The following is a 57,671-nucleotide window of genomic DNA, read 5'->3' as shown; positions in this document are numbered from 1 at the left end:
GGATGTTCAATAAAAAGTTGATTATGTAGATTGTCTACAAATTCTGAATTAATTTTTACATCTTCTATAAATAAAGTAATAGCTTTTATAATTACATTTTCTAGTTTAATTAAGTTTAATGCCGGAAATGGTTTAATAGATAGATCTTCGTGAAATAATTTATCAATATTCTTCGTGTCTAAACTTGAGGCTTTAGGAAAAATTTGATGCATTACTCCATTTCGAATAAAATCCAATATTCTTATTTTCTTATGAATTTCATTTGGAAAGTATTTTGACCCTAAAAAATCTTTCATATTTTTTGTTCCCCGTGTTGAATATAAGTTATTGTGAGCAATATTATATAGAAAACCAAAATAATCTAAGATAGAAAATAAAAATTGGCAATAAGGAATTCGTAAATTCGAATTACTTCTTAAAATTGATAAATTAGATTCAATTATAGGTAAATACTGATTTATATATTGATTTAGAACTTTTGCCTTATTTTCTTGATTCATAGGGTGAAGTTGGATTCTGTATTACACCCAATGGTTTGGGTATTTATAGAGGACGGGCTTTCGAAGAACTAAAAGTTCAAGAAATCCAAAACGTAGCGAATGCTTTTTCAATACTGCTAACTTACAAAAAAATGCAGAATTGAAAAGCATGAGCGGATTATTTTTTCTGCTTTTCAATTTTGCACTTTCCCCCGCCTTTTGCCAATACTATCTTTACTTTACATCCATAAAATTAATACCTTTAAAATAAACAAGACAGAGGTGAACTAACAATACCCTTAGAGATTAAAAGCCTCATCTAACATATCAGTCCTCTGCCTTGTTTTAAAAGGTTGAAAAAGCTTTAGATAGAATACCAGATTACCCAGATCTAATAAAGATTTTAAAGCAATTCAACATTAATTTAACACCACTAAATTATTAAAAATTACACAAATTTCATCGGAATCGATGTAGCAAAATTAACGCTGGATTACTGCATGATTACCCCGAACCCACAGCCCGAACAGGGCCAGATACTGAATACGCAAAAATCGGTGGATAAGTTTTTAAAAACATTGAAAAAAGCCGGCTGCCATATGAATGAGACCCTTTTCGTTTTCGAGAATACCGGCATCTATTCCTCGTTGCTCGCCTTGGTTTTAAGCGAAAACAAATATGTTAGCTGTAGTCCGAATTTACGGTTTTATTTTTACGATTTTATTTTCTCTAATAACTACAATTTCGCTATTATTTTTTCTCTTGAATTCTAGCATTTTCTCATATGCTTTTTCAAGACCTTTTACGATTTTATTTCGTCTTTCAGTTTTAGTTTCCTTTGTCATGATAATTTTTTAATTCATTAAATTTTTCTACATTATGAATATAGATTTCTTCATCAATATTCTTTTCAGCAATTAATTCGTGTTTACCTTCCGAATTGTCAAAAATCAAAACTTGATCCACAATTGGTAGATAAATATTGAAAAGATTATTGATTCCATTTTGAAATCGTCTTTCAATCACTTCTTGAGGAATATTATGTCCGCCTTCTTGAACTCTTAATTTTACTCTTTCTTTTGCCAACTCCGAATTTTTGAGCCAGAAGAAAAGTAGAGTAGTATGGTATCCATTTTCTTGGGCTTTAAGGATTTTTTGTTTGTATGTTTTTGTGGCTAAAGTTGTTTCAAATGCGAAGTTTTCATTTTGTTCAAAAAGTTCATCAATTCTATTAAGCATTATTCTTCCTGCTTCAAATGATACTTTTTCGGGTTGAAAAGGAGATAAACCTTTTGCAATTTCATCAGCATTAACAAATTCTTTACAATCGAGAATTTCAGGTAAAATAGTAAAAGATGCTGTAGTTTTTCCAGCGCCATTACAACCAGCAATTATGTAAAGATTTTTCTCTTTCATAACAACAAATTTAGTATTAATTTCTTGTTTTTGCTAAATTTCTTTTGAAAACGGTATTTCAAATCGGATTACAGCTAACGGAAAAAGTATTGGCGAAGTGCGGGCTTTCGAAGAACTTTAGTTCAAAGAAGTCTGAACGTAGCGAATGCTTTTTCAATACTGCTAACTTACAAAAAATTGCAGAATTGAAAAGCATGAGCGGATTAATATTTCTGCTTTTCAATTTTGCACTTCGCCCCGCCTTTTGCCAATACAATCTTTACTTTACATCCATAAAATTAATACCTTTAAAATAAACAAGGCAGAGGTGAACTAACAATACCCTTAGAGAGTAAAAGCCTCATCTAACATATCAGTCCTCTGCCTTGTTTTAAAAGGTTGAAAAAGCTTTAGATAGAATACCAGATTACCCAGATCTAATAAAGATTTTAAAGCAATTCAACATTAATTTAACACCACTAAATTATGAAAAATTACACAAATTTCATCGGAATCGATGTAGCAAAATTAACGCTGGATTACTGCATGATTACCCCGAACCCACAGCCCGAACAGGGCCAGATACTGAATACGCAAAAATCGGTGGATAAGTTTTTAAAAACATTGAAAAAAGCCGGCTGCCAGATGAATGATACCCTTTTCGTTTTCGAGAATACCGGCATCTATTCCTCGTTGCTCGCCTTGGTTTTAAGCGAAAACAAACTTGATTACGCTCAGGTTCCTGCGCTGGAAATCAAACGCTCTCTCGGAATTACACGCGGCAAAAGCGACAAAGTAGACGCCAAAGAGATTGCAAATTACGCCAGGCGAAACACTGATAAAATTGCACTTTCTGCGCTTCCGGAACTGAGCCTGCAGCAACTCAAAATCGTGTTTGCCGAACGCGAAAAAACCATTGCCGCCATTAAGTCGTTCGAAAGAACCATGGAAAACGAAATGTACCTGAACAAAAAAGTTTTCACCAGCGTCAAAGCCATCAACCGACAAACGGTGAAACAGCTCAAAAAGCAGCTTGCAGCGCTTGATGACAGAATTAAAACCCTGATCCGCGAAGATGAAATTCTTTACAAACAACAGCAGCTTTTAAAAAGCATTCCGGGAATTGGTGAGATCACTTCAGTCTATCTTTTGATGGTCACGAAAGGATTTACAGCATTTACAAACGGACGGAAATTTGCCTGTTATTCGGGAGTGGTACCCTTCGAACACACCTCCGGAACGAGCGTCAAGGGGAAAACCAGGGTCAGCCATCTGGCGGATAAAAAGATGAAATCGCTACTGCATATGGCCGCACTCACTGCAATAAAATATGATCCTGAACTCAAGGCATATTACCGCCGGAAAAAAGAAGAGGGAAAACACACCATGCTGGTTCTAAACAATATTAAATGCAAAATGGTGTACAGAATTTTTGCCGTTATTGCGCGAGAAACAAGCTTTGTGAACCTGCATAAATTTGCAGCATAATTTTATCACTTTTTGTTTGCTTTTTGTCATAGAATATGTTAGCGGTTCGGCTTTTATTCTATGTTTTGATTTTTCTGTTTTTCAAAATTATAATTGATACTATATATACTATAATAATTGCTATTGGAATTACTACAAATCTGTCTGAAGGAAACAAATACCAAAGAATTAAAACTAAAATTGTCCTTACAATTGAATGAAATAGTCCAACCCAATGGTCAATAATCCAAGTCAAAGGAACCCACATTAGTCCCGTCAAAATCCCAACGGTTAATGGAAGAGAAGTATAATCTACTATGAAAAAAGGTATTGCGATTGAATAGACTAAAATAGCTTGAGCCACTGTAAGAAAAAATAAATTATCAAATGTATTTTTAGGCTTACGTTTATCAAGGTAGTCTTCACCTGTCAACTTTGAAACTCCCATAGATAAATAAACTATTGAACCGGTTGCTATAAACAAAACCCAAACAGTAATATTGTCAGGAAAAAAAATCCCTGAAATAGCTACTATCAACCACGCAATTAATCCTGCAATCGGAGAAGCTAAAAGTTTATTGCTTTTAAATTCTTCTTTTTGTTCTTCAAGAGTTCTTTGATTTCCTGACATTTTTTATAGGTTAATTTCGTTCGGCGGTTTGTTATAAGCTGACCGCTAACGCCCAAATATACGAATATATTGTTAAACTAAATAAAATTTTAATTCATTAAAAATCAATGACAAATCTAATTATAAACATTTACAAACGGGTTTATTCACTAATTATTGATAATTCAAAATGCGCATAGTTTTATACTATCAAATAAAGATGTTATTTTCGTCTGGATAAGTATTATTAAAGCCCGTAGTGATTTAGGCGATTAAGATTTTATGTTATTTATATTTCGGTTTTTCTCTAAGCATTGAGAGAAAAATAGGCAGTCTTCTAAACACTTCTCTCCTAAATGCTGACATCTAAATCAGTGAAATTTTTCAACTCATTTTCCGCCGAGGCAACACAATCTCATGTTCCTGTGGATAAGGTTTTCGGCTAGTCATGCTAACATCTTCATTGATTTTCTGATGAACTTCAAAAGATTTTCCGCTGTCCACGGAATAGCGAGGATCTGGGATGAAAGGCATTTTCGCCATCTTTAAAATGGTGATGGTTGGGAAATGAAAATCTACTTCCACCAAACCGAGCAAAAGGTAGCAACCACCACCCTGAAAAGGATAGTTTTTAAGATTGTCAGGAAAGTGGGCCGTGTCGAAATATTCCCCATCGGAATCTATCCAAGTTCCGAAATACATCGTGCCTTTCTTAGTGGGCACATGCTTGCGAGAAATAAGATAAGCCAACATGCGGACTTGTTTTTTATGGAATTTCAAAAGGTCTTTCGCCATCACATCACCCCGGAACTTTGTTTGCAACAAATCAAACGGACTGCAAGAAACAGGAAAACCCAGAATCTCAATCTCGTCAAAAGCATCTTCGAAAAGATTTCTTTTCAATTGTGGTAATTGATAATCCTTTCTTGGTTCCTCAAAAAATGAAAGATATCGGTTCTGAGGTTTGAAATTTACCATAATTAACCGTGCCTCTATCAGCAACTCATTTTTCTGTTTTCCCGTAAACCGAAACGCGCCACAAAAAATTAAAATTTGCAAGGTTTCAATGCCGATCGGAACTCGTTTTATAAAATTTTCCAATGAAGTGTATTCGCCGTTTTCCTGACGTTCCTCCGGGATAAATTGCGCAATTTTGGCCTCAAGTTTTTCAATGTGCATCAGACCTAAATAAACATCTTCGCCATAAAGGGTTGTTTGCAATATACTTTTGTTTACACATGGATTATGAATTTTTCCACCGGCTATCCTGCATTCGTGGACATAGACTTCGGTGCGGTAAAATCCCCCACCATTGTTAATCGCTGCCACCATAAACTCAATGGGATAATACACTTTCAGATAAAGGCTTTGGTAACTTTCCACCGCGTAACTCGCGGAATGTGCTTTGCAGAAAGAATATCCTGCGAAACTTTCAATTTGGCGATAGACCTCCTGCGAGAGTTTTTCGGGATGCCCCTGCTTTTTACAAGATTCAAAAAAATGATCTTTTACTTTTTGCAAAGCGGAAAGAGACCTGCCTTTTCCGCTCATCGCACGGCGGAGTATATCGCCGTCTGCAGCAGCCAAACCACCGTAGTGAAGTGCAATTTTAATCACATCTTCCTGATAAACCATGATGCCGTAGGTTTCACCAAGTTGCTGCTCGAAAACAGGATGAAAATATTCAAACTGACCGGGATTGTTATGCCGGAAAATATACTCGCGCATCATGCCGCTCTGCGCCACACCGGGACGAATGATGGACGAGGCCGCCACCAAGGTTTTATAATTATCGCATTTCAGCCGTCGCAACAGTCCTCGCATAGCGGGACTTTCGATATAGAAGCAGCCGATGGTTTTTCCCTTTGTTAAAAATTCGTTGGCTGTTTTTTCATTTTTGGAAATTCGAGTGTTGCGAATATCTACGTCTATTCCCCTATTTTTTTTAATGAGTTTCACGGCATCGTCTATCGTTCCTAATCCTCTTTGTGAAAGAATATCGAATTTTTCAAACCCTATGGACTCTGCCACATGCATATCAAACTGCACAATCGGGAAACCTTTGGGAGGCATTTCCAGGGCAGTAAAATTGGTAATCGGTTCTTCTGAAATCAAGATTCCGCAGGAGTGCATGCTCCGCTGGTTGGGGAATTTTTCCAAAAGAATTCCGTATTTCTGCACCATTTTCACCACGGAATTATCATCGTGAAGCGCCATAGGATTTTTTGCCAGAGCATCCAGTTCTTCTTTGGGTAAACCGAAAGCTTTACCGACCTCTCGGAATATCGAGCGGTACTTAAACTCCACATTGGTGCCGCAAAATGCAACATGATCTCTGCCGTATTTTTCGAAGATGTATTTCAGAATTTCATCGCGCTCACGCCAGCTCCAATCGATATCAAAATCGGGCGGTGATTTTCGGTTTAAGTTTAAGAATCTTTCAAAATAAAGATCGAGTTCGATCGGGCAGATGTCTGTAATTCCCAGACAGTAGCTCACGATGGAATTAGCTCCGGAACCACGTCCCACATGCATAAAACCACGGCGGCGGCTGTACTCTACAATATCCCAAGTAATCAGGAAATAGCCGCTGAAATTTAACTGATTGATTACTTTCAGTTCCTTTTCCACTCTTTTTTCGGCGATTTCATTATTTTCAGGATAGCGGGATTTCAGACCTTGGTAAGCCAATTTTCGCAAGAGTTTCTCATCATGATCCTTACTATCAGTGAAATGTTTTTTATTCCTCGGTACACCAAACTCGAACTCGAAACCACATTGATCAATAATTTTTTTAGTGTTCATGAGAATTTGTGGATGGTGTTTAAAATCATTCAAAACTTGGGAAGGTAGTTTTAAAGTTTCCGAAGTACAGCAAACATCCTCCTCGTTCAATTTGGAAAGCAAGGTGTTTCGATCCACGGCACGCAGAATCCTATGAAGATTGTACTCCCTTTTTGTACGGAAGGTTACAGGTTGCAACACTACTATTTTGTCTGAAAATTGTTGCCACTTTTTTTGGAATAAAACATGAAGTTCCTCCGCACGGATGCCGATGAATTCATTATCCTCTAATACTTCGGGGATATTTTTTAATGGATAGATTATGAAGCAGTTCGGTAAGTTTGGATTTTGTCTTGGTAACATTTCCCCATCACAATTGTGGGCTGTGAGCATCCGACAGATTTCTGTAATGCCTTGCTTGTTTTTAGCTAAAGCAATGAAGTATTGTTGGTTATCCAGCCGAACATCTACCCCTACAATGGGTTTTATACCAAATTCTTTGCACAGTTTATAAAAATCATAAATTCCTGTAATGGTATTGATATCCGTGAGTGCTAATGCTGAAATTCCCAATCTTGCAGAATCGCGCACTAAATCTTCCACGGAAATAGTTCCGTAGCGCAGGCTGTGGTAGGAATGGCAATTTAGGTACATGTTTTTGGTTTTGGCTCTTGATTCTCAGTTCTCGGTTCTTGCATCTATTGGATTAAAAGTCCTGATGCACGACCTACTGCGGTTTTTCCGAATCTGTTTTTCATACGGTCCATACTCTGATAAAGATTCATGAGTTCTTCGGTATCTTCGAATAAATCCATCTGATGACTGCCGTGAACCAATCCTGAAAAACAGACTCCTATCAACCTCAGGCGCATTCGCCTTGTATAGAGTTTTTTAAATAATTCCAGGGCATATTTCAAAAGCGTATGATCGGCAGATGTGTAGGATATGCGGCATTGCTTTGTTTCGGTATCGAAATTAGCATACCGAATTTTTATGGTAACCACCGAGGTCAGCCATTTTTCTTGTCTTAGTTGAAATGCAAGTTGCTCCACCATTCCGGAGATTATACTGCGCATATTTTCCAAATCGATGCTGTCTTGTGCAAATGTATGCTCAGCGGAAAGCGATTTCCTTTCTGAATAAGGAACCACGGGCGAATCATCTATTCCATTGGCTTTTTTCCAGAGTTCAGCTCCGTTTTTACCGATCATCTGTTGTAATACATCAACGGGCATTTCAGCCAAAGTTTTTATGTGTCGGATTCCGATTCTTGAAAGAAGCTGAAAGGTTACATTCCCAACCATCGGAATTTTTTTAATGGACAGAGGATTAAGAAAAGGTTTAATTTCCTGATTTGGAATTTCAATTCTTCCCAAAGGTTTCGCCTCTCCTGTTCCGATTTTTGCTACGGTTTTATTAGCAGAGACCGCAAAACTTATTGGCAACCCTGTATTTTTCTTTATGGATTCTGCCACTTCCGTGGTCCACTGATAGCAGCCGAAAAAGCGATCCATGCCCGTAAGGTCGAGATAAAACTCATCAATACTCGCTTTTTCAACCAAGGGAACTTTTTCCTGAATAATCTCGGTGACCTCATTTGATAGCTTTGAATATTGTTCGTGATCACCTTTTATTACTTTTGCTTCGGGACAAAGTTTCAGTGCCATTCTAATTGGCATTGCAGAACGAACACCAAAATATCTCGCCTCGTAAGAGCAGGAAGCTACTACTCCACGATCTCCACCACCGATGATTACAGGAATTCCGTTCAGTTTCGAATTTTGAAGCCGCTCACAGGAAACAAAAAAAGTATCCAGATCCAAGTGTGCAATTGTTTTTTCCATACAGGCAAAATTATTATGTTTTATAACAAAAATTAGTATATTTGTAGTTATAATTTATAACAATGTCAATTTTCTCTGAAAACATCAAGCATTTAAGAAATCGCCAGAAACTTACCCAACAGACCATAGCCAATGATCTGAATATTACCCGTGGGAGATATGTGAAATACGAAGATGGCAGTTCGGAACCGCCAATGGATTTATTGGTGAAAATTTCGAAATATTTTAAAGTAAGCATCGACCTTTTGCTGAGTATCGACATCAAGAAATATCCTCTAGAGGAAATGATAAAGCTTTCAGAAAATAAAATTTTGGTGCCTGTAGCGGTGGACTCCAAGGGAGAAAATAAAATTGAAATTATCCCCATAAAAGCATCTATGGGTTACCTGAACGGCTATCAGGATCCCGAATATATTGAAGGCTTGCAAACACTTTCGCTTCCATTCCTAAGAAATGGAAAATTCCGGGCTTTTCCGGCAACCGGAGACTCCATGCCACCATATAAAGATGGAACCTACATCGTTGGAAAATATGTGGAGAATCTTGCCGACCTGAAAACCGACAAAACCTATGTATTCATCACCGCGAACGACGGGATCGTCTATAAAAGGTTTCAGTTCCACGAGGTGGACCACATCTGTGTGAAATCAGACAACAATTTTTATGAACCTTTAAAAATTCCTCTTGCTGAAATCCATGAGATTTGGGAGTTTGCTTGCAGCATCAGCACGGCAGAATATGAGCCGGAGGAGTTTTCCAAACATGGAATTCACAATATGTTTTTAGAATTAAGGAAGGATATACAACGCTTAGATAATAAATATTTCAAAAGAATCAATATGAAAAGTTAGGGTTTTATAGAAATGCAGTCTGAAATTTCAATAAATGGAAAGGATTTATTTGAATTAGTCAAAACTTAAACTTCCAAATAGAATTACCTTCTTCTTAAATAACTCGCGTTATTCTCAACTTTTTCCGCTATTTCAATTTCTAAAATTTCTCTTTTTTCTTCCCAAAAAGATGGAACCGCTCCAAACAATTGTACATTTTCCTCACCTCTATTTTTTACATAATCCTGTTTGAGATTTTCCAGCAATTGTTTCTGTTTTTCCTCGGTATATTTGGATACCAATTTAGCCTTAACTTCCGGGAGTTTTTCTAATTCCTCTTCTAAAGCCGAAATCTTTTCCTCAGTGGATTTGGTCTGTTGCTCAATTTCGGTTACATTAACTCCTTTATGGGATAAGGATTCTATCATTTCGGACACCAGAACTTTGGCATCATCAATGGATTTCTGATAGAATGGCAATTGGTTTTTCCAATATTCCCCATTCTCACCCGCATCTTTTGAATAGCCCAAAATTCGGTTGTAGTTATGCTGTGCTTTGGTCACCTCCTCCTGGACTTTGATAAAGTCCTGATATTTTCTCAACACAAACGCACTGTCCGCGAGAAATTTATTTTTCTCGCTTTCAATCCGCTTTTTCATCAGTTCGATTTCGATATTGGCTCTGGTTTCAGGATTGGTGATGATGGCGGTTTTCAGTTCCTGCGTGCTGATGTCTGATACATCCAAAACATCGGTTCCTTTCTTCATTGCCTCTAAATATCTTGCCTGCTTAGCCTGCAATTTCTGAAGCATAAACACATCAATACTGTCATTGGTAAGCATAAAGTTGATACGGACATTTTCATTCTTATTTCCTTGACGCCAAGCCCGACCTTCTACCTGCCGAAGCGAGGTGAAATTATAGGGAAGTGAAAGCATATATATATCCGTCGTATTTTCCTGAAGGTTCATCCCTTCCTGAATGGCTTCACTGCCAATGACAACCTTTATTTTTCCGGAATTAAATTCATCCTGAATCTTCAGTCGGTTCGGTTTGCTCGTAGCACCTGTGATAACTCCGACTTCTTCAGGTTTGTATCCGATTTCCTGCACAAGGTATTCCTTCATTTTTGGAAACTCCGAAACCGCCAATTCAGAATAGATAATCTGTCCGGATTCGGGAATGTCTTTCTTATTTTGCTGTATCAAATCCATCGTCTGCTTCAACTTTGTTGATTCTTCGATAAATTGCTTAACTGATGGCTCCTCCCCCTCATAATATGGCGACAAAAAAGGTGAAATAGCAATTAATCTTGCGTTCAGAATATGCGTGAGAATGGCTCCCTTTTGTGTTTCGCTGAAATTTTCATTGAGCATTTCATACTGTTCCTTGGTTAAAACGTTCTGCTCGATCTTATATTCTTTGTTGATTTTCTTCGGCCGTTTCAGTTCGGGATTGTCTTCTTCGCCTTTGATATCGATAAATTCTGTAAGCAACTGCTGGAACAATGAATTGTTTTTAAACCTTCTGACATTCGCCTTGAATTTCACATCGCCTTTGGCATCAATTTCCATATCGTTATCCGCTTCCATAAAGGTTTCAAAAAAGGTATTGACATTGAAGTAGCCCGATTCTTCCAACCGCTTATTCGCAATGAGCGATAAAATGGAATAATACTCTAAAGGTTTGTTTGTAAAAGGCGTTGCGGAAAGTAGCGTTACATTTCTGCCGTCGTTCTGCTCCTGAATGTATTGAGCCGCCATCCAGGTATTGATGCCCAATTTTGAGGTTTGCTGGTTTTGACTTCTAAAATCTGATGCAAATCTTCGGTCTTCAATTCTTACTTTACCGACAATATGGTTTGCGTTGTGGACTTCATCGTAAGTCAAATGGTCAAAGCCAAAGTCTTCCCAATCATAAATCTTACCCCGCTTCATCTTACCCACCAATTCCTTTTCCTTCTCGATTTCTTTTTGAAAATCCCTTTCGCTGATGCTGTTCACGCTCCTCATCTCATTTTCCGAGATATAGGAAAATTTAGAAGCGAGACCTTCGGTAATATTTTCAGAAAATCCGATATTATTGAAACCTTCATAAGTCACGATGGTAATTTCACCGTCTTTGTTGTCAAATTTTGAAAGGTCATAATCCTTTCCGAGATTTCCCAAGACATTGACTTTGGCTTCGGGGATGGTTTCGAAAATCGTTTCTACCCATTGTTTTAGGATGCTGTCATTTGGAACAACAATTAAAGGTCTTTTGGCATTTCCTCTTTGCATCGCTTCGTGCATCGCCAAAATCCCCGACAAAGTTTTTCCGAATCCGACTTCATGTGCCAATAATCCTACGCCTTTAGTAGTCTGCCGTCCGATTCCCGCTTTCTGAACTTCGGCTAATTTGAGTTCCCTTCCCTTAAAGTTTAAATGGATTTTTGAAAACAGGGGAAATTTGGAATAGTCCGGAACGTAGATGTTGTTGTAGTTTCGGTTGAAATCCCGGACAAACCTTTCCCGCAATTCATCCGATAATTCTTCTCTCAAAAATTTTTGAAACAAATCATTGGCCGCCGCTTTTCGCCTTTCACGAACCAAGGCGTTTCTTTCCTTGTCGCTTCCAGTCACGGCTTCATTGTCCACAAAACCGCGGACTTCCCACGAAGAGGAACCTGCAAAGGCGTCACTCGACAAAGTTCCCACGAAATCTTTAAACTTTTCGGCAAGGTTATACGGCACAGAAACGGTTTCTGTCTGTCTGCTATTGGGATTCCAACGGTCGTTTTCTACAGTTCCTAAATCAAACTGGTGGACAAACTCGTGATTGGGACTGATGGAAATTTCATCCAATGATTTTGGCTTGGGAAGGACACTCTGAAGTAAATTCTTTTGCTTTTCATACTGATCCTCTGTTCCACCAACCGCAAATTTATCCTTAAAGTCCACTTCAAGTTGTTCCAACTTTGCAAAAATATTTCCTTCCGCATAATAGAAATCGTGAACCCATTTTCCGTCCAAATAGTTGGCAAATTGGTAGTGTTTCCCGTAGTTATTGAGCGTTCCGTCGTATTCGGTGTCCCGGAACGCTTCGACTTGCTCTTTGGTGATAGCGGAACTGTTTTGGAGCGAGGCATCTACTACCTTATCAGCTTTTAAAAACTGGTATTTCAGAATTCCTTTTTTGAGTTCCGGTTTGGTCTGTATATCATACTCCCTGTCTTTTTCTTTTTGGGTCTGAAGAATCTTGTTCGCCTTCTGAATCAACTCATCAACCTGTTTCTGAGCAAAATTTTGAGGATTCGTGGCGAGTTCGGATTGTAGTTGGGTGTATTTTGCAATTTCTTTTTCAACTGCCGGAGATCTGAATTTTACATTATTGAGCGCAGTAAGAACCTGCTCAATTTTTTCATTGAGTTCAGAAAAATCAATTTCATTTTCGGTTGTTAAATCTTCTTCAGAATTATTCTTGAGTTTCTCGGTCTTTATCGTTTTTTCAACTTTTTTCACGTCCTCCACCTCCAAAAACAAGTCCTCAAAAAGATTTCCGATTCTTTCGGTTTCCTTCCTGTTTTTAAGATTTTCCATCCGAATTAAGACATTCTCTAAATTCCCATGAATATAGTTTTCCAATCGTCCAAAGCGGTTGGTCTTTTCTTTGATTTCGCCTAAAATTCTTTCAGGATGGTTTTCAAAATAATTCGAAATGTTATTGGATATTTTCTGATCGGTTTTTTTGAGAATGATAATATCCGTCCCGACCTGCGTTCCTGCAAAAGCACCAACCGGCAAACGAAAGCCCTCAATCATTTCGGCGTTTTTCAGTTGGTTTTGCCGGTTCAGCCAACTGGAAGGAAGCACCATTGCCAAAATACCGTTGGGTTTTAGAGAATCCAAAGACCTTTTAACAAAGTAATCCTCATACTTGGATATTTTTGGTTCTTCGCCTAAACCCTTATAGAGACCACGATGGTCGCCATAAGGCGGATTGCCAACGACCAAGTCGTATTGGTCGGAAAAGACTTTCTTATTGCCTCTTTCATCAATAAATTCGGTTTCAAAAGAACGGAAATTGATGTCAGTTTCCGGGTGCAGGATTTTTGTAATTTTTGCTGTGGTTTCGTTGATTTCAAAGGCTGTGATATTGGTTTTGATTCCCAAATCTTTGGCTGCATACAGAAAATTTCCAGTACCGACACTCGGCTCCAAAACTGAAATTTCCGTGCGGTTTTTGAAGTAATCTTTGATTAAATTGCGGACAGAGTTTACAATCGTGGAATCAGTATAGTATTCATCTAAAATTCCTCTGCCTTCTTTGGCGGTTCCGCCGCTTTTGAACTGATGGCAGATTTCTTTCAGATCATCGGAAATGTTTACGTTTTCCTTTAAAAGAATTTTCTTTTCGCCGGAAACAAAACAAGTTGCAGAAACCACTTCCGCAATCTGTTCATTGGTCAGTTTCTGACCTTTGTATTTTGAAATAAGAGAATTTAATTCCTCATTATTTTTATTGAGTTTGTTTAATTTTTCCCCTGTTGGATTTACAGAAGTTCCTCCGGATACGATTCCGCCCACGGTATTTTTTGCTCCTTCATTTTTTGGAGCATTTTGCGGTTGTGTTCCGTTAGTGGATACTCCTCGCTTTCCGTTTCCCAAATTGCTCCGCTCTGTGCCTGCAAGTCCATTTCGAGCATCGTCGCTGCCCACATTTTGTCTTCCGGCGTGATTTCCATTTTGCTTGGATTCGCCGTTCTGGAAAGGTTTTCCAATATTTCGTCCAACAGTTTCGGTTCCCACGTGCTGAGTGTTGGAAATTCCGTTGGATTTAATGCCGTGGTTTTCATCTTCAGAGTTTTTTTGTTCTGCTAATGTAATATTTTTATTCTCAAAATTTAGTTTGTTCCGTAAATATTCCTCCAAATTTGGATGCCCGTTTTCTGAGATGCCGTAAAGCGGTCGGACATCCTTAATGTTTTTTCCCTGTAGTTCGGAAATAATTTTTTGAGTGGATAAATCTGACTTCTGATCTGCTGGAAGACAAAGAAATATTTTGCCGTCATAGTTTTGAAACTGGTTGATTAATTTTGGGGTATTTTCATCCGAATGCAGCGTTACCAAAGTTCTGTGATTGCTTTGATTGTTCAGTTTCAGGAGATCCAAAAAAGAGGTTCTGTCTTTATCATTTTTAAAGACAATGACTTCATTCCGGGTTCCCTCCATGATGGAAATATCCTCAACAAAACTGTTTACTGCCAGTGGTTCACTCACTTTTTCTGCTGTTTACAAAATGGTTAAAGTCAAAAATTTCTTTCGCTGCATCATCCCAATTTTTTCTGGGTAAAAGTTGCAGACTTACAAAAATGTCAGTCTTTTTATTGTAGGAATCGATGCGCTCCAACCGACCTCCATAATCCTTTTCGGCGTGCTTGTAGATGGAATATGGCAGAATGGTGTCCGTCGGATAGATGTAGAACCTTGTGTAATTCCACGGAGAATTAATTTCGAACCTTTTGTATTTTTTGTTGAACAAAACCGTGTCGGATAGTTTTCTGCGGTTTCGGTAGTTGAGAATCTGTTCCTTTGAAAAAATTGCACCTTCCTTCTTATTCCAGACCAATTGCGGTTTCTGAGTTTTTGCCACTTCTGACAGGATGACGCTTCCGTTACCATCTTTATCCGTATAGTATAGTGAGTCCTGTATGAAGTAGGTTTGCATGTTGATTTCCGGGAAGGAATGATCGGGAACGAATTCTATGATTTGGTTTCCCAAGTAATTGAGTTTCGACAAATGGAAACTCTGCATTTGCTCCAAACCTTTGGAGGCATCAAAATAAACATTGGATATAAGATCGATTCCGCCTTTTTCGGATTTGATTTCTTTGCGGCACGAATAGGGCAAAATTGCCAAAAGGCATAAAAGAAAAAGTGTTTTTAATTTCATCTTTGTAGTTTTAAAAAAGCGGCAAATCAATTGCTGACCTGCCGCCTTTGGATAATATTGGTCAGGTATTATTTTATCGCTTAATGCTCTGCTCCCTTACAGTGGCTTTCTCATTCTTTTCTTCATTATCCAAACCTTGCAAAGGTTTGTTGGTATTGATTCTGTTCATTTCGCTGTCGTAGAGGTTCAGGTTTTTGTACTGGGGATTCAGCACTGCTTTGCCTTCCAATACTTTGTCATCCAACTCAAATTTCACTTTCACCACATTTCCTTTTTCTAAGGATTTAATGGTGTTTTCTTTATATTCCGGTTTGTCAAAAATGAGGTTGGATTTTTCAACGATTTTTTCAGTATCCACGCCATAGTTTTGGTAAAAATTCTGAAACATATAGTTTCCCTTGTCGGTTTTGGGTTCCTCGAAGTTGAACTGGACAAACGCCGTTTCAGATTGGTCGCTTTTCGGGTTGTGGAATTCGATTTTTACGCTCCTGCCCTCCAATAGGTTGACCGCTTCCTTAGCAGTAAAGGTATTTTCCCGATTAACAGGAAAGTTGTGCGAAATCTCCTCGCCTTTTTCGTTGGTGAGTTGAGCGTGGTACGTGTTGAGAAAAACACCTCCATTCTCCGTTTTGTTGAATTTCAGGGTAAAATCTACCTTGTTTCCCGGAAGGGCTTTGTCAGAGGATGTTTTGATTTCAAATTCCTGATTTTTTGATTTGATGCCTTTCTCCAAATCTTTATGAAGTTTTTCGTCTTCTCCGAAACCAAGGTATTTTAATTGGTTTTTTAAATAATCTGTCTGGTTGAAATCTTTGTTTGTTTCCATAATGCTGGGGTTTTGGTTGTTAATAAAATGTTGTTTGTTTAATAGGGTTTTTTCCTGCTTAGTCGTTAGATCGAAAAGCATTTTAATAGATTGAATGACGTCTTCAGTTTTTTCTTCCGGCTCATAACTCAGCAACTGACCACTGATGAAAAGCAGCACCGTATCCTGTGACTGCCGATATAGTTGAATCTTTGCCGAAATTTCTTTGTAATTTTCAAAATCATCGTCTGTTAATGAGATTTTAAATTCGCGCTTGGTCTTGCCTTCTGCGTCATCAATAAAAATCTTGGCATAATCAAAATTTTCCGGATTGGTCAAAGGGTTTTTATTTTCCGAAATACTGCGATACGGTATGTTTTCGGGTTCAAATAACATTGGTTCAGCATTCAAATTATTTTTGCCGAATTTGTTTAAAAGATGATCAGAAACCTTGATGTCCACTTCCTGCGATACCGAATAATAGTTGTCACTTTTCAGTCTGATGGCATCCAGGGCGGTAAATCCCGATAAAGCCAACTTATCACGGTAGGAACGGAACATTTCATCGGTGACGTTATTTCCATAAAGAATCGTGGCTGTTCCTGCGTGAATGGTCAGTAATTCCGTGAGTTTTTCCAATTGGCGGTGTTGCGGAAGGACAAATTTTCCTACAATCTCGTTGGCGTTGTTCAAAATGAGGGCTTCGGTTCTGTCCGAAAGTCCAAATTTCTGGGAGGAAAGATAGGCGGCAATGTCTTCGGGACCGTTGATGCGTTTCGGTTGGTAATTCTCTGCAAAAACCTGCTTGCTGAAACTGTAAACATTAACTGGAAACTGATTTTGAAACTGATTTTGAAACTGGTTTTGGTTCTTCAGTTCGTGAACAACATCGGTAATACTTTCAGCGGTGAACGTGAGGTATTTTCCGGAACGCAGATTCAGGATAATGCCGTCCTCCACTTTGATTCCGGTATCGTCAAAAATTTTGTTCAGACGGTCGAGCATCAAACGGTCTTCACGGCTTGAAACCAATCTTCCACTCGGATGATTGTGAACCAAAGTGATGCTTTCGGGATTGAGTTTAAAGACATTTCCCGCCAAAAGACGTAAATCCACCACCGTAGCAGTAATTCCTCCGGAAGAAAGATGCTGAACGAGATAACTGTCGTCCTTAAAGCGGTAAAGCGCAAAAGTATGTTCCACGGCTTCGTCTTCTAAAGCACGAAAAAGCCACGCGACATCCGAAACTTCAGAAATTTTTGTTCCTGCCGTAAACGAAAGGGTCCTGTTTTCAGCGAATTGCCGTTCTACTAACGCAAAATCGGTGGGATCTCGGTGTGAGTCGTTTTCCCGTAGGAAATGGGATTCCCCACCAGTATGATTTCCGGCTGAGAATAATTTGTAGGGTAATATTTCGCCTTCCGACGTTTTGAGATAGCGTGTTGTCTCATCCTCCTCAAAGCCATAATTCGTGTTCTTTCCATTGGATTGGTTTTTTTCATTGTGATTGAATGTTCGGTCTGTTTCACTAATATCATTCTTGAAATGAATTTCATCTACGGCATCTTCTAATGAAAATCCCGAACGTGTTGCGTCCATCTCCTCTTCATATCTTGACGAAAAATTTTTCGGATTAGTATTTTCCATTTTTGTGTTTTTTGAATTGAATATTATCGTCTGAATCCTCGTGGTTTCTCGCGTTCGTGGGATTCCTCTTCCTGCTCTTCCCGATTTCTATTGGCATCATCATCCAGGTCTTTGTCGTTGACATTGAGTTGAACCTCCGAATTCTGTCCTTTTGAGATTTGTTTCTCGTCCGGACTGATGCTGTTTACGGTATTTATTTCCCTTGAGACGATGTTGATGTCTTTCTCAATCTCTTTGGCGATTTCGGGATATTGGTCGATTTTGTCCATCAGAAAATTTTTCAGTTTTTGGAGTTCTACTTTGTAGCGGTTGATTTCCACAACGTCCTTTTTATCGACGATAATGGCGGTCAGTTCTCTGGCGTTTCTGATCAGGTCAAATTCTGATACGATGTTGTTTTCCCTGTCGTAGATGAAAGCCTTCTTCTCAAGGGAAAGTTTCGATTCCGTTGACTCTGAAAGGTTTTGAATAGTGGAATACTCAATTCTTTCCTTGCTGTTTTCGATAATTTTAGAAATGCTTTTGTCCCGTTCTAAAAAGATGACTTTGAGTTTGGTGTTGTTGTCCGTCAGTTGGAACGTTGCCCTGTTTTTGTCGTTGTCGGCGACAATGGTGTAACCCTGAAGAAATTTTTGGATGTCGTCTGCTTTCAGGTTTTTGGAAAACGATAAGTCTTCGTTGATGATGCCGAATTTTTTAAGGTCTTCGGTCGGTAAATGTTCGGTTTGCATAATATGAAGCGATTAATTGGTTTGCGTTGTTTAGGTCGTTGAGGAAATGTTCTGGATTAATACTTCTGCCAAATTCCTTTACTGCGAAATGTAGGTGCGGTCCGGTAGAATTTCCGGTATTTCCGCTTTTTCCGATGATGAAGCCTGCCCTTACTTTTTCTCCCGTCCTGTAATACATTTGCGACAGGTGCAGATAGGCGGTTTCAAATCGGTCAAAATGTTTCATTTTGATGTAGTTTCCACCGCCTTTGGAATCCCAACCCGATTCGATGACGATTCCGTCAAGGACAGCGTAAACATCTTCGTGGTCGGCTTTCAAATCAATGCCGTTGTGCATTTTGCGCATTCCAAAAATGGGATGGATTCTTGAACCATAACCCGAAGTGATAGACAGATTACTCTTCAGGGGCATCACGATTTTGGATAAGGACGGCATCCATTCATTTTCATCAGAAATAGAATTTGGTTGCTCTAATTGGGTATTGTTTTTACTATTATTATCACTCTTTAAAATCAGTTGATGCAGGGAATCTTCCAGTTTTTTATACTGCATTTCCTCGAATTGTTCTTCACCGTTATACTGCTTTATCAACGATTTCAGGGAGTCCAATTCCGTCCTTATGTTCGATTTTGAAGTAAGGTTGAACACCTCCTTCCAAGATTTTTTGCCTTTCCTGTCCTTGGTTTCAGCCATTTTTTCAGCAGGGATGAAAACCTCACTTCTTCGGTGTAAGGTTGGTGTCAGCGTATTAAACTGCGCCGACAGAAAGTTTCCTGTTAGAATAAAGATGGGTACAAGGATATTTGCTATTTTTTGTTTCATTATTTTATTCTTTTGAAAGTTCGTTCACAATGAGTTCCACCTCTTTGTTGATTTTTCTGAAATTGGTCATCAGGACTTCGTCTTTCCTGTCTTTTCCAGTTTTGTCCGCAAAGGAGTAATAAACGGGCATTTTCACATAGTTCTGTTCCTCGTGCTTGATGGCTTTTAAATCCAGGTTGATTTTTCCGTTCATAGCGGAAGTTTTGTATTCTTCGGTGTCGTTTTCTTCGCCCTGGGCAATTATTCCGACCATTTCTCCGGTTTTAAGCGCGGCTATCTTTCCAGCAGGAATCATATTGTCCATCTTCTCGTTAATGCTCGTCGTAGTTCCCTGCTGCGATATGGATTGTGAGTAGGATTTCTGTTTGATTTTGCCAAACAGTTTTTCGAGCCAGTCCAAAGTGTTTTTATCTCTTGCGGAACCCGACAGAATATTCCCGACAATGGCGGAAATGGTATCGGCGACCTCTTTTTTGTAGAATTGTCGGAGTTGCGGAATTTCCTGCAGTCCGAGCAAAACCGCAACCCGGTTACTTCTTGCCGTTGCCACCACATTGTCGATTTTATGGATGTAAATCGTTGGAAATTCATCTGCTATAATTCCTCCCGGTAAATTGTGTTTGGAGTTGATCAATCGCAAAGTCCTGTTGAGAACCGAGGAATAAAGAGCGGAATTAATATCCTGCGTTCCTGGATCCGATGCCAGAATCAGGATAGAAGGATTTTCCCTGTCAGTAATCTTCAGTTCGACTTCGTCATCCGAAAACACCCAAAAACTTTCTTTGGTCGCCAATCGGGACATAAAGATTTTGAGGGTTCCAATCTGTCCTTCCAACTGGTCAAAGGCCTTGTTGTCATATGCAGTTTTGAATGGTGATAACAGTGATAAAATCTCCTCGTTGGTGAAAAGTGCATCAAAAATCTCTTTGTAACTGCGGTTCATAAAGGAAAGGATATGCGGTAAATCAGAATATTTTCCGTTCTCGAGTCTGGCAAAAAAGTAGATGCACGACGAAAGGAAATTGATTGCCGACTGCGTGAAAAACGCGTCGGAACCGCCTCCCGAACTTGAACCGCCTTTTTGGAGTGATGACACCATCGATTCTGCCATTTCTTGTGCTTCCGCCAAAGTCTGGATGTATTCTTTTCTAAACGGGTTCACTCTTTTGGATTTTTCCACGTCGTTCAAATTGATGACGTGGAACTGATGCTGGTAGCCCTTATTCTTACTTTTTTTGAGCAAATAATGGTAATAGGCGATCTGTGCCAAATCAGGAAATTTGAAATCATAAATACACAGGCAGAATCCTTTACCAATCATCTGACGAATCGCGGGATTGATGACCCCGAAAGATTTTCCAGAACCGGGCGTTCCAATCACCATCGTTCCTCGAAACGGATTGATATTCATCCAACCTTTTTTGATGGTTTTCTGAAACCTGAACAGGTACGGAATATTGATACTGGTATCGGTTTCTACAAGTTGCTGGTTTTGATCGAAACTTTCCTCTTCCACATTCCATCGGTCTTTACCCATTTTCTGCTGCATCAGTTTGGAGATAGAATCCGCTCCCATTTGAAGAATCACCGCTCCCAAAAAAGAAAGCACCGCATACATGATCTGGTATAAATTCAAACCGGGAAGTATCTTTGGAATTGTCGTATTTCCTGCCTCGTTCTGCCATATCAGCGAAGAGAAAATCATCAGCAGTCCTAAAATCATCGGAATGACAATTTCGGTCGCAATCTTTAAATCCCGTTTTTTCTTCGCTTTCGTTCCAATGGCGACCAAACCAATCAAAATAAGCGTTGCAAATTTTGCATGGATCGGCGGATAAAAGAAACTCATCTTTGAAAAATTTTTCAGAAGATTGGATGCCACCGGAATATCGGCATTCAGATAGAACAACGATGCACAGTCCAATGCAACCACGGCATAGACCGCCTTCTGAAGGAATCCGTAAATCTTGATTTGATGTTGTTGTTCTTGCATGGTTTTGTTATAAATTGTACTTTTTTACAAATTCTTTTTCTGCTTCTTCGATATACTCATTACCATAGATATTCTTTGCAATTTCTTTATACCAATCTTTGAGGTATAGTTGCTTCTTAAAATCTTTGATAATCTCCTCATTGTTTTTCTTGTACTTAAACTGAGAAATAATTGAAGAAACAAGTAGAATAATCATGACTATTAAGATTATTCCTAATATTGTTATGTACGTTGAAAATGAAATCATAATTAAAATGTATCTGCTTTTAAAATATCCGAATAGTTTACTTTCATCTCAATGGTTCTTCCCGAAAGTTGTTCTTCAATCAGCCGGATCATCATTACTTTGCTGTTCGGGTAAGTGAATTTTTTAAAGACATAGATGTTCCGGTAATTTTTCCTGAAACTTTTTTGTCCGTTCAACCGAAAAATCGGCTTCAGTTCAATACTCTGGTTGTTCGTCGTCTTGTAAATCTTTTTATCCTCAATCGAAAATTTTAAATCTTCAATATCGTAACTCAGGTTGGTGTGGTTTTTAAAGGTCAAGTCAAGAAAGATATAATCGCTCATCACATAGACGTTGTTGAGCTGCATTGTGAGTTTCAGATTTTTTTGTTCGCGGATAGGCTTTTCATCGGTCTTTTTCTGGATAATTTGCATCGCAAACTTTCCCAATTCCAGATTTGAAAAAGCCATTTTGTTGAATTCAATCGGTTGCATCGCTTCGGGCTGGATATGGATATTGGTTGCGATATTCCTGTTTTCAGAATTCCTGTAAACGGCTTTGTATTGGGCGATAAATGATTGCGCAACTACCGTAATGATTCCGACAGTGCTACCATTGGAAAATGAAAATGGTGTTTTTATTTTCTCTTTTGAATCGGTCGGAATATTGTCTGTGATTTTAATTCTCGCGATGTTGGTGGTTGGCAAATCTCCCGTCAGTTGTTGTGTCGATAAATCCACGTATTGAATCGGCTCCGGCGAAATAATGTGCAGGTTTACATCTTTGGTAATTTCAAGTTCGGGCAATTCCGACAGGATTTGTTCTTTGGTTGCCGTCTGTGCCATCAAAATATTGGCGATAAATGCGAATAGTAGTACGAATGTATTTTTCATCTTTTGGCTTTTATGGGTTTTTTGAATTTTTAAGTTGTTTTTCGTCAATCAGAAAGACATAGGAATTGTATTTCAGTTTGGCTTTATTGGTCTTAATCAGATTGGCAATGGATTTAGAGGTGGAGGTAAACAGTTTGCTTCCGATGCTCGTGAAGAATCCTGAACCGCCCATATCCATCTGCGTTCCCTGAACAGAATTGCTTCCCATTTCACGGATCATCTCACGGAAAACACTTTGCGGAACATACAGCCCCTTCATTCCGTCCAAATCGTAAATAGAGAGATGGACCGGCAGAATTTCACCTTCGGTGAATACCGAGACAATGGTTAAGTCCACCCGCTGCATAGTAAATCCTGAAATCTGACCGTAAAGGATAGAACCTTTTTCAATCTTTCTTTGTCCCACGAATATATCTTCCAAAAGCCTAAATCGGATTCTGCTGCCGAGAAAACCTTTGTTGTCTTCATCGATTACGGCTTTTATGAAACTGTTCTCCGTTTCCCTGTAAAAGGCATTGAAGCCACTGTTTATTCCTGACTTGCTGACATTGAAGGTAGAGTTGAGAAACTCGTCAATTTTTTCCTTGTTGGCTTTAAGTTTCTGTTCTGCCAATAACTTGCTCTGGTATTCGGGATCTCTCGATTTTTCCAATGAATCCATCACCAGCATCTGTTCTTTCAGATATTTTACCGGGTCGGGCTGAACATTTTGTGTTTTTTCCTTAGGACTTTCTGAAGCATATTCGTTTTCAGGTTTTCCGTAGGATTTGTCGTTCAGCATCCGGATGATGTCTGCTGAGCGGTTGTAGTCCTTGTCTTCATTCTTGGGATTGTAATAAGACGACGGTTTTCCTTTTACCGGAATTTGATTCTGTCTTGATGACACCGCCTTTAGGGAATCTATCCTTCGTTTCTGGTCGATGGAAATTTGGTCTTGGTAACTCATTAAACTGTCATGTTCCTTGTCCAATCCTTCTAACATCGATCTGTTGTCGCCATTTTTGAAAAAGGCATCATACGCATCATTTTTGGTCATAATGGAATCCCGAGTTTCACCAAATGATGTCGAAAGTTCTTTAGGCTGATCCTTTTTGGTGTCTTCCTTGGTGAACTGCGCCCCCACATAAATGAAAAGCAACAGAAACGGAAGCGCCAACAGCGGCAGCACATATTTCTTGTCTTTAAAGTTTATTTTTTTCATTGAGTTGCTATTTTTAATTCAATTGCTTTCGGTACTACCGGAATTTTTTAGTTTTTGATACTGACTGTACAGGTATTCTATTCTCAAGCTGTCCTCCTTTCTCAGTTCGTTTCGATCTCTTTTCAGTTTTAAGCCCTTGAGTTCCTCCACTATGTTTTCCATTTCCTTATCCCTTTTTACATCGGAATTTTGGTGGACGGCACTTTTGTTATAAAGCGCCGGCGGTTTGATTTTGAACAATGAATTAGACGGGAAGAAAATCCCCTGAATCAGTGAGCCGACAAACGATACCGACAGAAAAATCATCGAATACGCGAAAAACTTTTTCGGATGCTTTGCCGCCCGTTCCCATGCGGTCATTGCAGTTTGTTTAAGTAAGGCAATCATTTTTAATAGGAATTTTTGGTTTGGTTCGACAGTTCTTCGTTATCAAGGATTCTCCAGTTCTTAAGGAGAACACCGTGAGGATTGTTGGGACTTCGGATGATGTCCTCAAAAAAGCCTTCGGTAACGAGTTTCCGGGTGATGACTGCTGATTTTCTGGTAATCATCTGCTTTCCGTAAAAGGAGAACTTCTTTTGCTCCATATTCAGTGAAATGGAATCCGTATGGATGCTCACCATTGAACTCGAAGCCACAATCTGGTTGTAGAATCCTTTTTCTTTGAGGTTGGTGTATTCTTTTTTTCCACTGTCGTCAATGAGGTAAAGGGATTTTTGAATATTTTCTTTGATGTATGCATCATCGGGAGCGAGCGTGAAAAACAGCCGGTGAAACAGTTCGATCTGGGCTTTGTATTCCACAGGTCGGTTCAGCAGTACATCGGTCTGCTTTGCCAAAACCGGCACCCCGTTATCCAAAATGTAGATGGACTTTCTGGAATCCTGAATCATCTTGTAGACGAAAAAGAAACCCGCCAGCACGATAATGACTGCAAAAGCCACCGTTCCGAGGGAAACAATTTTGTTGATTTTTATTCTTTGTTCTATATTTTTGATCAGCATGTTCTTATTTTTTTGAGTTATTCATTGTACTTCCTACCATCCCTGAAGCAGAACCTGCAGCAGCAGATTTTGCCGCTGCTCCCGCAACACTCGCACCTCCCGTTTTCACGGCAAGTATGGTGGTTCTGGCACCTCCGGTGATTCGTGCTGCGGCCATCTTCATCTTAGTCATCGCTCCGGCTCCTCCCGCTGTGACAATGGTATCGGCAATGGTCGGCGTCATCAGTACCCCGATTCCTGTCACGATATAGGCGACACAGGTGAATAGCTGGTTATAAATCATTCCAGAATTGCTTACATAGACCATTAATGCATCAAGATTGGTAATGGTCCCGTTGGTTAAAAGCGTGTCATAGCGTTCAATTTCCATTTCATAACCGGATGCAATGAGCTGCTGGCCGATATTAATGATAGTGTAGGCAACGAAAGTGTAGAGATTGACATTGATGAATTTGGAAACCCAACTGTAAAGTGAGTTCTCAAATCCGGGTATGAGCGCCATTCCAACAGCAATCGGTCCCAAAATAATGAGGATGTAAGCCCAGATTTTTTGGATGAAGAATATCAGGTAGACACAAATCCTAAGAACGGAAAGACAGATAAATTCAATGATTTCTGCGACCAATTTTTGCAGTTGGAATTCCATTCGTATTTGCCACTCTTTGATGGGCTGGATGAGTTTGTCCAATCCCTCGCTGATATCGAACCAGGAATCGTCCGCGTCCTTTCCTGTATTGTTGATGACGTCCTGTTTGGCATCTTCATCGGCTTTCAGCTTGATGACTGCGTCCAGCAACTGCTGCTGCTTTTTGAAACGCTGCACTCTTAAATCATTCACTTCGGATTCAATGTCGCTGAAAATGGCAATTCCCGGTACGGCAATGGCTTCAAAGGGTGCCTGAATCATATTCACGAATCCCGACCAATACACGAGGGTAAATCCTATGAGGATGGGCTTCAGCATCGGGGTGATTTCCCATTCGCGGTCTCCCGCCGCCATTTGCCAGCCCATATAACCGAGGTACATCAATGCTCCCAATCCTCCAATCGCCCTTCCGACCAATGCCGAACCTGCAGCACTGTCCTGAACGCTGTTGTCCAGTTTAGTGAAGACCTCCATAAACCATTTCTCAAATGCGCCGTCGCCTTTCAGAAATTGAAGCAGGTTGCTGTAATCACTATCGGTTTGAGCAAATCCGATGATGGGAAGCAAGGTTGCCAAAAGGCAAAACAATAATGTGGTATTTCTGTTCATCTTAAAATCGGTGTTTGTATTGCTGCATCATGTTGTGGATAATCTGCTTGTCCGATGCGGGTGTCCACGCTTGAGGCAGTGCATAGGGTGAATGATTTTTCAGAATATTCTTGTAGTCCAGCAACAACGTTGTCTTGTTGTTGTATTTCCTTAATTCTTGGACCAATTTTCTCCACCGGATGAGGGTTTCGTGATACATGATAAAGCGTTTTCCTCTCGGCATATCCATACTTCTGGACATTGAATATTTTTCCTTGATCATGTCCAGTTCTTCCTGCATTCTCTTGAGAGTTCCCGTGGTATTGAGCATATCGTACGTTTGCTGGTCTTTCAGCCGCCATTCGATAAAGTTCTGCGGAGTGTCGGGAAACTGGGTAATGGGCTTTAGCATCCTTTTATAGTAAAGCAACCAAAGCGGATCGGCATCAACCGTGGCGGATGTCCAATGTGCAAAATCCTGAACGCTTCTTTTATAAATGGTGTCGGAAGCAGCTTTGATTTTTTTGGCTTCCTCTTCTTCAATTTTTACCTGTGCAAACCGTTGGTTTTGGACTCCAGTCGGTTTTAGCGGTCGGATGTCTTCCCCGTTTTTATAGTCCCTGTTGATGCTTGGCGCCCACATTCCCCAAACCGTGGCATAGGCAAAGTTGGTCTGAATGCCCAAAAAATATTTGGGATAAGGTCGCCAGTCGCCCCAACTCTGGAAGACCATCCTTTTGTGTTGGGCGACAATGGACGGATCATACAGTCGCTTGACGGTTACCTGTCCAAATACGCCCATCGAAATGAGCATCAATTGGAGCATTCCTAATTTTCTAATTAAATTTTTCATCTGTATTTTTTTTGTTTTTAGTTGAAGATGTATCGGTATTTTTGAATGATTTCTCCTACAATGGCTTTGTCGATGTTGACGTAGTTTCTTAAAACCTGAACCTGATAGAGGTATGGGATTTTCTTGGCGTTCTCCAACCTTAAAATGATGTAGAGAATGTTGCCGTTGATGTTCCGGACCCGGGTAAAAACTTTCTCAATCAGCATTTCCCTGTCCATCGCATCCATTAAGAAATCTTTATCCTCATTGAGGATGTCCTGCATGACTTCCTGTTTGAGTTTCACGGCTTGTTTGCCGATTTCGATGTAGTATTTGGAGACTAATACGGCATATTCGGGATGTTGGGCAGACAAGTCCAGCATTTTGTTGGAATTGGTGGCGATTTTTCCCATATACTGATAGAGATACACCAGTTTTTTGCTCTGCGAAAGGGCTGAATTGACATTCTTAAGTTGCTGGTAAATGTATTCCTGTATGGCGATGACCTGCGCCGTCTTGTTTTTAATATCGTCATACATTGCCTTCTGCTTTTCATAGGAATCCAGAAATGCCTGTTCGCTTGCCATTCTCACGCCATGATTGGTGGTCAACTGAACCAACAGCCGGTCATTGATGGCGATTTGCTGGGCTTTTAATCCCGTGGTTAACAGCAATATGATGACAAAAAATATTTGTTGCATTCTAGAAGGATTTTATTTGGTTCATTATATTTTCCACGACCTGCTTGTCCCGGTTCACGTAGTATTGAAATGCCCTTTTGTTGCGCAATACTTTGGCTTTGATGTCCCGAATTTTCAGCAGCATATGCGTAGAATTTCGGCTGAGCGTTTTTACCTCGCCTAAGGCGTAATCCAAAAGGATTTTCCGTTCCGATTTTTCCATCTGGTTCATTGCTCCGTAGGAAGCCACAATCCCAATAATCAGCCTGGTCACCATCTGCAGGTCGTCCACAAACTGAACCTGTGAGGGCAATACCGCAATGATGGATAACGGTGCGGTTTGAATCTCGTTGACGATGGCTGTCTGATTTTGGATGATTTTTGTGATTTCCCTGTTCATTGCAATTCCGGTTGGTATGGCTTGAATAGCGAAGGATACAATTCGTAACCGGTCCTGAATCTTCGTGACCTTGTCCTTGAATCCTTTCCACTGCGTTCTGTTGGCAGTTTCTACCGTGGCATTGGCTAATTGGTTTTTCCGCATCTCCTTCTGTCTATCGTGTTCCTTCATCGTAGAATTGATTTCAATATTCATCATCGGAAAGGAAACATATTCCTGCTCCCAAGAAGGTGTGGAACCACCGCTTGAGGACGTCATTGTGACATAGGTTATTGGAAGAACTAGGATTAGAATGAGTTTTGTTTTCATCACCCCACTTTTAAAAATTCCTCTTATACCGGTTCATTATATTTTCCACGATGCCTTTGTCGGTATTGATGTATCCAGCAAACGGATTGATGGAGTTCCAAAAACCCAGTCGGTTGGCTTTCTCTAGTCGAAGTTTGATCGCCAGAAGCCATAGTTTCAGGTTTTTCACATTCCCGGAAATATTATGCAGGAGTTTATAGCGGTCTCCGGCGGTGGCAAGGTTGAGTTCGCCCGAAGCCAAAATATCCGAGACATCGGTCACGATTTTTAAACTTTGCTCATAGGTTTTCTGCGAGGCCTTCACTCCAAAAATGGCATATTCGGGATGTTGGGATGCTAACTGAACCACCTGTGAAGAATAGTGATAGCATTTATTCAATTCCGAGTAAATTTCCTTGACCTGAATGCCGTTCTGCAATGTTCCCGATACTTCTTTCAGACCTTTTAAAATCTTGTTTTGAATGTCATTCGCTACGACCATCTGCGTTCCCACCCAGGTTTGGGCATCTTTCAGTTTGGAGGTTTCCTCAATGACATCGTTCTGCTTTGCTTTCAGATTCTCGGAATAGAGAATCATCGCTGCCGTTACCGTGGGATCGATATAAGTGGTTTGGGAAAAGCCTGCTATTCCCCAAAGAGGGAAAAGTATCATCATGATTTTACTGCTAAACTTTTTCATGTGCATTGTGTTTTTGGTTGATTAATGCTGACAAACTGATATTCCGGTCTTCCAATTCCTGAGAAATGATTTTGAAGACATTCTTTCCTGCATTCTCCTGTTTCATTTTCTGATAGTAGGCGGTCAGTTTCGCGTCCAAAGGTTTCTGATAGAGATTGACCAGCGATACCAGGTTTTCAAGACCGTCTCCGAATTTTTTCAAATCATCAATTATTTTGATTAATGCTTCGTCGTAGTTGCCGTATTTTTGGACGTAGTATTCTACTGCGGATTTTTCAGGTTTTTCGGTAGTGTAAGTCAGATACTGCTCAAGGGAAACCTCGTTGCCATAAACTTCGCCTTTGGAACCCCGCTTCAGATAAAACTCTTTGAAACGGCTTCTTCCAAATTTGTTGTTCAAATTGTTGATCGTAAAAATCTTGTTGCGCTCTACCTTGTTGAGGGAAAGCAATGCAGCAATCCGGTCAAAATTGTCCTTGAACTTCGTCTGATCCAGCAGAATAAAAGTGTCGGAATTGTTGATGATACTGTCTTTTACCACTGCATTTCCGATAATATCGTCAAGTTCCTGTGTAACGACCACCGCTTCGCCCCAAAATTTTCTGACGGTTTTGTAGAGATAAAGGATATAGCCACCCATCAGTTTGGAAGCAATCGCCTTCCACGCTTCTTCGATAATGAGGGCTTTTCTGCGGTCTTTCCGAAGTCGCATTTTTTGGATGAAGGTGTCCATAATAATCAAGGTCACTATCGGAAACAGCTTCGGGTTGTCCTTGACATTGTCGATTTCAAAAACAATAAATGGTTCGTCGAAGAGCGTATTGTCTGCACTTTCATTGAGCGTGGTTCCGTATCTTCCGCCTTTGTAAAAGTCTTTCAGTACAAACAAAAAGGTTCTTAAATTGAATTCTCTTTCGGTAATTGCGTGCTTTTTATTATTCAGATAAAGTGGTAGAAATTTATCGCAGTACTCGTAAAATCCATTAAAAGACAATTCTTTGGCTTCCAACTTTTCTTCAAGTTCCTTGATTTTTTTGATGATGGATGTTCTGAACGACGCATTCCATTCTTCCGCGGATTTGGGATGTTTAATCACCTCATTCGCCTTGATGAGGATCAGTTGGGTCTCATTGTAAATCTGCCTTTTTTCCTGATCGTTCAGGGTTTCATACGCTTCATAAACTTTGTAAAATTTTTCGCTGTCGTAATTCGGGTTGTTCAGGTTTTTGTCGGGATGGTATTCTATCGCCAGTTTCCTGAAGGCTTCCTTAATCTCGTCCGCATCCGCATCGAAGGCGATTCCCAACATATCGTAATAGTTGCTTTGTCCTTTGGCCTGATTCTCAAAATCGGCATAAAGATCTTCTTCGTGAATGTTGTACTTGCCGAGATACAAGATGAGTTCCTCCGTGGTTTTCTTTTCATACCACTGGGTTCCTGAATTGAAATACTGGTGGTAATACGACATCAGCACATTGTCCAGAATAGATTTCTGCGCCGCGGACATCGCCGCATCCGGTCCCTGCCAAATGAGGAATATGAGGTTGGTGAGAAATTCAATTTTTTCAATGTTGAACTCCTTTTTGTCCATCAGAAACGGGTTCATCGTAATCGGTTTTTCTTCGGTGTACTGGATGTATCTTCCGCCTTTGTATTTGCAGGTTCCGGAATAGGAATCTCCGGTATCCACAATAACCACGTCGTAATTATAGGTCAGGTATTGCTCCACGATATTGTTCATCAAAAAGGATTTTCCTGAACCGGACGGTCCCAACACGAATTTGTTTCGGTTGTTGATTCTTCCCGTCTTCATAGGCAAGTCCGCAGGATCGACTTTGAGCGGAACGCCCTGTCTGTCGGTAAATCGTAGATAAAAGTTGGATTCTTCGTTCACGGGGTAACTTTCCTTAAAAAAAAAACACAAGGCCGCTTCGCTTGTCGTCATAAATAAATCATACTCCCGAAGTTCGGTGGCATTGCCGGGAATTGCCGAGCGGAAGAGTTCCAATTGGTTGTAGGCATTCTTGGAAACGATAATCCCCTTGGTGAAGAGTTTGTTTTCGATCATCGACTGAATGCTTTCCATTTTTTCCAAAGAGTCTGCTGAATACAGCAGGGAAAAATGCGCGTTGACCACCAACTGTCCATCAATAGCGATATTGTGTAAAAGGGTTTGGATTTCCTCGGCAATAATCGCGTTGGAAGGTGAGTTGTTCGCCGCTCCTTCGTGCTTCTTCTTTTTCTTGTCGAGTTCCCTTTGCTGTGGTGCCTGCAATGGAATGGTAATGATCTGATTGTAAACGATGGTTTCGTAATCCTCGAGTTCGTTGATAAAGGTGAAATTATCCACCGCTGTTTCCGATGCGGCGCCGTTTCCACCCAATACGGAATAAGTATCTATTTCTGATGGCAGGTCGATGTTTTCGACATCGACATAGGAAATGTTCTTGACAAACCGGCTGCCCATCTGTAGGTATTCGTTGGTGCTTTTGATATTGTCAAACACAGGGATTTCGGTAAACTGCATCGACAATACACCCGAAATGTAATATTCAAAATCCTTCTCAAAAAGAAATTCGGGTTCGCACCCGCTCTGCTTGAGGAGCATCAGAACCTTTTGACATTTATCACGGAGTTCTTTGTAACTTTTTTCTGAAAAGTCGTAGGGCTTGTTTTTCTTTTTCAGTTTGTCGTCGACAATGTCTGTGAAAAACAGCACGGTCTCAATGGTTTTGAACAGCCTACCGTCAAAGTGTTCGGAATATTTCTGCTGCAGAAACTGGTTGGATGGTTCTGCCGTGTATCTCTTTTTTGAAAAAATATCGAGTTTCTGAATGATTCTTCCTTCACCAATTATGGATACGACCTGATTCAGTACGGTATGGAAGTTCAGATAGTTGTCGGGGTCTGCGGAATATTGTTCCACAATATTTTTGATTTTGATTCCAATGATGGGGTTTTCATACTGCCCGAAAAGCACGTCAAAATCCCAACCGTAGTCCTTACCGTAGTCGTAGCCGATGAACGGAATGTCGAATGCCTGCTTTTTTGTCTTCATATAGAATTTTACTGTGTTACTTTTTTACTTTTCAATTTTGGATTTTCTGGACAATTTTTTTGCGTTGAATCTTTTAGGGAAAATCATTACCTGGTCGAAGTTTTTGGTTTTGTCATAGAGTCCGTTTTTGTCCTGCCTTCTGAAGATTAAATACACGCCTCCCGCAGTGACTGCAAGTCCGAACAATGAACCCAATAATCCGAATTTGGATAAAATGAGTGCTGCAACGACTCCACCTCCGACAACGCCTACCGCATAAAAGATGTATTTGCCTTTGAGTCCGAAAAAGACAAGGGGTTTTTTAAGCCCCTTGTAGAGGTAGTAACCCATCTTAGGCAAAGAATGCGGTTACGAATTCCGGAACGACAATCAGGAAGATCATGGCACCGCCGTAGCCCAAGATTTCTTTGTTGACATCCTGGTCACCGTTCGTCCATTTGTTGTAAACTCTGAGTCCGCCGATGAATCCGACCAGACCGCCGACGGCTTTTAGGATGAGTTTAATGGGATCCCAGTAATCCCTGATGTCACTTGCCGCATTCGAGATAGCAGTTGCACCGCCCTGAGCAAACATTGGGGACATTGCCAGCATCAGTAAAGCAACGGTTAATACTTTCTTTTGGGCCACTCTGGTTTTGAAAAATTTTTTCATCATTTTTAAAAAATTCTAGGTTAGTTATATGGGTTTGTGTATTGTTTATTGTGTGGAATGATAGACTTTTTCGCCATCGTAGTTCTTAACTAGTTTGATGGAGGTCTGCGCAAGACTGACCATTTTTTTCCAATACTGCTCATTCTCTTCTTGTAGTGTTGGTTTTGGAATTTGAACTATTTTTTCCTCTGCCGTTTCGGCTTCAACTTCTTCTTCGGGTGCGGTTGAGATTTCCTTTTCGGCTTGTTCTGAATCTTCTTTAGTTTCTGAAACCGTTATCTCTTCTGTTGATTCAGTCTTGGGAATGTCTCCGTCTAGTTCTTCCTCTGCTTCAAATTTTCTTCTCATTTCTTCCAAATCGGGTGGTTCGAAAACTGTGGATGGATCGATTGATAATGGAGGATGAACCTTCTGAAAGGATTTCGGAGTTCGGATATTTTCGACATCATCAATCTCAATACGACTTTCCGGCGGGCTTTCTGTTTTGGCAAAACTGACGAGGGAGAATTCCTCGGCTTCATCGGTAACCGCTGTTTTCTCTTTCTTCAAAAACAGGTCATAGACAATGTTTCCGGCATAATACAGAACGTAGATTCCTATTAAGATGAGTGAATATTTTAGCATTTGTGTTTTTGATTTTTGTGATTAAAGGGTTATTTTCAGTTCCTTGTTGATGTGGTCAATAATTTCTTTAAAGGGTCTTTTGACCGCATTTTTTTGGTCGTAATTCAGCGTTCTTGTGTTGATACTTTGAAGGCTGTTTCTTTTGTGTACGGAGTTTTCAAGCAGAAGCCCATATTTGGCAAGTTCCTGGTCCATTTCTCTTTGGTTCCGGTATTTGTAACCTTTGTCGTATTTAGAGCGGATAAAGATGCGTTCTGCCTCACTTTCCAATAAACCAAGCATATTTTTGAAGACCAAAGTCGATTTTACCGATACATCGGAGTACTCAAATGGAATAATGATGAAATCACTGTAAATAAGGACATCACTGTATTTCCGGTCAAGTGTTCCCGCCAAATCGAAGATGTAGATGTTTTCACTTTCCTTCAGTTCGATGACTTCTTCCAAATCCCTGAAAGGCGGTTTTGTATCATCCTCGCCGATGACTTCCACATCGTAGAGTTTGGGCAATTCCGATTCCTCATCATCCAGCCATTTAGAGTAGAAGGATTTCTGAAAATCGAAATCATAAACCTTAATGCTGCTTTCTGACACAATGGACAGATAATTGGCAAACGCAATGGCGAGGGTAGTTTTTCCGGCTCCGCCTTTTTGGGTAGCAAATGTGATAATCATTTTATTATTTGATGGTTGACGGTTATCTGTAATTTTATCTTCGCTTTTTACGTCTTTTTCTGAGTTCGTCTTCCGCGGGGTCTTTTCCCGATCCTGATGTTTTGGTGAACTGAAAAAGCAGATCGTTTACACTTTGGCTCAGTTCCTTTGACAGATTTTCATCATCTTTTGGCTGTAGCGTTGGTGTTTGTTGATGTGGATTCAAAAACTTTTGATATTCCTTTTCCCCGATCAGATGTTCCAATGCTCCCACATAGTGAAGTTTCGTGTGGACGAGATAATATTTTCCGTCTTCTGATTTTATGAGGTGGAGATCTTTTGAATTTTGGTTCTTCATGTAGTCCTTCGCTTCCTTTTTCACCGATTCAAAAATATCCTTGATCTTTCTTCGCTTGGTTTCGAAAAGCATAAAGTCTTTCGGTATCAATTCTGTCTTCGTTCGTTTTAAATATTCCATCAAAATCTTCTTTGATGCGGCGTCTGTAATATTGTAGTCTTTTAAACTTTCAAATAATTTTTTGTCAATCCTATCATCGGTTAACTCGAACAGTTCATTCATTTTGATGATGTCGCTTCCCTTGTACACCGCTCCGGTTTTGTGGTCAATCAGGCTGTAACCGAAAGGGTTTTGCCCGTCTTTGTGGTGGAAGACCACATCCAGTCTGAAAATGTCCCTTAACTTTTCTTGCAGTTCGCTTTCAAACTCTATTTTGGGTTTCCAGTCTTTGTGTTTTTCCTCGGGAAGCATGGATTCCTGTTTTCTTCTGTCTTCTACCCGGAACACCTTGTTGGAACTGAGTTCTCGGTATTTGGTCAAAATGGCTCTTAATTGGAAAATCCTGCTGTCTTTTGAATTTAGGTTCAAACCTATTTGGTTGCCGTCAATGGTTTTGAGCCTTACGCCTTTTTTCAGAATATCATATCTTTTTTCATCATTTGTGTTTTGTGATAGTCTGAACCCGCTTCTTTCCAGCAAGAGTTCCAGTTGTTTTATCGAACCTATTCTGTATTCCAGTAATTTTTCAAGTTCCTGCTCCGGCGTGATGCCGTATAGTTTTTCGAGGGTCGTGGCGAGGGCTTTCTGCGCTTTTAACCGCTCGTAACTGTCATTGATCTTTTTTCCGGTTTCCTTGTCCACTCTTGTCGAAACAATGTGGATATGGTTGTTCTCCGTATCGTTGTGGAAGACCACGATATAGGGTTGGTTGCCATAACTCATTTCCTGCATAAAATCGTCCGCAACCTTTGTGAGTTCCTCCTTCGGATGTGCCTTAAATTTGGTGGAAATCACGGCGTGAAACTGTGGCTTTTTTACCTTGTCGCTTTTCGAGATAGATTTTAAATAATCCCGAACCTGCTCCGGACTGCTCCCTTCGTTGATGAAGGAGGGAAAGTTTTTCAACAGCATCAATTCTCCCGTTCCTTTCTCCACCTTTTTGTCGTTGTACTGAACACCGTGAAAATTGGAACTTGCAGAACCTAAAATCTTAACGATCATTGGCGATGAGTGAATAAATTTTTAAGAATATCTCATTTTGCTTTTCCTTCAAGTCAACGATGGTTTTCAGTTGGTTTTGAAAATTGCTCAATTCGGTTTGGGAAATAAACTTTTGGCCATTAACGATTCTCGCTATCTGATTGATGTTGGTTTCAATCTTGATGAAAATGTTGTCCTGTTTTTCAATGAACGCTAATATGCTTCTCCGTTCATCCTCTAAAATCCTGTTTTCCACCGAATCGATAATTAAACTGGTGAGGGAAATTTTTCTCTTGGAACAGATTTTTTTCCACTTTTCTTTTCGGAGTTTTTGAACCCTGATCAGGATCACCTCTTCCTTTCCTTCTTTTGTCATTTTTCATATCGTTTGTTTTTGTTATTTTTAAGGCAGATAAGGCTTGATCCAATTGGAGTATCCCTGTACTTCACCGTAGGTGTAATATGAGGTGGACATGGCATTGAGTGAGGTTTGGGGAATTTGAATCGAGTAATTTTCAAGCAATGCCGGGAAAAACTGGGTGGAATTTTCAGTATGAAGTAATACGATTTGATTGGGAATGTAGCCGATGTCGCTGTAGATGCTTGCTATACTGATAAAGGCGTTTCCTGTAATTGGTGCAGAATTGTAAGACCGGTAGATCTGGAATCTGACATTGACAATTCCGTTAACTTTTCTGAAAAGGACAAATCCTTTCAATCCTCCGAAATTTTTGGTTCCAATCGTGTAATATTTTGAAGAGGTTAGATAAGCATGACTGTTTCCGGAATAATTTACAGGTGCAGACCATGTTGAAGTCGCCGTTAAAGGATCAGTCCCATTTTCATCAAACGTCAAAACGATTCGGTATTCAGTCGGCTGTTTTTCTTTTGCAAAGTTTTGCCATACGTTACCATCAAAATAATACATTCCAGACTCGCTGACATTGATGACCTGCCCGGAAAGATTAGACGCCGGAGAGGTTACAAAGACTACCGCGCCCTTTTTTGTATTTGAATAAGATTTTGAAGCCAATTGGTCACCGGTAATTCTTGGTGGGATGATGCCGTCATAATGACTGGGATCGTTTGGTTTTCCTACAACTTCAAAAGTTGTTTCAGGATTTGTGGTGTTGATGCCGACTTGTGCTTTTACCGATATGCCAACAATCAACAGAAAAAAATAAAGTAGTGTTTTCATCATTTTGATTAAAATTTCTTCTGCAAAGTTGAAACATCAAAACCGTGAAAACAATAGTATTCATGGGACGTGGACTAAATAAGACCAATCTGGACTATACTGGATTCTTGGAAGACTAAAAAAGAATAATCTGGACTATTCTGGACTCTTTGTTTAAAATTTCAGAAAAAACAGAAAAACAAGTTCCGCCGTTTTTCTCCCCTTTTTGCAAAAAAGGCAAGATCGTCTTTGGTGATGCAACTTGAAAAGCTGTATATACAAAGACACATCTTGCTATATTGATTCGGAGATTTTTTTAGAGATCTGGAAAATGGATAATAGAGTTATCTTGATTTTAATAAGTTATTGATTATCAGCGTTTTTTTTGTAAATCTTATTTTTAGAGTGTAAAATTAATACCCTGCATTATTTTTTACAGGTTGTCGATTGAATCCTACATTATATTTTACAGGTTAGTGGATAAACCTTGCATTATTTTTTATAGGTTAATGGGTAAACCTTACACTATTTTTAATAGGTTGGTGGTCTAACCTTGTATTATTTTTAATAGGTAAGTGGTTGAACCCAATATCATTTTTTATAGGTCAATGCTTGAACCCTGCATTATTTTTTATAGGTTAATGGGTAAACCTTACACTATTTTTAATAGGTTGGTGGTCTAACCTTGTATTATTTTTAATAGGTAAGTGGTTGAACCCTATATCATTTTTTATAGGTCAATGCTTGAACCCTGCATTATTTTTAATAGGTTAGATGCTGAACCTTATATTAGTTTTTACTGGTTGGCGATTGAACCGTACATTATTTTTTACAGGTTAATGGCCTTAACCTTGCGTTATTTTTTACAGGTTAGTGGTTGAACCTTGCGATACTTTTTATAGGTAAGTGATTGAACTTTTATAGTCTGGCTTACAAAAAATGCTTAATTTTATAAAGTTTTGTTTTCCACAAAAGCACACTATAACAATGAAACATAACATCGGATCAGAATGGAACAAATGGAATTTCCATATTCATACCAAGGGAACCAATAAAAACGACCAATTTTCTTCTTCTACAATGGAAGATTTTTTTCATATTTTCTATAAAAAAGCCTATGAAAATCAAATATCCGCGATTGGGATAACTGATTATTTTTCAATAGATAGGTATAAGGATGCAATTGAATACAGAGAAAATATTGAGTTGAAGGTAGATACCGAAGGCAATCCACGATTCAATCCAAATGAAATTGAGTTCATCAAAAATATATTTATATTTCCCAATGTGGAACTTCGTATGTTACCATCAACAGATAGAGGACGATTAATAAATATTCATTGTATTTTTAATCCTGGATATGTTGCTGATTTGGAAAATGATTTTTTTTCTCACATAGAAAATCAGGATAAAATCAAGATGAATCGTTATGGTATTAGTAGCTATGGAAAATCATTGGATTCTACTATTACGGATGAGAAAAAACAATACGATAAAGGCATTGAAAATTTTGTTATAGATTTAAAATCCTTAAAAGAATTAATCTCAACAAATAAGAAGTTTCGAGATAACACATTATTGGTGGTAAGCAATTCTAACAATGATGGAGCATCTGGTACACAAAAACACTATGACTTATTTGAAAATGAGAATGGAAGTTTAGATGGTTTGAGAAAATCAATCTACTTTATTTCTGATGCTATTTTTTCTGCAAATCCGAAAGATCTAAAGTATTTTATTGGAAAAAAATCGGAAGGTTCTGATGGATATAATGATGAAATTTTAAAGACGGAAATTGATGAAGTTTTACAAAACAGGGGTTCTTTAAAACCCTGCATAATTGGGTGTGATGCTCATAAAGAAGACGATTTGTTTTCAAAATTCACTTGGGTTAAAGCAGACTTAAACTTTGAAGGGTTACGTCAAATTTGTTTTGAACCGGAACAGCGTGTCAAAATTCAAGATGAGAAACCTGATTTTAAAGAAGAAAAGTTGTTAATTGAAAAAGTGAAATTCATATCACCCAATAATGTATTTTCAACAGTTCCTATTTATTTGAATCCAAATTTGAATGTCATTATTGGTGGAAAATCTTCTGGTAAATCAATTCTGTTATTTTCAATTGCCAAAACACTGTCAGCAGATGAAACGGTTTTGAAAAATGAAGACAGTTCATATAAATATGATTTAAACGAAATTGAAGACGGTTTTGATTTTGAGATTACCACCAAAGGCGGTTTCAGTCAGAAATTAAATCGTAATTCTGATGAGAATTCGATTCTGCCGGAAATAAAGTATATTCCTCAAAACTACTTAGTAAAGTTAGCTGAACCTGGATTGCATAAAAAAGGTAAGTCATTAAATAAAATTGTCAGAGATCTCATTATTGAAGATGATGAATCCAAGGAATCATATCAATCCTTTTTGAATAAAGTAACTCAAAATGATAAGCTTAGAAACAATCAAATCGACTTGTATTTCGAGACTCAAACATAGTAATGAATGCTATTGCCGGAGTCCCCGTCTGGTATGGATTGGGCAAAGCAGCAACTACTAGTGCCATAATGGGAGCTGTAAGTTTTGGTATCGGATCTGTAGCGAGTAGTGCTGCAGCTAGCTTTATAGGCAAAGCTGCTCTACAGGCGGGGATGCACGCTGTAAGCGGAGGAATAATGTCCGCACTTAATACAGGAAATTTTGGATCGGGATTTTTAGCGGCAATGATATCTTCTGTAATTGCAAGTGGTGTACAAGCTTTAGGGACTAATTTTACAGGAAATGGTGCGATGCAAGACGCCAACAGAAATTATATGACTTACAATAAATTTGGTAATAGTTATATGAAAGCGGCTATGGTTGCCTCCGGAGGAATAAGCGGAGGTATTTCATCATCCATTGCAGGAGGTAAATTTATGGATGGATTTAAACAGGGATTGATAACGGCTGGATTAAATCACGTGGCGCATTTAACGGCAGATGGTTTAGGTGGTCCGAAAGCAACAGAGGTGACAGATTCCTTTAACGCAAATGATAAAGGAACATACGTTATAGTTGAAACGGATGGACTTGGACACGTTTATATGAAAATAGACGGAGAAGTGTTTTCATATGGAAGATATAATGGTTCTTACTCGCCAAGTATGGGAGGTTATGGTCCTGTTGGAGATGGGGTTATGATGAAAGAAGGTACTTCATATTTAGAACATAGAATAGCAGAAAATCCAAGTAGAATTTATAAAATAACAGGTGTAAATGCAAAAAATATAAGTTCTTATTATAACAAATTGTATAATTCAGGAACACCTCTTAAAAATGGTGGTAGAGTTATAAATACTTATTCATTATTAGGACAGAATTGTTCTACAACTGTTTGGAACAGTTTAAAAGCAGGAGGATTTAATTTACCATTCATAAATGACCCTAAAAATTATATAAAAACTTTTTCACCCCCATATGATAGTAATGAACGGTTTTTAAGGACTCAAGAATTAATGATTGATTCAAAATTTTAGGCTATGAAAATTTTTAAAATTTTAAATATCATATTTTTATTAGCCACAATATATCAGTTTTATAATTTTAAAATTATATATAAATATAGTATTTCTGACGAAAAATTGAATACAGAATATTATTACAAGGAAGGGAGAATTACTAAAAAAGAATATGAAAAGGAATTATCTGATATTGAAAAAGAAAAGAAAAAAATAATTCTGTATGAGAAGATAAACCAATTTTTATTGATACTAAATATTTTGTTTTTTTTATATTGGGTTTATGTTTGGATTAATAAAAAACAGTAAATAAAAACTTCCCGCTTTTCAGCGGGAATTTTATTTTGGTAATGTCCCAAAGTTAGTGATACAAATATTTTAATTTGTAATCAACTGAAAATCAATTAAAATAAAATTAATAATTAGAGAACAAGAGTAAGGCAATCCTTACTCTTGTCTATTTTAGCAGAAAAAACATACCGCAAATGCTTGAGAATCATTCTTCGTGTTCCAAAGTTAGTGATACCAAAATATGTCCCAGCTGTTACTCTTCGGAAATAATAAAAAATGGTACTACAAAAACTAAAAAACAGCAATTTTTTTGCAAAAATTGCAAAAGGAGATTTTTAGATTTTTACACCTATCGTGCGTATCTTCCACAAATTAATTCACAAATAGTTCTTTTAACGAAGGAAGGTTTGGGCATTCGTTCTACTGCAAGAATTCTTAGAATTTCCATTACTACTTTACTTAAACGAATTACCTTCATAGCCAAAGAAATAAAAACTCCTTCCCTATTTTCTGGACAAACGTATGAAATGGACGAAATCCGGTTTTTCATAAGAAGTAAGAAAAATCTAAATTGGTTGGTGTATGCAATTGATAAAAAATCAAAACAAGTTGCTTCTTTTTTCATTGGAAAAAGAACCAATAAAACACTAAAAGTGGTAACCAAAACTCTTGAAAATGCTGATGCCAAAACAATTTATACAGATGAACTAATGAATTACCAGTTTATAATTCCCAAAGATATTCATAAAGTAAAGCGTTATGCAACCAATACCATTGAGAGAAAAAACTTGAATATCCGTACTCATCTAAAACGCTTTAACCGAAAGAATATCTATTTCAGTAAAAGTTTAATCATTTTGAATGCCATTCTAAAAATTTACTTTTGGGGATAACTTTAAGAAGTAGTTTTAGTGTCTATTAATCGTTGTAGAAATTTGTATATTTGGTCTTAATAAAACACAAACAAAATGAATAAGACACTTCTTTTATTTGCTTTATCATTTGTAACATTCGGTTACACCCAAACCAATTTCGAAGAGGTAAAAAAAGAAAATGAGAATTTACAATCCTTGAATAAAGTCTTGACTTCTGAAAATGAGTATCTGAAAAAGGTATTGGACATCAATAAGCCAATGCTTGAAACAGAAAAAGAAAATTCCGCTTTCAAAATAACCAAAGCAGTTGGCAATACAAAAGATAAAACGATTGTATTAACATTCCTTGTTGAAACCAAAAATGAGAACAAAAAAATGGTTTTTGAGGATATCTCTATGGTAGATATTGAAGGCAATGGATACAAAATTGACTATTTCAAATCAAGTAAAACTTTCGCTGATCTTGCTTTAAACACCCCTATAAAGTTAAATTTTTCTTTTAAAGACATACAAGGAAACCCTTTGTTTATCAAAATGTTTAGGTTTAAAACAACGTCACAACCCGAAAGAAATTTATTCGAGAAAAAGAAATCCAATGTTGAGTTTAAAGACATCAATGTAGTTTGGGATTAACATTTTTCATAAAAAAAGATTAGATAAAAGCAAAATTACGCAAAATGGTTAGAACCGTTGCTATACAATGCTTTATAAAATAGTAGTCCAAGTTCAGAAGTCGGTGTCCGATAGTTTTTGGGCGTGAAAATACAAAGTTAGGTTACTAAATCGTTACTGATTGACTTCGGTAACTACATAGCTTAACCGATTATATTTCAGTCTTTTGCACCCTTTTCTACATTCCCTTGTAACTCAATGTAATTTAATTTTAAACGTTAAACATTTGAGTTATGGAGCAGACAAAAAAATCGACGTTCAAACTGCTTTTCTATTTGAAAAAGAACGAACTGAAAAAGAACGGTAATGCCCCGATTATGGCACGTATTACCATTGACGGAACCCCTAAAACTTTCGGTACAAAGTTAGAAATTGACCCCAATAATTGGGATTTAAAACACGGAAGAGTTCAGGGCAAAAGTGCGCAGGCATTAAGCATCAATAAAAAACTGGATAACATACGTGGGCGCATCGACAAGATTTATGAAGATATGCTGAAACACGAGGGCTTTGCGACCGCCCAAAAAGTAAAGCTATCGTTCTTAGGTGTTGGTGTAATGGATGATGCTATCCTTAAAGTTTTCAACGACCAAAATGAGGACTTTAAAAAATTAGTCGAAAAGGAAGAGCGTTCGCAAAGCACCTACAATAAGTATATCACGGTTTACAATCATCTTACCACGTTTATAAAAGAACGCTATCATCGTGATGATATGGCTTTTCGTGAGTTGACTGCCGATTTTATCCGTGAGTTTGATTTTTACCTCCGGTACGATTTGCAGTCTTCGCATAATACGGTTTGGGTTTACACTATGCCTGTATTAAGTCTGGCGGAACTGGCTATTAAAAAAGGCTTGATACGTGATAATCCATTTCAGGATTACGAAATCAGTATGGAGGAAACCGACCGGGGTTATATCCTTAAAGAAGATGTAGAAAAGTTGATGATGTGCGTACCACCGCACCCACGGTATGAACTGGTAAAAGACCTGTTTATTTTTAGTTGCTTTACTGGGCTTGCTGGTATTTGCAATAGAGGTTTGCAGCAATTCATCGGTAATGGATTTGGCGTAGGTTTCCATTTCCTTTTGGAATGTTCCGGCATCTGCTTCATTGTTTTCAATTTTCTGCAATGCCAATTCCCATTCGGCGGTCATTGCCACATCTGCAATCTTGCGTTCTTTGACCAACTCATAAACCTGCAATCCTTTTTCCGTAGGAATTAAGGAACGTTTATCCCGAACGATATAATTACGGGTAAACAAAGTTTCGATAATGGCGGCTCTTGTCGCAGGCGTACCGATACCGATATTTTTGAGAGCTTTGCGCTCTTCCTCGTTTTCGATTTCCTTTCCTGCGGTTTCCATAGCCGACAAAAGCCCGGCTTCGGTGTAAAGCACTGGCGGTTTGGTCTGCTTTTCCAAAACGGCGGCTTCCTTTATGGCAAGTTCGTCGCCTTTATGCAGTTCGGGTAATTCCTGCACTGGCTCTTCTCCGTCATCGGTAAAACTTCCTTTTATGGAACGCCAACCCGCTTCCTGAATTTTACAGCCTTTTGCCGTAAAGTCGTAATGCAATACCTGTAATGATACATCAGTTATTTCTTTGACACAGGCTTGCGATATGGCTTCGAGCAATCGAAGCGCAATCATATTGTATATCTTGTTTTCGTCTGCATTGAGTACAGACGGCACTTTGTCCGTAATCAACAAACCGTGATGGTCCGTTACACGGAGGTCATTCACGATACGTTTGTTGAACCGTCCCCATTTGATTTTGGTAAGGGCTTGCTTGCAATCTTCACGGTTCTGCAAAGCCCGCACAAGGTTTGGAATTTCTGCCCACATATCTTCAGGGATGTATTTGCTTCCGGTACGTGGGTACGTGATAAACTTCTTTTCGTACAGGCTTTGTGCGATATTAAGTGTCGCTTCAGCAGATAATTTCAGCCTTTTGTTAGCTTCCTTTTGTAAGCCTGTCAAATCAAAAAGCAAGGGCGGTTGTTCTGTAACGCTTTTGATTTCTACCGATGTAACGGTTGCCGTTGCGCCACGCTGAATAGCTTTAAGCGTATCATCGGCAAGCTGCTTTTCATCCCATTTAATTGCGGAAATACTTTTGAAATCAACCTGGGCTTTATTGTGCATTAGTTGTATCTGCCAGTATTTCTTTACCGTGAAATTCTTATTGTCGAGGTAGCGTTTGCATATCAAAGCCAGTGTTGGCGTTTGTACCCTGCCGAGCGAATAGATACCGTTGCCTGCGGCAATGCTCAATGCCTGTGTAGCATTGATGCCCACAAGCCAATCGGCACGGCTTCTGCCTTGCGCTGCCTGATACAGTCCGTCAAATTCATTTCCGTTTTTCAGGTTGTCAAAGCCCTGCTTTATCGCCTTTTCGGTCAGGGAACTTATCCAAAGGCGTTCAAATGGCTTGTTGCATTTCAGGTATTCATAAATGTACCTGAAAATGAGTTCGCCCTCACGACCCGCATCGGTAGCAACGATGATGCTGTTGCTTTTATTAAAAAGCTGCTCAATGACTTTCAGTTGCTTTATTGCGCCAGTATCGGCGGTGTACCCTTTGTCCTTTTTGACCTTACGAACGGTCAATAAAAACGGGTTGGGCAATATCGGTAGGGATGCCTTGTCAAATCCTGAAATCCCGTAATCTTCTGGCATTCCCAGTCCTATTAGATGACCGAATGCCCACGTAACAAAATAGCCGTTACCTGTCAGGTAGCCGTCCTTTTTATCGGATGCTCCCACAAGTCCGGCTATTTCCCTTGCTACGCTTGGTTTTTCTGCAATAATTGTTTTCATACTGTATTACATTTTTCTGCCTTTGGATTTTGCAGGCTTGTTGTCCTGTTGCTTTTCGTTTTTCGGTCTTTGCTGCCCGGACTTCAAAGGCTCTTGGACATTCTTGGTCGCTTCGTTGGTTTTGCCCTCCGAATTAACGGCAGTCTGCGTTTTATGGGTTTCGGCAGGTTCTACCCGTGCTTTATACTGACCGGGGAACTCAAAATTGGTCTTTCCGGTATCTTTGTCGAAAGTGATATAACCCTTATACGGTTGGTCTTTTTTGTCTTTCAGTTCAACGTAAATTGTTTGTCCGGCTTTGAACTTGTTATACTGCTCATCATCCAGTTCTTTGCCTCTGAAAGTTCTTGGAGCGTCCTGCGGTTGGCTTTGCTGATTGCTTTGTTGGGTGTTCTGTTGGTTCGTTTGCGCTTGCTGATTGTGGTTGCTTCTGTCAAACAGGAACTCAACATATCGCTTGTCCGCATTGAATTGTACCGTTGCCGAAAACTCCGTTCCTTTCGAGGAAATCATACCCTCTAAATAGAGTGGTTTGCCCTCCATCAGCGTTTGCTTTTGTTCGTCATTCAGCTTTACGCCCTTAATTTCATCGGGAATTTTTATAAACTCCGTGCGCAGTGCAATTACATCATTGGTCAGCCTGTCAATGCTGATAATGGACGGCATCAGTTCGCCTGTTTTGGAATTTACCAAATTGACGACACGCCCCATATTGCCCGTTTCAATTAGGTTTTTCTTGTCTTCATCCGTAAATTTGTGACCGAAAAACTCAAAGTGCAGGTTAGGTTCTTTTTTGATACCGTGTATTGCCACGATAACATTGCCGTCTTCACCTTGCTGTAAAGACAGGCGGGCATCTGTGCGGAGGATAGAGCCACCGAGGTTAATACCTATCGGTAAAAGCTCATTGGTTTTGTAACCTCGTAACAAAGGGTCGAGCAGGTTTCTTTTTTCAAGATACTCTTTGCTTAATCCGAGGTTTTTCATTGTGTCCCAATCAATCTGCTCCGGCTTGTAGCGATATTCGCTTGCTTCCGTTGTTGTTTGTGCTGTTGCCATATTATTTTGATTTTCTTGTTTTTTATCCGGTTGGGGTTCTGCTTTCACTTCGTGTTCTTTCAGCACTTTTTCGCCCTGTGGGGTGGGCTTATCTACGTGCTTTTGCAATTCCTCCGCTTTTTCAGCAGCAACCGGGGCAGGCACTTTGAAGAAAGTAAAGTTTGTCGGGTTCTTTAACTGGCTGAAAAAATTGGAGAAGAAGTTGGAAAAGAAATCGCCGCCTTTATCCACACGCATAAACTGGTTTTGGTTTTTCTTGGTGGGTTCCACGGTTTCCATTTTCCCGTTTTCGTCGATACTCTTTACCGCCTGGATTTTCATTTTCTCTTTATCCAGTACGAGTAATATGTCCGAAAGCTGTTCGGGCATTTCCTGTTTATTTGTTTTTTCTTCGCTCATAGTCTGAAAAATTTTAAAAATTCACGGTCGAATGTAAAGGAAGCCTTCACTGATTTGCGTTATGTGGCAGTCAAAGGCAGTGTTTGTCACTTATTGGCATCCAGTTTGGGCAAAGGCGGGTTAAAACTTTCCCTGATGAACTGATGCACATCGGAAAGTTTATAGTACAGCTTTCCGCTAATGGTATAATAAGGGAGCTTGCCTATGGAGCGATACCGTTGCAGGGAACGGTTACTGATTTTCAGCATTTGCAATAAATCCTGATTGTCCAGTAATTCCTCGCCGTCTATACTGTTGCGCTTCTTTTGTAAATCGTCTATGTGGTTGCCGAGTATGTCAAGCCTATCCATTATGCGTTCCATCCACGCCACAAATTCCATTTTGTCGATATTCATACGGTACGCTTTTAATGATTACCTGATTTCAGCTTTCTGCCTTTTTCGATATAGCTTTTGCCTTTCGCCATAAGCTGCTCTACATATTCATCGGTGGTCTGCACAGCGTTTGCGTTGAGCATATCTTTGATAGCACCAATCGTATAGTAATACTGCCCGTACATTTTTGAAAAGGCTATCTGCCCATTGGTGCGCATACGCCACAATGTTTTTTCACTGATGTGGAGGTACTGGCAGACTTCGTGGTTGTTGAGCCACAAGCTATCGTAGCTTGTATCTTCCAGTTTGAGGATATATTCGCTAATGGCTTTCAACCGTTCGTTGAGGTGTTTCCACACTTCTTCGTCAACTGTTATAATGTTCATAGCACTGTTGTTTAATATTCACAGGACAAAATTCAGAAGTGTGGCAGTGTTTGTCTGCCAATGCTTACCAATTGAAAAAGTGGTTTTTTGAAAATTTTACAATTTGCCGGAAAGCCTTATTAAATAAGCGTTTCGGCAGATTTGTTGATTTTTGGTGTAGGAAAATATGCCTGTTTGCCAATTGGCATATATGGGCAAGTGCAAGCACAAAAAAAGCAATACGGGTTGCGTATTGCTTTCAAACTCTTTATTGACGGGGTGTTTATACGTCCTTATCCATATATTCTTCAAGTGCCTGCTTCAACTGGTCTAAAAACAAGGTGCGAGAACCTGCACGGGTTTTCATCCGGTGGAATGCGTGATGCACATCGGTCAGTGAAATTCGGAACAAGACCTGCGAAATGGCTGTGAGCTTTCGGATGCCCACCTTACCACCCGAAATAGCACCCGATGCGTACAGGGCATACATCAACTCAATCAGGGCGTTTTTGCTGTCCGTCCAAGAAAGCTCTTTGATGTCGTCTGTGTTTTGAAAAAAGGTATCGGGATTTTCTTCGGGGCTGATTTTGGTTAAGAGGTAGGCGTATAACAGGTCGTTAGCGATGATGCGGGCTACTTTGTAATCATAATAGGTAGAGAATTGCGGGTCAATTTCAAAAACGTAACTATTAAGCCCATCGAGGTAATTTATCTGCCCCCGCTTAAAGTATTCGCTATCCTTATCCACCCTGCCCGAACGGTAGTATCGGTAAAAGTGGGAGTTGCAAATATGTTCCCTAAATTCAATCTTTAGCTCGGTTAAATGGTTGGAGAAATAGGCGTGATACATTTTCCCGTTATTGACCGGGCACGAGGTTTCCATCCGGTAGAGCTTGTTGTAGTAGATAAGTTTGCCCAGGATTTGAGGCTTTACCATTTTAAAGAACTCAATCTCTTTCGCCTGGTTGTCAAACCCCGAACTTAACACACATTCTTTTGCTGAAACCAAAAGCTCCTGAAGAAAAACGGTCATTTGAAAAGCCTCTTCAATTAGCCCCGAACACGTGACTGAAAGTTTCCGTTCCTGCTCCTGAATTTCGGTAACAATAGTTCCTAAAGATTTTCTCATAGTAAGGAGGATTACGTTATCAATATCAGAGTACCTTAGCAAATGTTATTAATAAACAGCAATTTAACCGCCAAGATATCCCTACAATGGGGAAGATTTTGGCAGTTTTCCCTTATGAAAATACTTATCTGCATCACTTAGTCGCTCATAATCAATAAATACTTAACTTTTAATCGTAAATTTGTGATTGCGTATTGATGCAACAAAATGAATTGTGATTTAGCGAAATATGAGTACATTATTTATCAAAAATATGGTCTGCAACCGTTGCATCCTCGTAGTTCAGAACGAACTCGACAAGCTCGGTATAGTGGCTAACAATATAAAACTGGGCGAAATAATCCTTGAAAAAGATTTAACCACGACAGAGCGTGAAGCATTGGAAAATGTTTTAGACCCTTTGGGTTTTGAAGTCATCGACGACAAGAAGAGCCGGATGATTGAGAAAATAAAGAACGTTATCATTGACCTGGTGCACCATCAGGACAACGATGCGAAGACCAATCTTTCGGACGTGTTGAGCGATGCGCTGCACCACGATTATAACTACCTTAGCAACCTGTTTTCCGATATTGAGGGTACGACTATCGAAAAGTATTTTATCGCACAGAAAGTTGAAAAGATAAAAGAACTGTTGGTGTACGATGAGCTGTCGTTGAGCGAGATTGCAGACCGTATGAATTATTCGAGCGTGGCATATTTGAGCAACCAGTTTAAGAAAGTAACGGGGCTTACACCGAGCCATTTCAAGCAGATACGGGAAGACAAACGCAAGCCACTGGATAAGGTTTAAGTAAATCTTACAAATCAAACCCAGAATTTCACAATAGCAGTCCTCTTTATTGTTGCCACCTTTGCATTATGAAAATAAAGCAATCGAAATATGGCAACAAATAAAGAAACAATTTACATTCCTTTAGAGGATGTAGAAAGCGAGCACTGTGCATTAATCGTCGAAAAAGGACTTGCACAGGTAAAAGGCGTAGAAACCCATCAGGTAGAGCTAAATAACCGCAGAGCGGCTATTACCGTAAATGATAATGAGGTAGTAGGCGAAGCTGTAAAAGCAATCAAAGATTTAGGCTACGGCGTTCCGACCGTTAAACAATCCTATCCCGTTTTAGGTATGACCTGCGCATCCTGTGCAGGCAGTGCCGAAAGTATGGTAAAATACGCTCCGGGTGTGGTAAATGCCGAAGTGAATTACGGTACAGGCAATCTTACCGTCGAGTTCCTGCCAAATATGACCAATTCCGAGCAAATCAGAAAAGCGGTGCAGGACGGTGGTTATGACCTGTTACTTGAAGACGAGAACAAGCAGCAGGAAACCTTAGAAGCTATCCACGCCGAAAAATTCAGAAAACTTAAAAACAAAACCATTTGGGCGGTAATCTTATCGCTCCCGGTAGTCATTATCGGTATGTTCTTTATGGATATGCCCTACGGTAATGAAATAATGTGGGCTTTCTCCACTCCGGTAGTGCTTTGGTTAGGCAAAGACTTTTTTATCAATGCGTGGAAGCAGGCGAAACATCGTTCTGCCAATATGGACACGCTTGTAGCATTGAGTACCGGTATTGCTTACATATTCAGCGTGTTCAATATGCTGTTTATGGACTTTTGGCATCAAAGGGGTTTACACGCTCACGTCTATTTTGAAGCAGCAGCCGTTATTATCGCATTCATCCTGTTAGGTAAGCTATTGGAAGAAAAAGCCAAAGGCAACACCTCATCAGCTATTAAAAAGCTGATGGGCTTACAGCCGAAAACGGTTATCGTGATAGAAGCTGACGGAACCGAAAGACAAAAAGCTATCGAAGATGTAAACGCAGGCGACATTATTTTGGTTAAGCCGGGCGAAAAAATCGCAGTGGACGGAATGGTCGTATCGGGCAACTCGTATGTAGATGAAAGTATGCTAAGCGGCGAGCCTGTTCCGGTACTGAAAAAAGAGAACGAAAAAGTATTTGCAGGAACCATCAACCAAAAAGGCAGCTTCCAATTTAAGGCGGTAAAAGTGGGTAAAGAAACAATGCTTGCCCACATCATCAAAATGGTACAGGATGCACAGGGTAGTAAAGCTCCGGTACAAAAACTGGTAGATAAAATCGCAGGGATTTTCGTTCCCGTAGTAATCACCATTGCCATTCTTACATTTATTCTTTGGTACTTCTTAGGAGGCGACAACGGCGTAGTGCAAGGTCTTTTAGCAGCCGTTACCGTACTGGTTATAGCTTGTCCTTGTGCTTTAGGCTTAGCTACACCGACCGCTATTATGGTAGGCGTGGGTAAAGGTGCTGAAAACGGCATCCTGATTAAAGATGCCGAAAGTCTTGAATTAGCGAAAAAAGTAAATGCTATCGTACTGGATAAAACCGGAACAATTACCGAGGGAAGACCACAGGTAACAGGCATACAATGGCTGAACAATGATGATACAACTAAAGATGTTTTATTGAGTATTGAAAAGCAATCGGAGCACCCATTAGCTGAAGCCGTTGTGAAACATTTGGAGGGAGTTTCCGCCACTGCATTATCCAACTTCGATAGTATCACAGGTAAAGGCGCAAAAGCCGATTACAACAACGATACCTACTATGTAGGTAATAAAAAGCTGTTAGCCGAAAACAATATTACCATTGCCGACCAACTGCAACAGCAGGCTGACGGATGGGGCACACAGTCTAAAACCGTTATTTGGTTTGCGAACAGCAAACAAGCTCTTTCGGTAGTGGCTATTTCCGATAAAATCAAAGAAACATCGGTAGAGGCTATCAAAGAAATGCAGGATATGGGCATCGACCTGTATATGCTTACGGGAGATAACGAAGCCACTGCCAAAGCGATTGCATCACAAACAGGCATCAAGCACTACAAGGCAGAAGTATTGCCACAGCACAAAGCAGACTTTGTAAAAGAACTGCAAGCACAGGGCAAAGTAGTAGCAATGGTTGGGGACGGTATCAACGACAGTACCGCACTGGCAACAGCCGACGTAAGTATCGCAATGGGCAAAGGTTCGGATATCGCAATGGACGTGGCTAAAATGACCATCATTTCATCAGACCTGACCAAAATACCGCAGGCTATTAGATTGTCAAAACAGACCGTTGCGACCATTAAGCAAAACCTATTTTGGGCATTCATCTATAACCTTATTGGTATTCCGATTGCCGCAGGTATTCTTTACCCAATTAATGGCTTTTTATTAAACCCGATGATTGCAGGTGCAGCGATGGCTCTAAGTAGTGTTAGTGTGGTAAGTAACAGTTTACGTTTGAAGTGGAAAAAGTAAATCTTACAAATAAAACACGGAATAACGAACTAATATAAAATGTTTTGCTGCTGAAATTTGCGGCAGCGAAACAATAATAAAATAAAATATGGGACATAACCACGACCACGGGCACAGCCACTCACACAGTGCAAATAAAAAGACCCTGACCATTAGCTTGATTATCATCACAGCTTATATGGCAATAGAGGTAATCGGCGGATTACTGACCAACAGCCTTGCCTTATTAGCCGATGCAGGGCATATGTTGAGCGATGCAGTATCATTGTTCATCGCATTGATGGCATTTAAGTTCAGCAGTAAAGTAGCTGACTACGGGAAGACGTATGGCTACAAACGATTTGAAATACTTGCAGCAGTTATCAACGGCGCAACGCTGATACTGATTTCAGGCTATATTATTTACGAAGCGATAGAACGTTTTCAGAACCCACCGGAAATACAATCAAGCGGTATGCTCATTGTGGCATTCGTCGGTCTACTGGTCAATGTGCTTGTAGCCTGGATAATGATACGTGGTGCTGATGTAAAAGAAAACCTCAATATGCGTGGAGCCTACCTGCACGTTATAAGCGATATGCTGGGTTCGGTAGGTGCTATCATTGCAGCTTTACTGATTATGTTCTTCGGTTGGGGATGGGCAGACCCATTGGCAAGTGTTATCGTTTCCATACTGGTATTGCGAAGCGGTTATTATGTTACCAAATCATCGGTACATATACTGATGGAGGGAACACCGGAAAATGTGGAGGTTGAAAAGGTAACAGAAAAAATCCTGAAAACGGATGGCGTTATCGGTATGCACGACCTACATATATGGACGATTACAAGCGGCTTGAATGCACTTACCTGCCACTTGGTTGTGGATGGGAAAATGATGATTGGGGAAAGTGAAACATTGCTCCGCAAAGTCGAGCACACACTGGAACACCTGAACATCCATCACGTCACTATACAATTGGAAACGCCTGAACACAAGCACGACAATTCGATGTTGTGTACGGTAAAGGCAGACCCGTCAGGACACGACCACCATCATCATTAATCTAATTGAATACTGTTTATAACTAAGTTTTAATCTCTAAAAAAATAAAAATGAAAGTGAACAAATTATTGATAGGTGTATTCGCCTCTTTAGCAATCTTCTTAGCCTCTTGTGGTGGCGATACCAAAACTGCAAAGGACGGACACGCACACACCGAGGACGATGGACACAACCACGCAACTGAAAAAGTGGTTGATAAGCCTGCCGAAAAAATTGCAGCTAAAGACAGGAATGAAAAAGGCGAACTGATTGATGCCCACGGACACCTGATTACAGGTTGCCCAGGACATAAAGAAATGGTAGGTTCAGAGGGCGATATGTGTCCAAAGTGTGAGTATATGACAATGATACCTATCACTTGGGATATTACTGGGGTTGATACGGTAAGAGTAACAAAATTGGCTGATTATAACCCGCCTGCTGACAAACTGAAAAAATAATGTAGAACTTAGCTTTATTGCGTTTGCTAAGACGGTGGTTCCTTAAGTGGGACTGCCGTTTTTTTTTTACGCTACACCGTAAAAATTACAAATCTTAGCAGTCATATCGCACTTTAAAGCCCTTAGCTTGTAGGTAGATTTGTTTGTGGTTTAACGATACAGAGGGAATTTCCTAATGACGAACAATGATATAAAGAATGCGAGCCTTGTCCGCAAATCCATTAAAAACGTAAGGACAGTCTTAATGAGCAAGAGCTTAAAGGACTTGAAAATATTTGACATTATATCGGCTGCCGAAATATCAAGAAGCAAGTTCTTTAGCTTTTTTGGAAGCATTAATACGATATTAGAGTTGGTAATTTCAGAAGAACTTATAAAATGTTACCAACTCATCTCGCAAAATGTTATTGCAATTGATAGCAAAGAACTGATTACAGTTGAACTGAAGCAATTGAGGACAATTTATTTTAGAAACAATCCAATACTTTTCGACTATTATAGTAATGTAAATAAGTTACCAGACAGGTATAATGTCCTAAAAGAAGCCGTAGCACTAAAAGAACGTGAATTGTATGCTACAACTTTAGCAAGTAAAATTATTAATCTTGGCTCTTATCAGAGAGCCGAAAAGTCCACTAAGTATGAATAGCAATCAAAAAGTGATATTTACCGTTGTAAAATAATATCTTAAATATCAAGTAATCTCAAATCAGTAAATCTTACAAATTAAACAAGGAATTTTACACGAAATCATTTGTGTTAAGGTCTAATATTTGTATGATAACGGTTAATTATTCACATTTTTTAAATTTTAAGATTATGATACAAACAAAATTCCAATCTTGCATCGAAGCCTGCCTTAATTGTATTGCTCTGTGTAATCAGTGTGCCGTAGCGTGTTTAAACGAGAAAGATGTAGCACATCTTAAAAAGTGTATTCAGCTTAATCTTGAATGCGTAGCTATATGCCAGGCAGCAGCAAATGTTCTAAGCCTTGATGGTAAATTCAGCAAAGAAATTTGTAAACTGTGCATCGAAATTTGCAATGCTTGTGCCGATGAGTGCGAAGCACACGCAAATATGGGAATGGAGCACTGTAAAGAATGCGCTGAAGCGTGTAGAAAATGTGCACAGGCTTGTGAAGAAATGATTAAAGCTGCTTAATCTGTTATTATCATTGTAAAAAAAGGGGGTTTAAATAAACCCTCTTTTTTTGTGCCTTGCCAAATCAGTAAATATCACAAATCAGACAGGGAAAAGCGTAATGAGAAACTAACCTGTTGTACTGAAATTTGCACTATCAGATAACAAATAAAATCTTAAATAGAAATGAAAAAGTTAGTGTTAGCATTGTCGGTAATCGCATTTACTGCCTGTAACAACAATCAGCAAAAAGAACAGAACACACAGGAGAGTAATAAGCCTGTAACAGAAGAAACTGTTGCCCCGGTAGAAACAGGGAACGGAAACGTAATTACCATAAATGGCGGCGATGATATGAAGTTCGACAAAACCGAACTGAAAGCCAAAGCAGGCGGAACCGTAAAGCTCATCCTAAAGCACGTGGGTAAAGCACCGATTGAGGCAATGGGACACAATGTTGTCATTCTTGCCCAGGGCACGGACTTTAATGCCTTTGCTAATGCTGCGATAGATGCTAAAGACAACGGCTACATACCTAAAGGAATGGAAAACGCCGTAATCGCTAAAACAGAAATGATTGGCGGCGGGCAAACCACAGAAATTACTTTTACGGCTCCGGCTAAAGGTTCATATGATTTCTTATGCTCGTTTCCCGGTCATTACATCTATATGAAAGGCAAACTAATCGTGGAATAACACGGCGATTTCCAAATCAGTAAAAATCACAAATCTTACAAGGAATACCATAATAGTAACACCCCGTTTAATACGGAAATTTGTATAACAATAAAAAATAAGTTCAAAATGAAAAATGTAGAATTAAGCATACCAGATATGCAAAGTGCACACTGCCAGTCAAGAGTAAACGGAGCAATCAAAGACATTGACGGCATTAAAGTAGAAAAATTGGAAGCAGGAAAATTATCTGTTTCGGTTGAAAGCGATGAAGTGAAAGAAGAGTTGGTTGAGGCTATTGAAAAAGCAGGCTACAAAGTTGGCGGCGACGACAGCGAAAAGGCTTCAAGTTGTTCAACAGGATGCTGCGGATAAGTTTTGGGCAGTCCCGGAGAGTGTACACAGGTACATCTTCGGGATTTTTACCAAAGCTACACCAAAGTATGAAACAGTTAAAAACCTCGTTCCATAAATGAAAAGCTATGTTACAGAAACAAAATTCAGGCGACTGTTCGGACATAATGACGAAAGTTTGCAATGTAGCAGACCGGATAATTCAGACCCGATTGGATACAGGTATATCTGCACCGTTTGCCGTGCAGGTTACTAACGAACTTAAAACGGATTATCAACAGTTGAACAATCTGTTTCTCGTTAAATGCGATATAAGCCTTGAAATTATCTATATCAGGCGTATTATCGAAAAGGTAAAAGAGTTACTGGTGTACACCGAGCAATCGTTGTCACAAATCGCTAAAGCGTTGGGCTATCAGAAGCCAACTGAACTATCCGAGCAATTAATGACTTACACAGGATTAACATCTGCCCATTTTAAGCAGATACGAAAAAACAAGCTCGAAATCATCAAAAGACAACAGGAAAAGCAAAACGGACTATAATTGTCAGAACAGCAAACTTTTAAATAGAAGTCTTGATGAAACCTCGCTTTGTGTACAGAAGCAGAGGTTTTCTTTTTATCAGCAATGCAAGACAGGAAACTACCCAGGAATGAAGAAATACACGTGGCGAACACATAAAATTACAAAGGAAACAGAAGATACCATTACCCTATACTTTGACACGGAGCAGCAGGCATTTACTTACCTGCCCGGTCAGTACCTCAACATCAGGCTTACCATAAATGGCGAACTACTTATACGTTCGTATTCGTTCAGTTCGGTGCCTTCTGACGAATTTCCTGCCATTACTATCAAAAGGGTTACTGGTGGCAAGATGAGCAATTACATACTGGATAATGCATACCATATCGAAGCCTGGGAAATAGAAGCCCCCTTTGGCAGCTTTGTCTTGGAAGAGCAGATAGCAACCCAATCCCAAATCGTACTGTTGGCAGGTGGTAGCGGCATTTCGCCTTTGTTCTCAATGCTGAAAAGTATTGAAAGCAGCAGCCAAATTCCCTTACTGGTGTGCAGTAACAAAACACCGGAAGATACCATATTTTGGAATGAATTGGAAGCGATGCAGGCAGCGCAAGAACTGAATATTTGTTATTCCTTTACCGCACCCGATTTTATTTCCACCAAAATCAACCACGTTGCAGGCAGGTTTAATCTGCTTGTTTTACGTTCGGTTATTAAAAGACTTGTTGGCGAGGTTCAGGCAGCCCATTACTTCATCTGTGGACCAAATGGGCTGATGGATTTGTACCGGGATGCTTTAATTGGTTTGAACATTCCCAAAGACCATATCCATTTGGAATACTTTGACCCGGTTCCGTTGGATCCGGGCGATTTGGAAACGGACGGTATTGCCAAAGATGTGATTGTAAACTATTACGAGGATTATTACGAAAATGATGAAAAACAAACCTATGAATGCACTTCACTCATTGAGGTGCAGCCGAAGCAGTCGCTTTTGGATGCGATGAAAGAGCATCATATCAAAGTGTCAAGTTCCTGTAAGAACGGAACCTGCGGGGCTTGTTGGGCATTAAAAACAGATGGAGAAGTTAGGATGCTCCATAACGGCGCATTAACAGAACAGGATATGGCAGAGGGAATAATTTTGCTATGCCAAAGCTATCCGATGAATGCGGATGTTTGTGTTACGATACAATAACAACCTTATCATACATAGGGCAAAACGATTGCTTTGCCCTTATTTTAAATAGTAATGGGAGTTGTCAATCTTTCTTTAGTGCCAGTTTGCGGAGCATTGCCGTACTCATACTATCCGTGTAAGCTCCGTAAGCCGTAACCAAAATTCCTTTTAATCCGTCTTTCGATACAATCCCATACACCGTAGCCTCATCGCTTGGATTGCTTTCTCCCTCATAGCGATAGACCTGCTCAATTTCAAAATCATCAACAGTATATTTGTTGGCTCCACAGATTAAACAGTTCTCTTCGAGATTGAAATCCACATTATAACCTTCGCTGCGTAGGTTTTGTATCGCTACCAAAACCGTAGCATATTTGTACGTTACATTTGTCATAGTAATAGTATTTTATATTGTTGCTTATCGTTTCCGACTGTCCTGTCAGAAATCTTCTTTCAGCAGGTCTTTGAGCTTCCGGTGCTGTATGCACAATTCGGCATACATTGTTTTCAGCCTGCTGTTTTCTTCGTTTAAATTTACCAATTCTACAAGAATATCCATCCCTAAATCCTTGTATTTGTGTTTCAGTTCAAAAATGTTAGTGCCGTAAACGCCGTATTTCTCAAAAAGCTCCAGTCCGCTTTTGCCTGCGTTGTAATCTTTAAGCACCTTTAAAACCTGATGTTCGTTAATCTTTTTATTCTTCATTTTATACGGATGTTGTCTGTTACAAAATTCCGTAAGATTAGCGGGAGCAGCTATGTACTTTTCCTTGTTTAGTTTATGATATTTAATGTTGCAGCACTCGATTTCATAAAATTTCACAAAACAAAGCCGGAATATCATAATAGTTTGTCGGTGGCAAATGCAGAATTTTGACTATTGAATAAAGGAACTTATACACTTTAGAAGCTATGACACTATTAATAAAAGGAATGGTGTGCAATAGATGTACGTATGTTCTTGAACAGGAATTAACAGCTTTGGGTTTTGAGGTCTTGGATATAAAACTGGGGCAAGCCATCATAAAAGATACGGCAGACTTTTCGCAAAAGTTGGGAGCCATAAAAACGA

54 protein-coding genes and 2 pseudogenes (2 of these 56 running past the window's edge) are annotated in these 57,671 nt (G+C 39.5%); 19 read left to right on the top strand and 37 right to left on the bottom strand.

The window, feature by feature from the left end; all coding sequences use genetic code 11:
* From OK344_RS03395 to OK344_RS03385, 3 genes are all read right to left on the bottom strand, one after another.
* Positions 1-500, bottom strand: the 5' portion of a protein-coding gene (locus OK344_RS03395; RefSeq protein WP_265143446.1) for a hypothetical protein. It extends 79 nt beyond the left edge of the window; the window shows 500 of its 579 coding nt (coding positions 1-500); it begins with the start codon at positions 498-500; its stop codon lies off the left edge, out of view.
* A gap of 677 nt (positions 501-1,177) precedes the next feature.
* The gene (locus OK344_RS03390) at positions 1,178-1,324 is read right to left on the bottom strand and encodes a hypothetical protein (RefSeq protein WP_209391306.1); all 147 of its coding nucleotides are present in this window, start codon (positions 1,322-1,324) and stop codon (positions 1,178-1,180) included.
* Positions 1,308-1,895, bottom strand: a complete 588-nt coding sequence (locus OK344_RS03385; protein WP_265143445.1) for an ATPase — start codon at positions 1,893-1,895, stop codon at positions 1,308-1,310. Before OK344_RS03385 ends, OK344_RS03390 begins: the two co-directional genes overlap by 17 nt.
* A 465-nt stretch (positions 1,896-2,360) precedes the next feature.
* Here OK344_RS03385 and OK344_RS03380 point away from each other — a divergent pair, with 465 nt between their 5' ends.
* Entirely contained in the window at positions 2,361-3,362 is a 1,002-nt protein-coding gene (locus tag OK344_RS03380) for an IS110 family RNA-guided transposase (RefSeq protein WP_265143444.1), read from the top strand.
* A 58-nt stretch (positions 3,363-3,420) separates the two neighbouring features.
* Here the strand turns inward: OK344_RS03380 and OK344_RS03375 are convergent, their stop codons facing one another.
* From OK344_RS03375 to dinB, 3 genes are all read right to left on the bottom strand, one after another.
* On the bottom strand, positions 3,421-3,972 hold the full coding sequence (locus OK344_RS03375) for a DUF7010 family protein (protein WP_265143443.1): 552 nt from the start codon (positions 3,970-3,972) through the stop codon (positions 3,421-3,423).
* Positions 3,973-4,335: 363 nt separating this feature from the next.
* Positions 4,336-7,389, bottom strand: coding sequence for a DNA polymerase III subunit alpha (locus OK344_RS03370; RefSeq protein ID WP_265143442.1), 3,054 nt, complete (start codon positions 7,387-7,389; stop codon positions 4,336-4,338).
* 44 nt (positions 7,390-7,433) lie between these two features.
* Positions 7,434-8,579, bottom strand: coding sequence for a DNA polymerase IV (dinB, locus tag OK344_RS03365; RefSeq protein WP_265143441.1), 1,146 nt, complete (start codon positions 8,577-8,579; stop codon positions 7,434-7,436).
* A 62-nt stretch (positions 8,580-8,641) separates the two neighbouring features.
* On the opposite strand from dinB, the gene OK344_RS03360 reads away from it, so the two are divergent.
* Positions 8,642-9,430, top strand: a complete 789-nt coding sequence (locus OK344_RS03360) for an XRE family transcriptional regulator (RefSeq protein ID WP_265143440.1) — start codon at positions 8,642-8,644, stop codon at positions 9,428-9,430.
* Between the two features lie 83 nt (positions 9,431-9,513).
* Here OK344_RS03360 and OK344_RS03355 read toward each other — a convergent pair whose 3' ends face one another.
* From OK344_RS03355 to OK344_RS03240, 24 genes are all read right to left on the bottom strand, one after another.
* Positions 9,514-14,667, bottom strand: coding sequence for a helicase-like domain-containing protein (locus tag OK344_RS03355; protein WP_265143439.1), 5,154 nt, complete (start codon positions 14,665-14,667; stop codon positions 9,514-9,516).
* Entirely contained in the window at positions 14,660-15,340 is a 681-nt protein-coding gene (locus OK344_RS03350) for a hypothetical protein (protein ID WP_265143438.1), read from the bottom strand. Before OK344_RS03350 ends, OK344_RS03355 begins: the two co-directional genes overlap by 8 nt.
* Before the next feature lie 73 nt (positions 15,341-15,413).
* On the bottom strand, positions 15,414-17,792 hold the full coding sequence (locus tag OK344_RS03345; RefSeq protein ID WP_265143437.1) for a JAB domain-containing protein: 2,379 nt from the start codon (positions 17,790-17,792) through the stop codon (positions 15,414-15,416).
* A 23-nt stretch (positions 17,793-17,815) separates the two neighbouring features.
* Complete coding sequence (locus tag OK344_RS03340; RefSeq protein ID WP_265143436.1) at positions 17,816-18,523, bottom strand: hypothetical protein; 708 nt, start codon at positions 18,521-18,523, stop codon at positions 17,816-17,818.
* Entirely contained in the window at positions 18,489-19,346 is an 858-nt protein-coding gene (locus tag OK344_RS03335) for a M23 family metallopeptidase (protein ID WP_265143435.1), read from the bottom strand. The genes OK344_RS03340 and OK344_RS03335 overlap by 35 nt, the downstream gene beginning before the upstream one ends.
* A gap of 4 nt (positions 19,347-19,350) precedes the next feature.
* A complete protein-coding gene (locus tag OK344_RS03330; protein ID WP_265143434.1) occupies positions 19,351-21,339 on the bottom strand; it encodes a type IV secretion system DNA-binding domain-containing protein in 1,989 nt (662 codons plus the stop codon).
* 7 nt (positions 21,340-21,346) lie between these two features.
* Entirely contained in the window at positions 21,347-21,535 is a 189-nt protein-coding gene (locus OK344_RS03325) for a hypothetical protein (protein WP_265143433.1), read from the bottom strand.
* Positions 21,536-21,588: 53 nt separating this feature from the next.
* Complete coding sequence (traN, locus tag OK344_RS03320; protein ID WP_265143432.1) at positions 21,589-22,458, bottom strand: conjugative transposon protein TraN; 870 nt, start codon at positions 22,456-22,458, stop codon at positions 21,589-21,591.
* Positions 22,459-22,468: 10 nt separating this feature from the next.
* Positions 22,469-23,659 carry a conjugative transposon protein TraM gene (gene traM / locus OK344_RS03315; protein ID WP_265143431.1) on the bottom strand — a complete coding sequence of 397 codons (1,191 nt, stop codon included), beginning with the start codon at positions 23,657-23,659 and terminating at the stop codon, positions 22,469-22,471.
* Positions 23,660-23,677: 18 nt separating this feature from the next.
* Positions 23,678-24,046, bottom strand: coding sequence for a hypothetical protein (locus OK344_RS03310; protein ID WP_265143430.1), 369 nt, complete (start codon positions 24,044-24,046; stop codon positions 23,678-23,680).
* A 2-nt stretch (positions 24,047-24,048) separates the two neighbouring features.
* The gene (gene traK / locus OK344_RS03305) at positions 24,049-24,663 is read right to left on the bottom strand and encodes a conjugative transposon protein TraK (protein WP_265143429.1); all 615 of its coding nucleotides are present in this window, start codon (positions 24,661-24,663) and stop codon (positions 24,049-24,051) included.
* Between the two features lie 4 nt (positions 24,664-24,667).
* On the bottom strand, positions 24,668-25,918 hold the full coding sequence (locus tag OK344_RS03300; protein ID WP_265143428.1) for a TraJ family protein: 1,251 nt from the start codon (positions 25,916-25,918) through the stop codon (positions 24,668-24,670).
* A gap of 1 nt (position 25,919) precedes the next feature.
* Positions 25,920-26,750, bottom strand: coding sequence for a hypothetical protein (locus tag OK344_RS03295; protein WP_265143427.1), 831 nt, complete (start codon positions 26,748-26,750; stop codon positions 25,920-25,922).
* Positions 26,751-26,767: 17 nt separating this feature from the next.
* Positions 26,768-27,430, bottom strand: a complete 663-nt coding sequence (locus tag OK344_RS03290; protein WP_265143426.1) for a hypothetical protein — start codon at positions 27,428-27,430, stop codon at positions 26,768-26,770.
* Between the two features lies 1 nt (position 27,431).
* On the bottom strand, positions 27,432-28,118 hold the full coding sequence (locus tag OK344_RS03285; RefSeq protein ID WP_265143425.1) for a hypothetical protein: 687 nt from the start codon (positions 28,116-28,118) through the stop codon (positions 27,432-27,434).
* Positions 28,119-28,128: 10 nt separating this feature from the next.
* On the bottom strand, positions 28,129-28,797 hold the full coding sequence (locus OK344_RS03280; protein ID WP_265143424.1) for a hypothetical protein: 669 nt from the start codon (positions 28,795-28,797) through the stop codon (positions 28,129-28,131).
* Complete coding sequence (locus OK344_RS03275; protein WP_265143423.1) at positions 28,784-31,855, bottom strand: TraG family conjugative transposon ATPase; 3,072 nt, start codon at positions 31,853-31,855, stop codon at positions 28,784-28,786. Before OK344_RS03275 ends, OK344_RS03280 begins: the two co-directional genes overlap by 14 nt.
* Before the next feature lie 24 nt (positions 31,856-31,879).
* On the bottom strand, positions 31,880-32,185 hold the full coding sequence (locus OK344_RS03270) for a DUF4133 domain-containing protein (RefSeq protein WP_265143422.1): 306 nt from the start codon (positions 32,183-32,185) through the stop codon (positions 31,880-31,882).
* 1 nt (position 32,186) lies between these two features.
* On the bottom strand, positions 32,187-32,507 hold the full coding sequence (locus OK344_RS03265) for a DUF4134 domain-containing protein (protein ID WP_265143608.1): 321 nt from the start codon (positions 32,505-32,507) through the stop codon (positions 32,187-32,189).
* Between the two features lie 45 nt (positions 32,508-32,552).
* On the bottom strand, positions 32,553-33,131 hold the full coding sequence (locus tag OK344_RS03260; protein ID WP_265143421.1) for a hypothetical protein: 579 nt from the start codon (positions 33,129-33,131) through the stop codon (positions 32,553-32,555).
* A gap of 21 nt (positions 33,132-33,152) precedes the next feature.
* Positions 33,153-33,806, bottom strand: coding sequence for a ParA family protein (locus tag OK344_RS03255; RefSeq protein WP_265143420.1), 654 nt, complete (start codon positions 33,804-33,806; stop codon positions 33,153-33,155).
* A gap of 34 nt (positions 33,807-33,840) precedes the next feature.
* Positions 33,841-35,304 carry a relaxase/mobilization nuclease domain-containing protein gene (locus tag OK344_RS03250; RefSeq protein WP_265143419.1) on the bottom strand — a complete coding sequence of 488 codons (1,464 nt, stop codon included), beginning with the start codon at positions 35,302-35,304 and terminating at the stop codon, positions 33,841-33,843.
* Positions 35,294-35,659, bottom strand: coding sequence for a plasmid mobilization relaxosome protein MobC (locus OK344_RS03245; RefSeq protein ID WP_031502068.1), 366 nt, complete (start codon positions 35,657-35,659; stop codon positions 35,294-35,296). Before OK344_RS03245 ends, OK344_RS03250 begins: the two co-directional genes overlap by 11 nt.
* A gap of 27 nt (positions 35,660-35,686) precedes the next feature.
* A complete protein-coding gene (locus tag OK344_RS03240; protein ID WP_185126725.1) occupies positions 35,687-36,484 on the bottom strand; it encodes a phage tail-like protein in 798 nt (265 codons plus the stop codon).
* A 963-nt stretch (positions 36,485-37,447) separates the two neighbouring features.
* Between OK344_RS03240 and OK344_RS03235 the strand changes: the two are divergent.
* From OK344_RS03235 to OK344_RS03210, 6 genes and pseudogenes are all read left to right on the top strand, one after another.
* A pseudogene (locus OK344_RS03235) lies at positions 37,448-38,950 on the top strand (TrlF family ATPase); the annotation flags it as partial.
* An 8-nt stretch (positions 38,951-38,958) separates the two neighbouring features.
* Positions 38,959-39,972, top strand: a complete 1,014-nt coding sequence (locus tag OK344_RS03230) for a hypothetical protein (RefSeq protein ID WP_265143417.1) — start codon at positions 38,959-38,961, stop codon at positions 39,970-39,972.
* Positions 39,973-39,975: 3 nt separating this feature from the next.
* A complete protein-coding gene (locus OK344_RS03225; RefSeq protein WP_265143416.1) occupies positions 39,976-40,263 on the top strand; it encodes a hypothetical protein in 288 nt (95 codons plus the stop codon).
* A 176-nt stretch (positions 40,264-40,439) separates the two neighbouring features.
* Positions 40,440-41,138, top strand: coding sequence for an IS1 family transposase (locus tag OK344_RS03220; protein WP_265143415.1), 699 nt, complete (start codon positions 40,440-40,442; stop codon positions 41,136-41,138).
* Positions 41,139-41,213: 75 nt separating this feature from the next.
* A complete protein-coding gene (locus OK344_RS03215; RefSeq protein ID WP_265143414.1) occupies positions 41,214-41,753 on the top strand; it encodes a transposase in 540 nt (179 codons plus the stop codon).
* A 272-nt stretch (positions 41,754-42,025) separates the two neighbouring features.
* Positions 42,026-42,622: pseudogene (locus OK344_RS03210) on the top strand (phage integrase SAM-like domain-containing protein); the annotation flags it as partial.
* Here OK344_RS03210 and OK344_RS03205 read toward each other — a convergent pair.
* The 5 genes from OK344_RS03205 to OK344_RS03185 form a co-directional block, all read right to left on the bottom strand.
* Positions 42,614-44,614: a DNA topoisomerase 3 gene (locus tag OK344_RS03205; protein WP_265143413.1), complete on the bottom strand. Its 2,001-nt coding sequence runs from the start codon at positions 44,612-44,614 to the stop codon at positions 42,614-42,616. The pseudogene OK344_RS03210 and the gene OK344_RS03205 overlap by 9 nt on opposite strands.
* Positions 44,615-44,620: 6 nt before the next feature.
* A complete protein-coding gene (locus tag OK344_RS03200; RefSeq protein ID WP_265143412.1) occupies positions 44,621-46,072 on the bottom strand; it encodes a DUF3945 domain-containing protein in 1,452 nt (483 codons plus the stop codon).
* An 86-nt stretch (positions 46,073-46,158) separates the two neighbouring features.
* Positions 46,159-46,467: a helix-turn-helix domain-containing protein gene (locus OK344_RS03195; protein WP_002978404.1), complete on the bottom strand. Its 309-nt coding sequence runs from the start codon at positions 46,465-46,467 to the stop codon at positions 46,159-46,161.
* A gap of 11 nt (positions 46,468-46,478) precedes the next feature.
* Positions 46,479-46,832, bottom strand: a complete 354-nt coding sequence (locus tag OK344_RS03190) for a helix-turn-helix domain-containing protein (protein WP_101726704.1) — start codon at positions 46,830-46,832, stop codon at positions 46,479-46,481.
* A 262-nt stretch (positions 46,833-47,094) separates the two neighbouring features.
* Positions 47,095-47,940: an RteC domain-containing protein gene (locus OK344_RS03185; protein WP_265143410.1), complete on the bottom strand. Its 846-nt coding sequence runs from the start codon at positions 47,938-47,940 to the stop codon at positions 47,095-47,097.
* Between the two features lie 229 nt (positions 47,941-48,169).
* Here OK344_RS03185 and OK344_RS03180 point away from each other — a divergent pair, with 229 nt between their 5' ends.
* The 10 genes from OK344_RS03180 (at position 48,170) to OK344_RS03135 (ending at position 56,617) form a co-directional block, all read left to right on the top strand.
* A complete protein-coding gene (locus tag OK344_RS03180; protein ID WP_265143409.1) occupies positions 48,170-48,733 on the top strand; it encodes a helix-turn-helix domain-containing protein in 564 nt (187 codons plus the stop codon).
* 90 nt (positions 48,734-48,823) lie between these two features.
* Positions 48,824-51,235 carry a heavy metal translocating P-type ATPase gene (locus tag OK344_RS03175; RefSeq protein WP_265143408.1) on the top strand — a complete coding sequence of 804 codons (2,412 nt, stop codon included), beginning with the start codon at positions 48,824-48,826 and terminating at the stop codon, positions 51,233-51,235.
* An 88-nt stretch (positions 51,236-51,323) separates the two neighbouring features.
* Positions 51,324-52,280, top strand: a complete 957-nt coding sequence (locus tag OK344_RS03170; RefSeq protein ID WP_265143407.1) for a cation diffusion facilitator family transporter — start codon at positions 51,324-51,326, stop codon at positions 52,278-52,280.
* Positions 52,281-52,330: 50 nt separating this feature from the next.
* The gene (locus tag OK344_RS03165) at positions 52,331-52,720 is read left to right on the top strand and encodes a hypothetical protein (protein ID WP_265143406.1); all 390 of its coding nucleotides are present in this window, start codon (positions 52,331-52,333) and stop codon (positions 52,718-52,720) included.
* Positions 52,721-52,964: 244 nt separating this feature from the next.
* Positions 52,965-53,369 carry a hypothetical protein gene (locus tag OK344_RS03160; protein ID WP_265143405.1) on the top strand — a complete coding sequence of 135 codons (405 nt, stop codon included), beginning with the start codon at positions 52,965-52,967 and terminating at the stop codon, positions 53,367-53,369.
* Positions 53,370-53,539: 170 nt separating this feature from the next.
* The gene (locus OK344_RS03155) at positions 53,540-53,884 is read left to right on the top strand and encodes a four-helix bundle copper-binding protein (protein ID WP_207025714.1); all 345 of its coding nucleotides are present in this window, start codon (positions 53,540-53,542) and stop codon (positions 53,882-53,884) included.
* A 165-nt stretch (positions 53,885-54,049) separates the two neighbouring features.
* Positions 54,050-54,559, top strand: coding sequence for a plastocyanin/azurin family copper-binding protein (locus OK344_RS03150; protein WP_265143404.1), 510 nt, complete (start codon positions 54,050-54,052; stop codon positions 54,557-54,559).
* A gap of 108 nt (positions 54,560-54,667) precedes the next feature.
* Positions 54,668-54,913: a heavy-metal-associated domain-containing protein gene (locus OK344_RS03145; RefSeq protein WP_207025712.1), complete on the top strand. Its 246-nt coding sequence runs from the start codon at positions 54,668-54,670 to the stop codon at positions 54,911-54,913.
* Between the two features lie 107 nt (positions 54,914-55,020).
* The gene (locus tag OK344_RS03140; protein WP_207025711.1) at positions 55,021-55,437 is read left to right on the top strand and encodes a hypothetical protein; all 417 of its coding nucleotides are present in this window, start codon (positions 55,021-55,023) and stop codon (positions 55,435-55,437) included.
* A gap of 109 nt (positions 55,438-55,546) precedes the next feature.
* A complete protein-coding gene (locus tag OK344_RS03135) occupies positions 55,547-56,617 on the top strand; it encodes a flavin reductase family protein (RefSeq protein ID WP_265143402.1) in 1,071 nt (356 codons plus the stop codon).
* A gap of 64 nt (positions 56,618-56,681) precedes the next feature.
* Here the strand turns inward: OK344_RS03135 and OK344_RS03130 are convergent, their stop codons facing one another.
* Together OK344_RS03130 and OK344_RS03125 are read right to left on the bottom strand one after the other, a co-directional pair.
* Positions 56,682-56,993, bottom strand: coding sequence for a hypothetical protein (locus tag OK344_RS03130; protein WP_265143401.1), 312 nt, complete (start codon positions 56,991-56,993; stop codon positions 56,682-56,684).
* A 45-nt stretch (positions 56,994-57,038) separates the two neighbouring features.
* The gene (locus OK344_RS03125) at positions 57,039-57,305 is read right to left on the bottom strand and encodes a hypothetical protein (protein WP_101726713.1); all 267 of its coding nucleotides are present in this window, start codon (positions 57,303-57,305) and stop codon (positions 57,039-57,041) included.
* Between the two features lie 206 nt (positions 57,306-57,511).
* Here OK344_RS03125 and OK344_RS03120 point away from each other — a divergent pair, with 206 nt between their 5' ends.
* Positions 57,512-57,671, top strand: the 5' portion of a protein-coding gene (locus tag OK344_RS03120; RefSeq protein WP_265143400.1) for a helix-turn-helix domain-containing protein. The gene runs 416 nt beyond the window's last position; 160 of the gene's 576 nt are visible here — the first part of the coding sequence; the start codon lies at positions 57,512-57,514; the stop codon falls past the right edge of the window.

The organism is Kaistella yananensis (genome assembly GCF_026107505.2).
GTDB lineage: Bacteria > Bacteroidota > Bacteroidia > Flavobacteriales > Weeksellaceae > Kaistella > Kaistella yananensis.
Note: the sequence above shows the minus strand (reverse complement) of the source record. Positions and strands in the feature narration are given on the sequence as shown.

Bases quoted from the DNA above. Each gene is read 5' to 3' on its own strand.
- OK344_RS03270 (WP_265143422.1), bottom strand. From the start codon at position 32,185: ATGGGTTACTACCTCTACAAGGGGCTTAAAAAACCCCTTGTCTTTTTC.
- OK344_RS03240 (WP_185126725.1), bottom strand. From the start codon at position 36,484: ATGATGAAAACACTACTTTATTTTTTTCTGTTGATTGTTGGCATATCG.
- traN (WP_265143432.1), bottom strand. From the start codon at position 22,458: ATGAAAAATACATTCGTACTACTATTCGCATTTATCGCCAATATTTTG.
- OK344_RS03145 (WP_207025712.1), top strand. From the start codon at position 54,668: ATGAAAAATGTAGAATTAAGCATACCAGATATGCAAAGTGCACACTGC.
- OK344_RS03345 (WP_265143437.1), bottom strand. From the start codon at position 17,792: ATGGAAAATACTAATCCGAAAAATTTTTCGTCAAGATATGAAGAGGAG.
- OK344_RS03385 (WP_265143445.1), bottom strand. From the start codon at position 1,895: ATGAAAGAGAAAAATCTTTACATAATTGCTGGTTGTAATGGCGCTGGA.
- OK344_RS03375 (WP_265143443.1), bottom strand. From the start codon at position 3,972: ATGTCAGGAAATCAAAGAACTCTTGAAGAACAAAAAGAAGAATTTAAA.
- traM (WP_265143431.1), bottom strand. From the start codon at position 23,659: ATGAAAAAAATAAACTTTAAAGACAAGAAATATGTGCTGCCGCTGTTG.
- OK344_RS03275 (WP_265143423.1), bottom strand. From the start codon at position 31,855: ATGAAGACAAAAAAGCAGGCATTCGACATTCCGTTCATCGGCTACGAC.
- OK344_RS03245 (WP_031502068.1), bottom strand. From the start codon at position 35,659: ATGACAAAAGAAGGAAAGGAAGAGGTGATCCTGATCAGGGTTCAAAAA.
- traK (WP_265143429.1), bottom strand. From the start codon at position 24,663: ATGCTGATCAAAAATATAGAACAAAGAATAAAAATCAACAAAATTGTT.
- OK344_RS03170 (WP_265143407.1), top strand. From the start codon at position 51,324: ATGGGACATAACCACGACCACGGGCACAGCCACTCACACAGTGCAAAT.
- OK344_RS03265 (WP_265143608.1), bottom strand. From the start codon at position 32,507: ATGAAAAAATTTTTCAAAACCAGAGTGGCCCAAAAGAAAGTATTAACC.
- OK344_RS03135 (WP_265143402.1), top strand. From the start codon at position 55,547: ATGAAGAAATACACGTGGCGAACACATAAAATTACAAAGGAAACAGAA.
- OK344_RS03140 (WP_207025711.1), top strand. From the start codon at position 55,021: ATGTTACAGAAACAAAATTCAGGCGACTGTTCGGACATAATGACGAAA.
- OK344_RS03300 (WP_265143428.1), bottom strand. From the start codon at position 25,918: ATGAACAGAAATACCACATTATTGTTTTGCCTTTTGGCAACCTTGCTT.
- OK344_RS03185 (WP_265143410.1), bottom strand. From the start codon at position 47,940: ATGAGAAAATCTTTAGGAACTATTGTTACCGAAATTCAGGAGCAGGAA.
- OK344_RS03180 (WP_265143409.1), top strand. From the start codon at position 48,170: ATGAGTACATTATTTATCAAAAATATGGTCTGCAACCGTTGCATCCTC.
- OK344_RS03150 (WP_265143404.1), top strand. From the start codon at position 54,050: ATGAAAAAGTTAGTGTTAGCATTGTCGGTAATCGCATTTACTGCCTGT.
- OK344_RS03295 (WP_265143427.1), bottom strand. From the start codon at position 26,750: ATGAAAAATTTAATTAGAAAATTAGGAATGCTCCAATTGATGCTCATT.
- OK344_RS03310 (WP_265143430.1), bottom strand. From the start codon at position 24,046: ATGATTGCCTTACTTAAACAAACTGCAATGACCGCATGGGAACGGGCG.
- OK344_RS03165 (WP_265143406.1), top strand. From the start codon at position 52,331: ATGAAAGTGAACAAATTATTGATAGGTGTATTCGCCTCTTTAGCAATC.
- OK344_RS03290 (WP_265143426.1), bottom strand. From the start codon at position 27,430: ATGCAACAAATATTTTTTGTCATCATATTGCTGTTAACCACGGGATTA.
- OK344_RS03195 (WP_002978404.1), bottom strand. From the start codon at position 46,467: ATGAATATCGACAAAATGGAATTTGTGGCGTGGATGGAACGCATAATG.
- OK344_RS03360 (WP_265143440.1), top strand. From the start codon at position 8,642: ATGTCAATTTTCTCTGAAAACATCAAGCATTTAAGAAATCGCCAGAAA.
- OK344_RS03390 (WP_209391306.1), bottom strand. From the start codon at position 1,324: ATGACAAAGGAAACTAAAACTGAAAGACGAAATAAAATCGTAAAAGGT.
- OK344_RS03255 (WP_265143420.1), bottom strand. From the start codon at position 33,806: ATGATTATCACATTTGCTACCCAAAAAGGCGGAGCCGGAAAAACTACC.
- OK344_RS03325 (WP_265143433.1), bottom strand. From the start codon at position 21,535: ATGATTATTCTACTTGTTTCTTCAATTATTTCTCAGTTTAAGTACAAG.
- OK344_RS03130 (WP_265143401.1), bottom strand. From the start codon at position 56,993: ATGACAAATGTAACGTACAAATATGCTACGGTTTTGGTAGCGATACAA.
- OK344_RS03250 (WP_265143419.1), bottom strand. From the start codon at position 35,304: ATGATCGTTAAGATTTTAGGTTCTGCAAGTTCCAATTTTCACGGTGTT.
- OK344_RS03260 (WP_265143421.1), bottom strand. From the start codon at position 33,131: ATGCTAAAATATTCACTCATCTTAATAGGAATCTACGTTCTGTATTAT.
- OK344_RS03380 (WP_265143444.1), top strand. From the start codon at position 2,361: ATGAAAAATTACACAAATTTCATCGGAATCGATGTAGCAAAATTAACG.
- OK344_RS03285 (WP_265143425.1), bottom strand. From the start codon at position 28,118: ATGAAAACAAAACTCATTCTAATCCTAGTTCTTCCAATAACCTATGTC.
- OK344_RS03330 (WP_265143434.1), bottom strand. From the start codon at position 21,339: ATGCAAGAACAACAACATCAAATCAAGATTTACGGATTCCTTCAGAAG.
- OK344_RS03190 (WP_101726704.1), bottom strand. From the start codon at position 46,832: ATGAACATTATAACAGTTGACGAAGAAGTGTGGAAACACCTCAACGAA.
- OK344_RS03175 (WP_265143408.1), top strand. From the start codon at position 48,824: ATGGCAACAAATAAAGAAACAATTTACATTCCTTTAGAGGATGTAGAA.
- OK344_RS03215 (WP_265143414.1), top strand. From the start codon at position 41,214: ATGAATAAGACACTTCTTTTATTTGCTTTATCATTTGTAACATTCGGT.
- OK344_RS03125 (WP_101726713.1), bottom strand. From the start codon at position 57,305: ATGAAGAATAAAAAGATTAACGAACATCAGGTTTTAAAGGTGCTTAAA.
- OK344_RS03160 (WP_265143405.1), top strand. From the start codon at position 52,965: ATGAGCAAGAGCTTAAAGGACTTGAAAATATTTGACATTATATCGGCT.
- OK344_RS03350 (WP_265143438.1), bottom strand. From the start codon at position 15,340: ATGAAATTAAAAACACTTTTTCTTTTATGCCTTTTGGCAATTTTGCCC.
- OK344_RS03220 (WP_265143415.1), top strand. From the start codon at position 40,440: ATGCTTGAGAATCATTCTTCGTGTTCCAAAGTTAGTGATACCAAAATA.
- OK344_RS03155 (WP_207025714.1), top strand. From the start codon at position 53,540: ATGATACAAACAAAATTCCAATCTTGCATCGAAGCCTGCCTTAATTGT.
- OK344_RS03280 (WP_265143424.1), bottom strand. From the start codon at position 28,797: ATGAAAAAGTTTAGCAGTAAAATCATGATGATACTTTTCCCTCTTTGG.
- OK344_RS03230 (WP_265143417.1), top strand. From the start codon at position 38,959: ATGAATGCTATTGCCGGAGTCCCCGTCTGGTATGGATTGGGCAAAGCA.
- OK344_RS03340 (WP_265143436.1), bottom strand. From the start codon at position 18,523: ATGCAAACCGAACATTTACCGACCGAAGACCTTAAAAAATTCGGCATC.
- dinB (WP_265143441.1), bottom strand. From the start codon at position 8,579: ATGGAAAAAACAATTGCACACTTGGATCTGGATACTTTTTTTGTTTCC.
- OK344_RS03200 (WP_265143412.1), bottom strand. From the start codon at position 46,072: ATGAGCGAAGAAAAAACAAATAAACAGGAAATGCCCGAACAGCTTTCG.
- OK344_RS03370 (WP_265143442.1), bottom strand. From the start codon at position 7,389: ATGTACCTAAATTGCCATTCCTACCACAGCCTGCGCTACGGAACTATT.
- OK344_RS03225 (WP_265143416.1), top strand. From the start codon at position 39,976: ATGAAAATTTTTAAAATTTTAAATATCATATTTTTATTAGCCACAATA.
- OK344_RS03205 (WP_265143413.1), bottom strand. From the start codon at position 44,614: ATGAAAACAATTATTGCAGAAAAACCAAGCGTAGCAAGGGAAATAGCC.
- OK344_RS03335 (WP_265143435.1), bottom strand. From the start codon at position 19,346: ATGAAACAAAAAATAGCAAATATCCTTGTACCCATCTTTATTCTAACA.